Below are 57,671 nucleotides of genomic sequence, written 5' to 3' on the forward strand. Positions count from 1 at the left end.
CAACAGCTTCTTTGTCAACACCTGCAAAAACAGTAATTAAATGATCTGGTTTTTTAGCATTATCTAAACTCATTTTTGCTCCCGGACGTGCATTTCTTGCAGCGCACCCGCAAACAGAGTTCACAACAACTAAAGTGGTACCTTCAGCTTTGATAGCATTCTCAACAGCTTCAGCACTATGTAAGTCTTGAAAACCTGCAGCTGTTAATTCAGCTTCCATTGGTTTTACCATGTCTAGTGGATACATATTTTTGTCTTTTAAAATTTTACTTTTGAACTGCAAAGTTACAAAGTTTACTCGCAACTAGTTACTTTCAAGTATAAAGTTTTGTTATAGTTCGATATCAAATTTTAAATCACGTATTTTAAAAATACTTAAACCGCTTCCGCTTTAATATTTTTATGCGGAAATTGATAATTATATTGCTTCAAATGCCTATTTCTGCCTCTCATTTTATGTCTTGTTGCTAAAACTGTTGATTTATCCTGCTCAGAAATTTCAATAGTTGAGAGATAATTGCTGACATACTTTTTAAGAACTTCTATATTATCAACGGTAATAGAATAAATTGTTTTTTTTCCTTCATATTTTACATCAACCAGACTAGCTTTTTTCAGTTCTAAAAGATGCTTGGATATTGTAGACTGTGCCAGTGGAATTAATCCGACTATTTCGCCGCAAGTTCTATTATCTCTTTTCCACAGAAGTGTCATAATCTGGATTCGTGTAGGATGTCCAAGAGCTTTGCAGATTTTTCCTATTGCTTCTGTTTCTATATCAAAATTCAATTCTTTTGTGATTCCCATAACCTGTAAATTCATTCATTATCGCAAAAAGCCGATGTTGTTTTGGATCACAAATTTAGACAGAGAACATTCTTACAAAAGCCTCAAAAAGTTATTAAAGCAAAAGAATAAGGTATTTTTAGTTTAAGAACATATTGCTTTTAAAAAATAGATTTTGCTGATTATTGTTTCGCAAACTTCTTCTGGTAAGGGTAAGTCTCATAAATCGTATTGTCTTCATTAATTGAAAACCCTTTAGCAGCGTCTTCTCTTGCAATGCCAACCAATGCAACAACTTCTTCTCTTGGCTTTCCTTGTTTCAGCCAACAAATTGCTTTATAATACTTCGCGTCTGAAAATTCAGGATAGATTTTCAACGCCTTATCAAAAATAGCAATCGCTTCATCCCATTTTTTTAGTTCATACTTGGCAATTCCTTGATAAAAATACGCCGTGGGATGCTCCAGCTGCTGCCTGTTTTTGTAAATATCATTCACATAATCATTCAAAAGCTTTTCTGCTTTTTCGTATTCATTTAACTGAAGATAGCATAACGCTTTATAAAAATTAAAAGAATGGTCCATAACATAGCTATTTCCATACAGTTTTATGGCTTCATCGAAGTCTATGATAGCCTCTTTATATTCGTGAGAAAAAATGCATTTCATAAAAGCGCGATACGACAACCAACGTTCTTTATTATAGAAGACGGCTTTATCTAGAAAAGGCATTCCAACTTCGTACTTTTTGCATTTAAAATAAGGCATTGCTTTCTGCTGCCATAAATAGGCAACAGTACTATCTTTTTTCAAACCTTGATCAAGACAATCTTGCCATTCAGTCATTTCAAAAATATAATTGTGTTTTTCGGCGCAATTGCTTAAAAATTCTTCCACAATAGCATCATGTGCCTTGTTTGTCGAAACTTGCCCAAACGATAAAAGAGTAAAAAATAAACTAAATAAAGTAATGTTTTTCAATGGTTACGTTTTTGAATTAAATTTATTTGAAAGAAAAATCACTCTAAATAACGCTTTAATAAACGGAATCTTTGGACACTTTAAAATAACTTTAACATCTTCAAAGAAACTCGTCTCTTCATCTAAGAATTTGAAAATCAATTCAGAATTTCCTTTTTTAAACAAAGAAGAAAAAATGGAAATTCCCAATTCGTTATTTCGATAGAGAATATCTAAAAGCAATAAATCGTAAAACCAAAACCTAGATTTTTTATGAAAGTCTTTCATTCTGAAATCTTTGTTTTGAATAAACTCAACTAAATCTGATGATTTTTTATCTGCATTTTTAAAAGTATAACCTGTACTTGCTTTTGTCCAGCCACCAGCCGTACCAATATTCAGGACACGTTTGGTGTTTTTCTTCCAAAAAGGATAACAAGTCATTGGAATACTTCCCTCCTCTTTTTCGAGAATTTTGTAGTTTTCTGTCCCTAGTTTTTTCAGATAAAGTTCAATTGCTTTTTCGTACTCTTCTTTCGGAAGCAATTTTTCCGAAAACAAAGTATATTCAACCAAAGCTTCTGTTTTTGAAGTTGGCAAAACATACATAAATCGCGTATTTCCTTTTTGTTCCACCGAAAAATCCATGAAAGTAACTTCTTCTGGATTGAAAACTTCCTCTTTCGTTTTTACAAACCAGCCCACAAAATGCTGTTGTAAAACGGGATATTTGTTTTGCCTTTCGGCGAAAGCCTTAGTATAAATGCTATTGAAAAGATGGTTACAAGTATATCGATTCTCTTCTGTTCCAACAAAAACGTGCGTTTCCAATTCGTTGATATCGGTTACTTTTTCATTTAAAAAAGTAATATTGGATTGTTTTGAAATGGTTTTGAAAACAAAATCATAAAAGTCTAAACCATTGATTTTATTGTATGAATAGGGTTTGAGATCCATATCACGTTTGAAATTCTCATTGGCAAATAAGGCTGAATCCCATTTTTTTGAAATAACCGAATTCCAAAAACTTTCTTCTTTCTCCCAAAAACACCAAGTTCTGTCATTGCTTCTCTTCGAATTCTTGTCGAGCAGTAAAATCGACTTGTCGGAAAATTTTCCAGACAAAACCATTTTATAAACCGTCATCAAAGATGCTAGTCCTGTTCCAGTAAAAATGTAGTCGAAATGTGGAATTTGAGAAGAGTTCATTTTCAAAAATAAGAAAATTTATTTTTCCAGATTTTCTAACAGCGCTTTAAAATCTTTTAGTGCCAAATAATTATTGTACTGGAAGATAATTTCATTCTTATCGTTCAATACACATAAAATAGGATATGCTATTTGGTTGTTTATCGTTCCAAGCTGTAACGCCAATTCATGGACACCAACATTATTCTCCGAAGGTTGAAATTTAAAAGTGTGATTATTAAATCTAATCTCTCGCTTTTCCTCTGCATTAAAATCAACGAAATAGAAATCGGAGTTTAGTTTTTCTATAATTCCTTGATCTTTAAAAGTTGTAGTTTTCATTCTTTGGCAAAACTGGCACCAATCGGTATGGATAAAAACAATGATTTTTCTTTTTTGAATTTGTTGTAAGCTGTCTATTTCTTCAAAAGTTCTGCTTTTTAATTGACAGAATCCTGTTGAAGTTATTCCTAAGATGTAAATAAGTAGAACTAGCTTTTTCATTTTTTTGTTTTTTTTTGCCACAGATTAAAAGGATTAGAAAGGATTTTTTCACTTAGCTCAGTCTGACAGAGAAAACAATCTTTCTAAAAAATTTTAAACACATAGAAACAAAGATTTTTTTGCTTTTAAAGAGTCCAAAAGAAGCTAGCTTCCACACATAGCTATGTGAATTGATGCAAGTGAAACGCCTTTTTACACAAAGTTACACTATGTTTCTATGTGTTTAAAAAAATCACCTAAAAGTATATCGTAATCCCAAAAATCCACGAATAGTTTGGTTCTGCCCATAAACATAAGTCGTATCAAATGTCAATCCGTATGGATTGTCAGGCGTTACCAATACTTTTCCGGCTGAATCGTATTGCACATTTTTGTCGAAAGGATCGTCTGTTCTAGAAATCAAAAACGGATTATTTTGCATCGGTGTAAAGTTCAGCAGATTTTTGATTCCGCCATAAACTTCAAAATCTTTCCATCCTGAATAAGTAAACTGAATATTCTGAATACTGTACCAAGGCGAATTTGGACTTCTCGGATCAGTTTCGCTCAGCAAAGGCAATTTCATCGGACTATAAACATTTCCTGTATAATCCATCGATAAATTCCAAGGCTGAATTTTGTATGAAACACTCCATGTTGCAGTGAAATTCTCAGTCAAAAAAGGTCTTTCAGAAGTTCCGTTTTCCACATTTTTATTATCCAAAACTGTTGCTCCGACAATAAACTTTAATCCCGACGGAAAATTAAGATCGATATTCGTACTAATTCCTTGACTTAAAGCGTAACCGTCAATATTATCGTAGATAATTTCGTTTGGATTGGTCTCATAATCTGAAATGATTTTATTGCTGAATCTTGTGTAAAAAGCAGTTGTTTCAATTCCCATAAAGGTTCCGTTTCCAAAGTTGATTTTCTGAATATAATTCAAATTGACATTTATAGATTGTTCGGGTTTTAAATCATTTTTAATAATAACATCTCTAGAACCTGTTAAAGCTGCATGATCTTCGGTAAACAAATTCACAACACGAAACCCTGTTCCAGCATTTAATCTAAAAATGGTGTTTTCATTAGCCTTAAATCTATAAGCAAATCGCGGCGTAAAAATAGATCCGTGAATAGAATTGTAATCATATCGCATTCCTAGCAAAACCTGACTTTTTGGAGAAAATGTAATTTCATCTTGAACAAAAATTCCAGGAAGCCAAGTGTTTTCAGCTTCTTTGGTTGCAGTCGTATTGTCATCATAATATGTATATCGGCTTGCAATTCCTGCCAGTAAATCGTTTCGTCCGATTTTTTTATCCCAAGTCAGCTGCAGAAATCCAATTTTCTGATTAGCGATATAAGATGTTGTTCCATAACGGCTGTCTTGATAATGGACGTTTCCAGAGAACGAAAGCATCAGTTTTTCTTCAAACGGCAATTGATAACTTCCAATTAATTCGGCTCTTTTAGTGTAAATGCTTTCGCCGTAGATTTCATCTCCACCACGGTATTTCTTGTCCCAACGAATGTCTCCGCCCCAGCGATCTTCATACATTCCGCGTACAGCAATGGTAAAAAGACGATTTTGATTTCGCTGAAAACTCCATTTATTAAAAACCGAAATGCGTTCAGAAAGTGTTACATCGGTAAAATTGTCTTTGTCTTTATCAATAACCTGATCGTAATTGAAGTAATTAACACCAATGAGAGAAATTGCTTTTTTCCCAGCATTAAACTTCATTCCCAAATCAAGATTACTTTCAAAATAAGAAGTCGTAAAATAATCGGCAGAAAAAACAGGTGCGTTGGTCGGGTTTTTGGTAATGATATTAATCAAACCTCCAACCGCTTCACTACCGTAAAGAGACGAAGCTGGACCTTTTACAATCTCAATTCGTTCTACCAAAGAATTCGGAATTCCAGACAAACCATAAACCGTAGAAAGACTGCTCACAATTGGCATTCCGTCAATCATTACTAAAGTGTACGGGCCTTCCAATCCGTTTATATGAATATCTCCTGTATTACAGACTCCACAATTCAATTGCGGACGAACGCCATTTATATTCTGAAGTGCATCGTAAATACTAGGAGTTGGGTTTTTCTTGAAGAAAACTGGCGAATAAACCTCAACGGGAACAGCGCTTTCTAATCGTTTTACAGGTTTTAAAGTTCCCGAAACAACCACTTCATTCAATTCATTTTGATCTTCCTCCAATTCAAAATCTAAATTCAAGTTTTCATTTTCTAAAAGTGAAATTCTTTGCGATATAGGTTTAAATCCTGCTGAGGTTACGTTTATTTTATAAGTTCCTTTTGGGATATTTTCTAATTTATAAAATCCCAAAGAATCGATTTGTGTTCTAAAGTTTGTGTTTAACACACGAATGGTAATTTCTTGATCAATAGGAAGGATACTTGTTACTTTTCCAGTAATATTTTGAGAAAAAATGCTTTTCGTTGAAATTATCAATATTGCCAAAAATAAATATTTCATTATTATAAAATTAAATTTAGACAAAACTAAAAATTAAATTTGACAAACAATTATTTGGAAATATTTTTTTTAAAACATTTCTATTTCAATCCGTTAAAAATGTTTATTCCTTTTGAAAAGAGAAATAGAAAAAGCTAGCTTTCACACAAAGCTATATGCTAAAATTTCAATAGCGTCTAGCTTTAGCTGGATGAAACATAAAAAACACGAAAAAGGCTTTAGCCAAACCTATAATTTTTGGCTAAAGCCTTTTCTAATTCAAATCCTTATTCCCCTAGCTAAAGCTAGGGGCTATGCAACTGTTTCTATTAAACCCGACAGGTTTTAAAAACCTTTCGGGTTTAAAGCATCAAAAATTCTCATCGATAAGTTCTTTATTAATTACTGCTCCAGCGAAAGAACCTGTAGAAACTGCAATTGCTACAGATCGCATTTGAGTGGTGCAATCTCCGCTAGCAAAAACTCCAGCGATATTTGTTTTCTGCATGGCATCTACTTTCAGCAAACCTTGTTCGCTAATATCACATCCCAAAATTTCAGGTATTGGACAATGCTGTTCAAAAGGTGGTTTGGCATAAATCGCTTTTACCTCAACTTTTTCTCCATTCTTAAAAATGATGCTTTTAATATAACCTTCCTTATGCTCAAAAGAATCTATTTCTTGTTCAAAAATCTGAATTCCATTCTTTTTGAGTATTTCAGTTTGTTCTGAAGTCAATTCCAATTTTCCGTTGGTACACAATCTTAAGTCTTTTGTCCAATTGGAAATTAGTTTGGCATATTCAAATCCCATTTCTCCATTGGCAATAATTGCGGTTTTTTCGTTTTTAACTTCATAACCATGACAATACGTACAATGCAAAACCGAAATTCCCCAACACGCAGCAAAGCCTTCAATTTCTGGCAGTAAATCTTTAACTCCTGTTGCAAACAGAACTTTTCTTGCTGTAAAGATTTCTCCTGATTCCGTTTCAATTTCGAAACCATTTTCTGTTTTAAGAGCTTTTACTGCAAGTCCCTTATAGAATTGAACTGTTTTATAAATGTCAACTTGCAATTTGGCTTTCGCCGAAATAGCTGCTGGTTTTTCACCATCTTGTGTAAGGAAATTATGAGAATGAGGTGTTTGTCTGTTGCAAGGCAAACCGCTGTCGATAACCAAAACCTGACGCAAAGAACGCCCTAAACTCATTGCAGCAGATAATCCGCTGTAACTGCCGCCAATGATAATCACTTCAAAATGCTTCTGTTCCATATTTCTATTTTTAATGATTTTGTTTTCTGTGTAATTTATAATTGATTAAATGCCCGATGATCATTCCGAATCCTCCGAAATAAATCAGATCAAGATGAATGTCTAATAAAAGTTCAGTCAAAACACTAATCCAAATAAGAGCCATTGAAACAACCAAAATGGACGATACCAAAAGAGATGATTTTTTTATAATTTTGAGAATTGCAAATAAACCTATCGAAGCAAATAGTAAATCTATAATTGGGTTGTGACTCAGCCCTAAAGGTAGAATCGTTAAAAGAGGAAAAATCAAACAATGAACCAAACAGATGGTTGCGCTTGAAATTCCTAAAATATCATAAAAAGATGTGCTTATTTTCTTCATTTCGTGTACATTTGCTTAATGCAATTTTGTTGCAAATATATACAATTTTATCAATTGCAACATTGTTGCGTTTAATTTTTAACTTCACAAAAAATGAAAGCTACACGTAATACCGCAGCAAAAACGGCTGTTTTAGAGGTATTTGAAAAATCTAAAACGGCTCTTTCGCACACTGAAATTCACAAACAATTAAATGATTTGTGCGATCGCGTTACCATTTACAGAATTTTGGACCGTTTGATTAATGAAGATGTAATTCATAAAATCTCGAATCTAGACGGAACGGTAAAGTATGCCAAATGCAATCATGCGCATCAGCGCGTGCACATTCATAATCATGCGCATTTTAGCTGTGAGAATTGTCATGAGATTACATGTCTAGAAAATGTAAAACCGAGTTACATTATGCCACACAATTATAAAGTGAATGAGATTAACTTTACACTGTCGGGATTGTGCCCGAATTGTTTAAATTCTAACATTTAACTTTTAGACTCGTCTAAAAATATTGTTTCGCGAATATAATTTTTCTCTATATTTGTGAAAACAATACTTTTACAATGACCAAATCTTTAGAAGAAGTCCACGAATCGGTTTCCACAGAAAATAAAAAAAAAGGTTTTAGAAAAATTTTAGCCTTCTTAGGCCCCGCTTATCTTGTAAGTGTTGGCTATATGGATCCAGGAAACTGGGCGACTGATATTGCCGGCGGAAGCCAATTCGGATACACTTTAGTCTGGGTTTTATTGATGAGTAACTTAATGGCTTTGCTTTTGCAAAGTTTGAGTGCCCGCCTCGGAATTGTAACACAGCGCGACCTTGCGCAAGCCTCTCGAGAAACCTATTCCAAATACATCAACTATATTTTATATTTCTTAGCTGAGATTGCAATCGCGGCTTGCGATCTTGCCGAAGTTCTCGGAATGGCAATAGGGATTAATCTGCTTTTCGGAATTCCGCTACTCGAAGCTGTTCTAATTACCGTTTTAGACACCTTTTTACTGCTTTTCCTGATCAATAAAGGAATTCGTAAGATGGAAGCCTTCATTATTGCTTTAGTTGCCATTATTGGCTTCTCTTTTATTTTCGAAATGATTTTTGCAGAACCAGAAGTACATAAGGTTTTAGCAGGACTTATTCCTTCTATTCCAAATTCAGCGGCTTTGTATATCGCGATCGGAATTATTGGAGCAACCGTAATGCCACACAACTTGTATTTGCATTCGTCTTTAGTACAAACGAGAAAATTTGATAGAACTCCAGCGGGAATCAAACAAGCTTTAAAATACAATTTGATCGATTCTACGATTGCTTTAAATCTTGCTTTCTTTGTAAATGCAGCTATTTTAATTCTTGCTGCCGCGACTTTTCATAAAAACGGAATGTTTGAAATTGCCGAAATTCAAGATGCGCATCAATTTCTTGAACCGCTATTGGGAACTAAATGGGCTCCGATTTTATTTGCGGTAGCTTTAATAGCAGCAGGACAAAGTTCGACCGTAACAGGAACTTTGGCAGGACAAATTGTGATGGAAGGTTATCTGCATTTTAGAATTCAGCCTTGGGTTCGTAGAATTATAACGCGTTTGATTGCCATTATACCTGCCGTAATCGTGATTTTAATTTATGGTGAAAGCGTAACAGGCAAACTGCTTATTCTAAGTCAGGTCATTTTGAGTTTACAATTAGGATTTGCCATAATTCCGCTGATTCATTTTGTGAGTGATAAGTCAAAAATGAAAGGTTTTCATATTTCTAGAACCACTCAGATTGTTTCCTGGATCATTGCGTCTATTATTGTTTCTTTGAATGCCAAATTGGTTTACGACGAAATCACTTCGTGGTTAGCAAATTCAGATAATCCAATGGTTCTTTGGTTTACGGTTGTTCCATTAGCTATCGCATTCTCTGCTTTATTGCTGTACATTGTTTTCAAACCATTTATCGCTAAATTCAAATCAAAAGCTATAAATCACTCACCTCACAATCTTAAATTGAAGTTTTCACCGAGAGAAAGTAAGAGTATTAAATATATTGCTGTTTCTGTAGATTTCTCAAATGCTGACGAAGCCGCTTTGAATAAAGCCTTTGAATTGGGTGGAGTTGACACAGAATATACGCTTATTCACATTGTAGAAACGGTCGGAGCCTTAATGTACGGAGTTAATATACAAGATTACGAAACCACAATAGATGAAAAGTTATTGCTGAAATACAAAGACATGCTTTCAGAAAAAGGGTTTAAGATCAAAACAGAACTTGGTTTTGGAAAACCGACCAAAGTAATTTCGAAAATTATAAACGAAGGAAATTTTGATATTCTCGTTATGGGAACCCACGGCCACACTGGACTAAAAGATATTCTTTTCGGCACAACGGTAGATAAATTGAGACATAAAATTTCAATACCTTTGTTGATTGTTAAATAAAGGGGCAAAGACTCAGAGGAGCAAAGGGACAAAGTTTTTTCCCTCTGAACCTTTGTAACTTTGTAACTTTGAACCTCAAAAGAAATGACCTTTTCAGAAGAAAACTACTTAAAATCAATCTATCATCTGACTGCTGCATCAGAAACAGAAGTCAGCACGAATGCAATTGCAGAAATTATGGAAACGAAAGCTTCCTCTGTTACTGATATGCTTAAAAAGCTGGCAGAGAAAGATTTGGTTAATTATAAAAAATACCAAGGGGTTTCTTTGACTGAAAACGGAAAACTGGCTGCCAAAATGATTGTTAGAAAACATCGTCTTTGGGAAGTATTTCTGGTTGAAAAACTAAATTTCAGCTGGGATGAGGTTCATGATATTGCCGAACAATTGGAACATATCAAATCGGAACAATTGATTAACCGATTGGACGATTTTCTAGGAAATCCGACTGAAGATCCACACGGCGATCCAATTCCAGATGCAAATGGACGAATCATTAAAATCGAGAAATACCTATTATCTGAGCTTGAAGAGAATCAAGCGGGAGTTTGTGTCGGTGTAAAAGATACTTCGTCAGAGTTTTTGAAATATCTGGACAAACAGGGAATCGCTTTGGGTTCAAAAATTGAATTGCTTTCTAAAGAATCTTTCGATCTATCGGTAAAAATTAAAGTGAATGATAGAGAATTATCTATTTCAAATAAAATTGCTTCTAATTTGTTTGTGAAGTTGGTTTAAGACATCTAAAAAGTAAAATCGAGCATATAAATTTATGGATGAATTTGAAATCAATTCAGAAAAGGAAATAAAAGATCTTGAAGCACAATTAAAAAAACTCCCAAAAGAAAAGTGGAAAATTTGGAGATTAATTGTCGTTGGAATTATTACTCCTTTTGTTGGCCCATATATTCCTCTAAGAAAGGGAATGTTAGTTGATAGAATGGGTTATCACAATTCTGTTTTACTGTTTGCTTTAATTTTTCTGTTTGCAGTCCCAGTAGGCTGTTATATGCATTTCCAAAAAATCAATAATGAAATATTTGATATTGAATGCCAAATTGAAAATTTAAAACGACAAAACAAATAAAAATTGAGGGTTAAATTTTAGAATAATTTCTTAGAAATCAAAAACCATTTTTTTGATTCCTCAAAACACATCAATGATTTTCTTTACTTCAGGATTAACTAAAAGATCTTTTAAACAATCCCTTTTTCAATCATTTCTAGCATAACTGGCGAAGCATTTTTAAAAGTTGGTGCTTGCTCAATAATACTTCCGGCATTCTTTTTATTTACCTTGAAAGTAACATCGTCATTAGTTGTAAATAAAAGTGCAGTTAAAAAAGGATTTTTGATGTGTGTGCCTAAAATCAATAAGGCTTCATCTAATGTGTGAATACTCTCTATTTCTTCTGTTTTATATCTAAAAGTCAGCGAAATTGAGAATGTATTATCTTCATTGAGAACCAATCTGAAATACACATTTTTAAGTTCTGTATCGCCCATGGTTTTGGCCAAAGTCAGTTTTGCGAAAGTTCCGCTTTGGATGCTTTCTTTAACTCGTTCACAAAAAAGGGCAAATATTGGTTCGTACATTTTTTTTTAAGGTGCTAAGGTTTTGAGATGCTGAGGTTCTAAGTTTTTAAAACCTTTGTCTATTATTTTAACCGCAAAGGTCGCAAAGATTTACGCAAGGTTCGCTAAGTTTTTAAATTTTCTTGCGTGCTTTGCGTAATCCCTTGCTCCCGATAGCTATCGGGATTGCGGTTAAGAAAATTTTATTTTCCTGTAAATTCAGCTTTGCGTTTTTCTAGGAAAGCCGTTGTTCCTTCTTTAAAATCTTCGGTTCCGAAACATTCTCCGAATGATTTTATTTCGGTATCAAAACCATTTTTACCGTCTTTAAAGTTGGCATTGATGGCTTTTATTGCCTTTCCGATTGCAAATGGCGCATTTTTGATGATTTTCTGAGCAATTACATTTGTGAATGATAAAAGCTCTTCTTGAGGCACAACATGATTTACTAAACCGTACTCTTTTGCTTGTTCGGCAGTAATCATCGCGGCAGTCATAATCAGTTCCATTGCACGGCCTTTTCCAATTAATTGTGGCAAACGCTGTGTTCCTCCGTATCCTGGAATCAAACCAAGAGTTACTTCTGGAAGCCCCATTTTTGCATTATCAGAAGCAATTCTAAAATGACAAGCCATTGCTAATTCTAGACCGCCTCCAAGAGCGAAACCATTCACAGCAGCAATTACCGGTTTTTTAAGGTTTTCAATAAAATCAAATAAAGATTCTTGCCCTTCAGCTGCTAATTGTGCGCCTTCGACAACATTATAATTGGCAAATTCCGAAATATCTGCTCCAGCTACAAAAGCTTTTTCTCCACTTCCGGTTAAAACAATAACACGAGCATCATCATTTTTAGCCAATAATTGAATGGCATTACTCAGATCACTAATTGTTGCTTTGTTTAAGGCATTCAATTTAGTTGGTCTGTTAATCGTAATTGTAGCAACTTTTTCTTCGATTGAAATTAAGATATTTTCGTAATTCATGACGCTATATTTTATGAGTTGGTGATAGGGAGAGAAACTGTAAACGTAGTTCCTTTTCCGTAAGTTGATTCAAAGGTAATTGTTCCTTTGTAATTTTCGATAATGTTTTTGATAATTCCAAGTCCAAGTCCCATACCGCTGGTTTTGGTTGTGAATTTTGGTTCGAAAATTCTTCCGATATCTTGTTTTTGAATTCCGATTCCGTTGTCTTTTACCGCAATTTCGACATTATTATCCTGCCTTTTTACAGTCACCACAATCGATTTATGAAATTGGCTTTCTGGAATAGCTTGAGTCGCATTTTTAACCAAATTGGTAATCACACGAATCAATTGCGTACGATCCATTTTGGAAATAATTTCTTCTTCTTCCTTTTCAAAAGAAATATAATCTTCGTTGAAAATATCTAAAGCCAATTCTACAACCTCAACCACATTTAAGGTTTCATTTTGCTGAGCTGGCATCGAAGCAAAGTTTGAAAATGCCGAAGCCACAGCTGTCATGGTATCGATCTGCTGAATTAAGGTTTCGGAGTAATCATTCATTTTTTGCTTGACATCAGGATCATTCGGATCAAACTTTCGCTGAAAACTCTGAACCGTCAAACGCATCGGCGTAAGCGGATTTTTAATTTCGTGCGCTACTTGTTTCGCCATTTCGCGCCAAGCTTCTTCACGTTCGCTTTGCGCAAGTTTGATGGCACTTTTTTCTAGTTTATCCACCATTCCGTTATACGCCGTAATCAAGAAATTGACTTCTTTGCTGTTGGCTTCCAAAACAATTTTTTCGTTTTTCTGGTCAAGATTGGTTTCTTCTAATCTTTCAGAAATGGTTTTCAGCGATTTTGTAATATAAGTAGAAAGAAAATAAGCCAAAGCAAAAGCCACAATCAGCATAAATGAATATACTTGGCTTAAACGAATCAAGAAAGTATTCAATTCGTTATCATAATAACCATCGTCTTCCAGATAAGGAAGATTTAAAATTCCGAGCGGTTTAAACTTTTCGTCTTTAATTAAACTATATGAAGATCTGTTCTTAACTCCATCAATAGTTTTGATATCCACAAATCGTTTTTCGATAGAAGAACGAACCAATTTTAGGATATATTCTGGAATTGGAGGCGCAATTTTATCAACTGCAAAAGATTCTTTGGATGATTTTAAAAGTTTTCCGTCGAGACTATAAATATTGATTTCAATTTTATGAATCTGCGCTAACTCATGAATTTTATCTTTAAAAATTAAATCCAAATTCTGAGTTTTTAACGGATACGTTGTAGTTGCCAGAACGTAATTGATGTGTTCTTTTACCGCATTTTCTTTTCGTTCTAAACGTTCCTGATGGTATTCTTTGGCCTCGGTTTTAAACTGAATAATCGAAATCGAAGCCAATAAAAAAGATGCCACCACAATCAATACAATCATCGACAGGAAAATCCTGGTACGAAGCGATAACATTGACATTTTGAAGTTGAGCATAGTTTTAGTATTCAGTGTTCAGATTGTTAGTGTTCAGTTATTTTGTAAACGTGTAACTTTATTTTAAAGTTATAAAATATAAAAAAAAATTAAAAGACAATGATTGTAAACTGACCACTAAAAACTGACCACTGCCAACTATTTCTTTTCTCTAATTCTTTTATAAAAACGGAATCCAAGCATAATTAAAACCGAGAATAAAATAATTCCGATTACGCCATAGATCCAGTTGATGGCACTTTTTAAAACTACTAAAAAAACAACGGCAAACAAAATAATCGTTGCGCCTTCGTTCCATAAACGCATGAAATTGTTAGAATATTTTACCTCGTCGTTTTGCAACTGTTTAAAAATCTGATGACATTTTCCATGGTATAAATACAAAAGAAAAACGAAACACAGTTTTACATGCATCCAAGGCATTGTAATCCAAACATGACCTGCGTCTGTAAAAAACAACATCCAAAAAGCAAAAATACTTGCCAAAACCGCCGATGGCCAAGTTATAATATACCACAAACGGTAGGCCATTATTTTGTATTGTGCCTGCAGAATTTCTTTTTCTGGCGAAGATTTTTCATTGGCTTCAATTTGGTAAACAAATAAACGCACAATATAAAACAAGCCCGCAAACCAAGTGATTACGAATATAAGGTGAAGTGATTTTAGATAGTTATAGTATTCCATTATTTCTTAAATGTAGATTTTTTAAAAAGATCAATCATTTCTTTACCATCATCTTCATCTTCATAAACAATCGAATTGACAAAGATCTTATCATTAAAACCTCGAGAAAAAATCACTAACGTTACTACTTTTTTCCCATCCTCAGTTATTTCTATTTTAGCTCTTCTAAATGGCAAACCCGAAATATTTTCAGTACTTACTGAATAATCTCCCATTTTACCTTTTGGATAAACTTTGCCAACATCCTTTAAAAGAAGAAAATCTTTTAATCTCATATTTAGATCAAGCGCTCGAACATCATTTCCAAAAAAATCTTCGTAATTCACTGAAAAATAATTGGCTTCGTCTTTCTTAAAAACAACAATTGAATGTTTCTTTTTAGCTAAAGTCGTATCTCCTTTAATATCTACTTTTTGCTTTAAATCAACCTTTTCGTAATCATCTGGAACAGAAATTTTCCAATCGAATGTTTTATCGTGAAAGTTATTATCTGCAAGAGAATTGTTTTTTTTGCAACCTGAAAGAGTTACTAAAACAAAAAATAAAACGGAAATGCTTTTTAATTTATTCATCTAATATTTATTTAGCCCATTCATTAATCCAAGAAGCAACTGTTTCACACCATTCCTCATCGTCATTTAAACACGGAATTGCTAAGAATTCCTCTCCTCCATTTGCTTCAAAATCTTCTTTAGCACGCATTGCGATTTCTTCCAAAGTTTCTAAACAATCGGTAACGAAAGCTGGAGTTACAACCGCAATTTTCTTGATTCCTCTTGCTGGCATATTATCGATTTCTACATCTGTATACGGCTCAAGCCATTTATCACCCGCCAATCTTGACTGGAAAGTAACACAATATTTGTCTTTCGGAATTCCCAATTGTTCTACAACCAAACGGGTTGTTTCGTAACAATGTGTTCTGTAACAGAATTCAGCTTCTGGAGTTCCTACTTCGCAACACATTTCGTTGGTTACGAATTTTTTATGCGATTTTGTTTTATCTGTTTTACGAACATGACGCTCTGGAATTCCATGATACGAAAACACCAATTGATCATAATCGAAATCACGTAAATGCTTTTTGATTGAATCTGCAACATTTTTGATGTAGTCTGGCTTATTGTAAAACGCCGGAACATCTGAGAATTTCATGTGAGGGAATTTCTTCTTGCGGATTTCTTCTGCTAAAACTAAAATCGTCAAAGTAGAAGCCATTGCATATTGAGGATATAAAGGAAAAAGCAATACCTCTGTTACACCTTGATCGCTCAATTCCTGCAAGCCTTTTTCGATTGTCATAGATCCGTAACGCATTGCAAGCGCAACTGGAACATTTGATAAAGGCTGTACTTTTTTGTGCATTCTTTCAGAAAGAACAATTAGCGGCGAACCTTCTTTCCACCAGATTTTCGCATAAGCGTGAGCCGATTCTTCTGGTCTTTTTCTTAAAATAATACCGCGAACTAATAATGCTCTTAATAAATACGGAACGTCGATCACGTATTTATCCATTAAAAATTCGTCTAAATAGGGTTTTACATCTTTTGGTGTTGGACTGTCTGGTGATCCTAAGTTTATTAAAAGTGCGCCTTTCATTATGTATTTTTTGCTTTAGGCTTTAAGCACTAGGCTTTAAGCTTTTTATTTGTTTTTAAAAATTTCGGCAAAAGTAAACGCTGTACTTTATTTGAAATATGATATTTATTACTTTTTAATTATTGTCGAATATCTAAAATCAATTTCTCTCGCAGATTCAGGAGATTTAGCAGATTTTAATTTGTGCTAATTTGTGAAATCCGTGTTTAAATTTTAAACATTCGCATTAATCGACATTAAATATTTTTTTGGAGTTGTTCCGAATTTCTTTTTGAAAGCTGCTATAAAATGGCTTCCCGTGCTATAACCAATCTTCAACCCTACTTCGTTTACATTATAAGAACCGCTGTCTAAAAGTTTTCTAGCGAAATCCATTTTGTAATCGAACAAGAAACCGTAAACCGTATCGCCGTAAATCTGTTTAAAACCCATTTTAAGTTTCTTCAAATTCAAACCAATTTCATCTGCCAATTCTTGTAATCCTGGCGGTTCAGCCATATTAGCGATTACAATTTCTTTTGCCTTTCTGATTTTTAGAACATTGTCTTCATCAATCAAAAACGGACATTGTTCTGCATTTGGATCTTCAGTTCTATTGAAATATAAACTCAACAATTCGTATCCTTTTCCTTTATAATAAAGGTTTTTTATGGATGGATGAAGATTATAATGAAACAGCTGACTCAAAACAATCGCCATTGACGGACTGATATTTCCTTCGTTATAATACTTCTTATCCTTATTATCAGGACTTAGAAAAGTAATATAATCGGCTTCTGCAGAAAATAACGCGTGAAATTTTTTGATGGAGACAATTACTGAAATCGCCCACGAGTTTGGAGCCAGCTCTAAATTTAGCGGCAATTCTTTCTGTGGATTGTACAAAAGCAACGATTTTTCCTCTTTCAACTCTAAAGCGTAATTGCCTTGATTGAATAAAAATTTTGCATTTCCTTTTATCCCGAAGTGAAACTGTATCAGGCCTGTACCTATTATTTCGTGCTGTGCGTAGAAAGGTTCAGAACCATCATTTTGAAAACGAATCAGCGTAAAGTCGTCTTCAATTTTTATAACTTCTTGAGAACTCATAGCGATATTTTTTTGAAACGAAAATCAAAACAAACTCAAAATGTTATTTAGAACGACTCTAAACTAATCACTTCAAAGGAGTTGATTTTGCTACAAAAGTAGTCCTTTTTACTCAAAAACACCTATTTAGGTTCAAAAAAACATACAGCGACATAAAAAGTACTTTTAGCGTTATTTTTATCGATGGTATAGTAATAATTTTGTTGCACTTTTATGAAAGTGAATTTATGGAAAACAATAACGTACCGAAACACCTTTATTTTTACTCAGTTGGTCTGAGTTATAAAAAAGCTGATGCTGAGGTCAGAGGTCAATTTAGTTTGGACGCTGTTGCGAAAACGCGATTGCTGGAACAAGCTAAAAACGAGGGAATCGAAAGTTTAATAGTTACTTCAACTTGCAACAGAACCGAAATCTACGGTTTTGCTGAACATCCATTTCAATTAATAAAACTTATTTGCGATAATAGTAACGGATCTGTAGATGCTTTTCAAAAAGTAGGTTTCGTTTACAAAAATCAAGAAGCAATCAATCACTTATTTCGTGTAGGAACTGGTTTAGATAGTCAGATCTTAGGCGATTTTGAAATTATATCTCAAATAAAAACCAGTTTTACGCATTCAAAATCAATGGGATTAGCCAATGCTTTTACAGAAAGACTGGTAAATGCGGTAATTCAGGCGAGCAAAAGAATCAAAACGGAAACAGAAATAAGTTCTGGTGCTACTTCGGTTTCTTTTGCATCGGTACAATATATTTTGAAGAATGTTGAAGATATCAGCAACAAAAATATTTTACTTTTTGGAACTGGTAAAATCGGAAGAAATACGTGTGAGAATTTAGTAAAACATACTAAAAACGAGCACATCACTTTAATCAACAGAACTAAAGATAAAGCAGAGAAATTAGCAGGAAAGTTAAATCTGATTGTTAAAGATTATTCTGAATTGCATTTAGAACTTCAAAAAGCCGATGTTGTAGTTGTTGCAACAGGAGCGCAAAACCCAACGGTTGACAAAGCCATTTTGAATCTTAAAAAACCTTTATTGATTCTTGATTTATCGATTCCGAAAAACGTTCATGAAAATGTTGAGGAATTAGAAGGTGTAACTTTAATCCACATGGATTATTTGTCTCAATTGACAGATGAAACTTTAGAAAACAGAAAATTACATATTCCGGCAGCTGAGGCAATCATCGAAGAAATCAAAGAAGAATTTGTTACTTGGATGAAAGGTCGAAAATTTGCTCCGACAATTAATGCTTTAAAAGAGAAACTAAACGCTATTAAAGCTTCGGAATTGGATTTTCAAAGCAAAAAAATCGCCGATTTTAATGAAGAGCAAGCTGAAATCATCAGCAACAGAATCATTCAAAAAATCACTACACATTTTGCAAATCATTTAAAAGACGACGATACCATGGTCGATGAAAGCATCGAATGGATCGAAAAAGTCTTCAAAATAAAAGCATCTTAGTTTTTAATTTAAACCATTAAGATATTAAGGAAATTAAGTCCAAGCTTTGTCAAGAGAATTAAGCCACGCTGTAACACAAAACTTAATGATCTTAAAATTCAACACAAAAAGCTTAATTCTCTTAATGCCCTTAATGGTAAAAAACAATAATACGTTCTATGACAAAAAAAGAGGTAACGCAATTGGCTTATGAAATTACAGGTTTTGCTATAAAAGTGCACAAAGCTTTGGGACCTGGACTTTTAGAAAGTATCTATGAGAAGTGCCTCAAATATGAATTAGAACGAAACGGATATGATGTGAAACAACAATTATCTGTTAAAATTGATTATTACGATCTTGAATTTGAATCTGATTTAAGAATAGATTTACTTGTAAATGATTGTGTCGTTGTTGAATTAAAAGCAATAGAAAATTTATTGCCAATTCACGAAGCCCAATTATTAACATACATGAAGTTATTACAAAGACCTCAAGGTTTACTAATAAATTTCAACACAACAAATATCACAAAATCAATGAAACCTCTTGTGAATGATTATTTTGCAAGATTAATAGATTAAATTTAAACCATTAAGATATTAAGAAAGTTAAGCTTAATTTTCTTGACAAAGCTTGGGCTTAATTCTCTTAATGCCCTTAATGGTAAAAAACAAAACATGGCTGAAAAAACAATCAGAATTGGAACGCGCGATAGCGAATTAGCACTTTGGCAAGCACACACTGTAGAGAAAAAACTAAATGATTTAGGTTATAAAACCTCTATTGTTGCTGTAAAATCTCAAGGTGATATTATTCTGGACAAACCTCTTTATGAGTTAGGAATTACTGGAATTTTTACCAAAACGCTTGACATTGCTATGATCAATGGAGATTGTGACATTGCTGTACATTCTATGAAAGATGTTCCAACGGCTTTGCCAAAAGGAATTGTTCAGGCTGCAGTTTTACCAAGAGCCAATGTTTTGGATATTTTAGTTCATAAAGGAAATCCTGATTTTACAAATCCAAGCACAATAGCAACCGGAAGTCTGCGTCGTCAGGCACAATGGTTCAATAAATACCCAAATCACACTGTGGTTGATTTGCGTGGAAACGTAAATACGCGTATGCAAAAACTACAAGACAATAATTGGGATGGAGCTGTTTTTGCCGCTGCCGGTTTGGAGCGAATTAACTTAAAACCAGAAAACTTCATCAATCTAGATTGGATGATTCCAGCGCCGGCTCAAGGAGCAATGCTTGTGGTGGCAATGGAAAACGACAATTATACTTTGGATGCACTTTCGCAGTTAAATGATATCGAAACGGAAATTTGCACCTATATTGAACGTCAGTTTTTAAGAACGCTTGAAGGTGGATGTACTGCCCCAATTGGAGCTTTGGTCACTTATAATGAAGACGAGGACACTTTACATTTTCAAGGTGTTTTGCTTTCTATTGATGGAAAACAAAAACTGGAAATTGACAAAACCGTGGATATTTCTGAGTGGAAAAAGTTAGGTTTTAACTCTGCTCAAGAGATTTTGAATAATGGAGGAACGGAATTAATGCAGAAAATCAAAGAATCTCTAAAGAAATAATGGCAAAATCAGTTCAAATATTATCTACTAAAATATTATCTCCTTTTCATAAGCAAGAACTAATGAAATATGGCGTTGAATTACTTGAAGCCGATTTTATTAAAACCGAAAACAAACCTTTCGAATTAAAAGACCTCAACGAAAGTCTGATTTTTACAAGCCAAAATGCTGTTCACAGTGTTTTATCTCATCCTAATTCAGAGCAGTTAAAAAAGAAAAACGTCTATTGCGTTGGCCTTAAGACCAAAACGCTTTTAAGCGATAATGGTTTTAATGTTGTGGCTTACACAGGTTACGCTGCTGATTTGGCTGAAATTATCACTTTGATTTATGGAAATGAAAGTTATACTTTTTTCAGCGGAAATTTGAGAAGAGATACTTTGCCAGATGCTTTAAAAGAAAACGGAATTAAATTCAATGAAATTCAGGTTTACGAAACTACATTACAACCTCAGAAAATAAAAGCAAATCCAGAAGCTATTTTATTTTTTAGTCCGTCTGGAGTTAAAAGTTATCTGAAACACAATGCCATAAATAAACAAATCTGCTTTTGCATTGGCGATACAACCGCAGAAGCTTTATCAAAAATCACAAAAAACATCATCATCGCAGATCAGCCAACAATTGAAGACGTGATCGAAGATGTAATTCACGAATACAAATAAAAAACTTTGCAACTTTGTCACTTTGCGACTTTGCATCTAAAATAAAAAAACAATGTTAAAAAACGACCTATTTTTAAGAGCATTAAAAGGAGAAACAGTTCAGCGCCCACCAGTATGGATGATGCGTCAAGCAGGAAGATATTTACCAGAATTTAGAGAACTTCGTGATAAATATGATTTTTTTACTCGTTGTGAAACTCCAGAATTAGCTGCCGAAATTACAGTTCAGCCAATTCGTAGAATTGCTCCAGATGCTGCAATTTTATTCTCAGATATTTTGGTAGTTCCTCGTGCTATGGGAATTCACGTAGAATTAAAAGACAATTTGGGTCCGATTATTCCAAATCCGATTCGTTCTTTGGCAGATGTTCACAAAGTTTACGTTCCAGATGTAAATGAAACTTTAGGTTACGTTTTTGATGCTGTAAAATTGACTAAAGAAATGCTGAATGACGAAGTGCCTTTAATTGGTTTCGCTGGTTCGCCTTGGACAATTTTCTGTTATGCTGTTGAAGGAAAAGGTTCTAAAAGTTTTGATACAGCAAAAGGATTCTGTTTTTCAAACCCAGCTGCAGCGCACACATTATTGCAAAAAATCACCGATACCACTATTTTATATTTAAAAGAAAAAGTAAAATCGGGAGTAAATGCTGTTCAGATTTTTGATTCTTGGGGCGGAATGCTTTCTCCAGTTGATTATCAGGAATTTTCGTGGAAATACATTAACCAAATTGTTGACGCTTTAGCAGATATTACACCTGTTATTGTTTTCGGAAAAGGGTGTTGGTTTGCTCTTGGTGAAATGGGTAAAAGTAAAGCTTCTGCATTAGGAGTTGACTGGACTTGTTCGGCTAGAAATGCTCGTTATTTGTCTGGAGGAAATATTACTTTACAAGGAAATTTTGATCCGTCAAGATTGCTTTCTCCAATTCCGACTATCAAGAAAATGGTTCACGAAATGATCGACGAGTTCGGAAAAGATAAATATATTGTAAATTTAGGTCACGGAATTTTACCAAATATCCCTGTTGATCACGCAAAAGCGTTTATTGATGCTGTGAAGGAATACGGGAATTAGTAAGTTGATAGTTTATGGTTGATAGTTGTTGGATATAAATACTATCAACCATAAACCAACAACCAACAACTTAAAAAATGCTCAACAAAGGTTTACGCGATGAAGAAAAAATTAGAATCGATAACGTTCTCAAAACGTTACGAACTCTTGTTTTTGTACCTTATCCTCTGAGTCACTTGCAAGTAACTGATATTGAAAATCAGCTGAAAGAATTTGCTTTAAACATTGAAACCTTAATCGATTATTCGAATGAAGATTTAATTACATTATTAATGCGTCTTCATTTTGATTGGGAACAATTAGAACAATTTGCCGATATTTTAATAGAGTTTTCTAAAGCTGAAAATTATAATTTTGAAAATAAGGCTTTGGCTATTTACCAATATGTTCAAGCCGAAAGCAAAGTTTTTTCTTTTGGAATTAATACTAAAATCTCCTCTTTAAAAAACAAATAAAATGAGTTTTACAGATTGGAAAACAGACCGAATCGATGCTATTCTTCCCGAAGAATTCTACAAACTGATTGATAAAAATAAAACTCACATTGGAAAAACATTTCCTGTTACTCTTGCCAATTCAGATTCTTTAGAAAAAGCTAAGCATTTTATATCGCTAAACATCGATAAAGAGAGAAACAAAGAAGGTTTTCATTTTTATGCTCGAGATATTAAAACCACCAATTTGATTGGTTATTTATGTGTAAAAACGATCGATTATCGCATTTCAAAATGTGAATTCGGATATTTTGTAGACGAAGATTACCAAGGAAAAGGAATTACGTCTAAAATGGTTTCAGATGCGCTGGATTTTTGTTTCAACGAATTAATGATGAACAAGGTTTTTATCTGCACATCTGAAATTAATGTCGCAAGTCAGCGAATAGCATTAAAACATAATTTTAAACAAGAAGGAATTTTAAGAGACGAATTTCGAAACGGTGATGGCGAATTACAAAACACTGTTTACTTCGGACTTCTTAAATCAGAATACATTAAACCATGAAAGACAAATTTTACGCATACATACAAAATTTACAAGACCAGATCTGCGCTGGATTGGAAGCGGTTGACGGAACTGTAAAATTCCGCGAAGACTTATGGAAACGTCCAGAAGGCGGTGGCGGAAGAACACGTGTTATTGAAAACGGAGCTGTTTTCGAAAAAGGCGGTGTCAACATTTCAGCCGTTCACGGAAAACTTCCAGAAACGATGCAAAAAATGTTTGGCGTTGGCGAAGCCGATTTCTTTGCCTGCGGCTTGAGTTTGGTGATTCACCCGAAAAGCCCGATGGTTCCTACTGTGCACGCCAATTGGCGATATTTTGAAATGTATGATGAAAACGGAAATGTAATCGAACAATGGTTTGGTGGCGGACAAGATTTAACGCCTTATTATTTGTTTGAAGAAGATGCAATTCACTTTCATCAAACGTGCAAAACAGCTTGTGATAAACATAATCCAGAGTTTTATCCAAAATATAAAAAACAGTGCGATTCGTATTTCTGGAACGCACATAGAAATGAAGCTCGTGGACTTGGCGGTTTATTCTTTGATTATTGCAAAGCAAATGAACAAATGTCAATGGAAAATTGGTATGATTTTGTAACCGAAGTAGGGAATAGTTTCCTTCAAGCTTATGTGCCAATTGTAGAAAAAAGAAAGGTTTTAGAATATACTCCAGAGAACAGAACCTGGCAGGAAATTCGTCGGGGGCGTTATGTTGAATTCAATTTGGTTCATGACAAAGGCACTTTATTCGGTTTAAAAACCAACGGAAGAATCGAAAGTATTTTAATGAGTTTGCCTCCGCACGTGCAATGGGTTTACGATCATCATCCAGAAGCAGGAAGCGAAGAGGAGAAATTGATCAATGTATTAGCAAATCCTCGTGAGTGGATTTCTTAATCTAAAAATTTATTTAATTTGATAATTATATGTCGCCCCTCTGGGGCTTCTTTTTTTGTTGTCGATTCAATTTCTATAAATATTTTGCTCCGCTGGAGCATTTTTTTGTTCAACTAGCCCCAAAGGGGCGACATATTTATAGAACCCAAATAATAGCTCTACCAAGAAGCTTCGGAGAAGCAAAATATTTATAGATCAATTTACATCTCCTAGTATAAAGCCCCAGAAGGGTGACATATTTATAGAACCCAAATAATAACTCTACCAAGAAGCTTCGGAGAAGCAAAATATTTACAGATCAATTTACATCTCCTAGTATAAAGCCCCAGAGGGGCGACATATTTATTTAATAAAAAAGAATACTTATCCTACAAATTAAAATTATTAATTAGCTTTACTGACTATAATTTTATTTAAAAACATGGCTAATACTTATTCTCAATTATACGTTCAAATCGTTTTTGCTGTAAAAGGAAGAGAAAACTTAATTTCCAAAAAATGGAAAGATGAGATTTATAAATACATTACAGGAATTATTACCAATCAGAAACAAAAATTGATTGCAATAAACGGAATGCCAGATCATATTCATATCTTAGTTGGAATAAAACCAAATGTTTCAATATCGGATTTGGTACGAGACATTAAATCAAGTTCATCCAAATTCATAAATGAACAAAAATGGATAAACGGAAAATTCGAATGGCAAACAGGCTTTGGTGCTTTTTCATACAGCCATTCTCAATTAACACCTGTTATAAAGTACATTGAAAATCAAGAAGAACATCATAAAACCAAAACATTCAAAGAAGAATATATTGCATTTCTAAAATTATTCAACATTGATTCTAAAAATGAATATCTGTTTGATGATGTTTAATTTATGTCGCTCCTATGGAGCTTCAAATCTTATTCGATTATTATAATTGCTATAAATATTTTGCTTCTCTGAAGCATTTTTTAAATACCACATGATCTTGAAACTGATTTACGCCACATTCTTTATCAGCATTTTTGGGTGTTTTGCCCAAAACGATTCCCTGCAAAATCCGTATTTTAAATCATACAATGATAAAATTACCGCTAGTATTTATTATCTAGATACTTCCAATAGTTTTCAGATTGCTTCAGATAATACCGATCCAAAAACATATGTAAATCTAATTCCGAATCGAAGAGAACAAATAGGTTTTACATTAAATTATAAAATCATTGATATTACAATTGGTTTTGCTCCCAAATTTTTAAGTCAGAACAAAGGTGATTCTCATTCCAAGAATTTTAATTTCAACACCCGTTTTTATTTAAAAAAATGGATGCAGTCGTTCACTTTCATTAATCAAAAAGGATTTTATATTAGTGATGATAATATTACAGCTCAGCTGCCTAATATGCGTACCACAAAAATTGGCGGATCTACTTCTTATGTTTTCAATGATAAATTCTCTTTTAAAACATTGGTAAGCCAAAACGAATGGCAGACCAAAAGTTCTGGAAGTTTCATTCCGTCATTCTCTTTTTATTATACAAACTTGGACTTAAACACTCCCGATTCGTCGCCTGGAGATATTTACGTTTTAACACTCGCTCCCTCCTATTTTTACAATTTCGTAATCAGTGATCGGGTTTTAATTGGTGCGGGACTTGCCTTAGGCGCGGGAATTAATATTGTTGACGGTGATACCTCAGCTTTATACCAAGCCGACTTCAATTTAAAACTGGCTTATAACAAAGACCGATTTTTCGGCTTTGTCAGTCTCAACACAATAGGCTTTGCACAAGATGATAAAGTCGATCCGCGATTGAATGATAATATTTCTACTCTAAAATTATCTATGGGTTATCGATTTAATGCTCCAAAAAAGGTAAAAGAAGTCTACGATAAGGTGAATGAAAAAATAGGCCTTTGAGAAATCTTAATCTGAAATAAACCGAAAGCCCAACAAAATTGCTTAAATTACAGAGATTTATGAAAAACTAAAATTCATTATTATGGGAAATAGGAATACAGAACAATTAAATCTCATGCATTTTGGAAAAGGGTTTATCGCAGCACTTGACCAAAGCGGTGGCAGCACACCAAAGGCATTATCGCAATATGGTGTTCAAGAAAATCAATATTCAAATGACGAAGAAATGTACACTCTTGTACATGAAATGAGAACTAGAATTATTAAAAGTCCTGCTTTTGATAGCCAATATATTCTGGGTGCAATTTTGTTTGAAAATACAATGGATCGCAAAATCGACGGACAATGGACCGCAGATTATTTATGGGATAAAAAACATATTATTCCTTTCTTGAAAGTAGATAAAGGTCTAGCCGAAACTGTAAACGGCGTACAATTAATGAAACCAATTTCTGGTTTAGATGAATTGCTAGATCGCGCTGTTGAACGAAATATTTTTGGAACTAAAATGCGTTCTGTTATTAAAGAAGCCAATCCTAACGGTATAAGAGATATTGTTGCGCAGCAATTTGAAGTAGGAAAACAAATTTTCAGTAAAGGTTTAATTCCGATTATAGAACCTGAAGTTGATATTTACAGTACTGATAAAGAAAAATCGGAACAGATACTGAAAGAAGAAATCCAAAAACAGCTTAATTCATTGGATAAAGATGTAAAAGTAATGCTGAAACTTTCAATTCCGACTGTGAACAACTTTTACAGTGATCTTATTTCAGACGCACATGTTGTTCGTGTTGTAGCGCTCTCTGGCGGATATTCTCGCGAAGATGCAAATCAAAAACTCTCTCAAAACCACGGATTGATTGCCAGTTTTTCTAGAGCATTATCTGAAGGACTTACCGCTGACCAGTCTGATGAAGAATTTAATGCTGAATTAAAAGAAACCATTAAAGGAATTTATATGGCTTCAATTACTTAGGAAACTGAAAAAACCAAACGTTCCTACGGAACGTAAATAAACGGCATTGATAATTTTTTTCTACCGATGAAACATTCCTACGGAATGAATTGTTTTTTTGAAAAGAAAAATCCCTGATAGTCTCGTATCAGGGATTTTTCTTTTTTCGATTATTTAGAAGTCATTTCTTCAGCTAAATCTAATGTCTGCAAAATGATGTTTTTATCAGACTTAAAAGAGTTTAGTTTAAAAACGAATTTCAATTTATTATCAATTAATTTTTTTGGAGATTCTATAGAAATATCTGAAAACTGAGATGAAATTTTAGTCATTCGATCCAATTCTGAATCTTTTACATTTTTCCCAAATGTTTTTACGGTTTGGGCAATATCGAGCTTTCCAGAAATATAATTTTTACTCAAATCTTTCTTAGCGTCTTTGGCAAAAGAACCTTTTCCTGCTGCAAAATACTCTTTTGTATTGGCAACAATTACGACATCTTTCTCTTTCACAATAAAAATATCGCCATACTCTTTTGTACCTGTAACAATGTATGAATTTCCATTTGGAATCAGCACTTTTTTACGAACTCCCAATTGCAATAATTTATCTCCAAAAGTCGGATGCGTAGAAGTAAAAATTACAGAAAACAACGGAATATCTTTTTTCACTTTTTCCTCCGTTATTTTTTCTTCATAATTCTCATCATAATCATACTTTTTGGTCATTACCTCAACTTCTTTCGTATCGTATAAAAAAGCGCTTAAATCACCATCAAAAAGCTTTGCTGTTGCTTCTTCATCAACAATTGTAGAAATCAGATCTGTAATTAGGGTAATATCTTCTTTCGCGAATTTTGGATTTTGAAATATCTCCGACATTAATGACGGAAAGTTTTCAAGTGCCGCTTTTGTATTGGCATGATACGAAATGTATCCTAAAGGTTTTTCTGCAGGAAAATAATTAAAGATATTTTTATTGATTTTTCTATCGCTGATCTTGCTTACAACCGCAGCAATCTCTGGAGCGTATTCAACCACTTCTTCAATTCTAGAATTATCATTGTCAAAATAGAAATCTAGATTAATGCCTTTTACGAAATTTCCAAAGTTCTTCTGAAATGGCAGATATTTATCATAACCACCAAATAATGCCATTGGATAATTGTACAGCGAGTAGAAACTAGACATAAATCCGCCATAATTTACCCAAGACGAAATATCTGCCGACATATTTATTTTTGAAAAGCTTGGCGCCGTAAAACCATTTTCAAATAAACCTTTTATAATTTCCTTCTGTTGCTCGGCAAGTTTTTTATCAAATTCTGCTTGTTCTGCCGTATATTCTTCATAAGGATTTCCATCGTACAGATAATCTTGTTCCACCGTTTCGGCTGATCCAGCCTGTGCATCAGCTATCTTTGGTTCATCACGCATTACAGACGGCTCTGCTATTTTTGGCGGATTTGGCGCTTCTTCTACTCCGTATACTTTCGGTGTATCTACAATTACCGTCTCTTCATAAGCCTCAGAAATTCCTATCGAATCATTTAAAACTGGAGGCCCGTCTGGGGAAGCATAAAATTTATTCGGAAGTCTTTTTGTTAATTCAAATATCACCAAATAATTATCATTCCATACAAATGATCTTTTTAAACCGCTTGGTGTAAAAACAGCATATTTTCCGAATGCTTCAATTGTACCATTCTTTTCATTAGCACCTTGTTTTTCAATCAGATATTGTCTTACCGCTTCTTTGTTTTTTATCGGAATGGTAACCTGATAAAACGGAATGCTATCTAAGAAATTTCCATGAACCGTAATTTTTTGGTCCAATTGAATAATCGTAGTATACTGACGAAGATCAAAATCAGGTTTTTTGCTGGTGTATTTCGTAATAATCGAATGATTCAGCACTTCATCTATACTGACTTTTTTAGAAAGTTGATTTCCGTTAAACTGTACAAAATAATCGTATTTGTCAGGACTCGTTTGTCCAAAAGCAAAATACGTGGCAAATAGAAAAATTAAAATGTAAAAATGCTTCATAAAATCAAGGCGTTAATTGGATGGTATTATTCATTAAAGTCGATTTCTTAAATACGCTGTACATACTTTGTTTTAAAAAAACCGTCTTTTTGTTTTTGGAAATTTTGCTGTTTGCATTGTCAACAGCTACAATATCTTTATCGAAAGTATAAATAGAAATAATGCTGGCTTCTTCTAGATCTTTCTTTTTCTTTGGGTCGTTTACGACTTTTTCTGGAACTGGATAAGAAGCAATTCTTTCGAAAGTTTTGCCGCTTCCGCTAAAGTGAATCTGATCACGCTGATTGTTGATTGTATTTACAACAGCGTTGAGTGCTTTCAGATTGGCGTAGTTGAGTTTGATAATGAAAACGTAATTCTGAAAATCTGTTTTGGTGCTAACGTTGGAAATCCCGTTAATCTTTAAAGCTTTTTCTTTAAAATCACTGAGTTTAGCGGTAATTTCTTGTTCATTCGGAATTTTTACGCCATCGACTTCTTCCAGCCAAATAGCCGATTTGGTTTTAAACCAAGATTTAGAAAAGTCCACAATTAGAGTATATTCACCACTTTGGTCGTCGTGGTGTTTGATTCTTTCTGTAATCTCAAAACAACTCGTTAAGAGCAGACAGCAAAATAAAGCGAGAATTTTCTTCATTTTGCAAATTTAGATGGAATATTCTGAATAACCATGATATGTCTAAATTCTTAATCTTTAGTTTGAATAATTAAAAAGGTCCAATATCTTCATAAAGTGATTTATCTTCAATAAGAAATGATTCATAATCAAACAAAAAATTCCAAACTAAAATATAGAAATCTCTAATTGAAATTTGTGTTGGAAGTTCCAATTGTGCCAAAGTTTGGTCGTAAGATCTTTTAAGTTCATAATCTGTCCAGAAATTTATGGCAAATCGAAAGCTTTCCTTACATCTATATTGCCAAGAAATATTTTCAAGTTCTAATTCTGGTTTCAAAAAACTATTCACTAGTTTTTCAATACTAGCGTGGTTATTTAAATTTAATCCCAGTATTTCAGCAGGAATTTCATATCCTTCACCCATAAAAGCCCAGAATCTCCAGATATAACCCTCACTTACTTTTTTTGTTTTCATCTTAAAAAGTTTTAAAACTGAAGTTACTATTATTCGCTAGCGTGGATTTTATTTACAATTCATTCATCAAATAATCAAAAAGCTTTTCTGCAAAAAATTGCTCGTGTCCCTCTTTTATCAACATAGAAAAAAAATAATTTTGACTTAAATATGATTCGTATTCATAATAAGGAATCAAGAGAAACTTGACATAACTTAAATAAATATTTTTAACCTCATTTGAAATAATATTCAAATCAAGATTTGTATTTGTAACGTCATAAAAGACTTCAAAATAAGATTTATTAATTCTCTTAATTGTTATGTAAGTAATTTTATTTTTTTGACAATTTTGCCAATGCACATTTACAACTTTTGAATTATCGGTATAAATAAATTTTTTCATTTTGTATGTTATTTACGATAGCGCGGATTTGCAATCCGTGCCCGCAACAGTGAGACCCAATACTAATTCTCAAAGCAAAAAATCAATCTTTGCTGGCACGGATTGCAAATCCGCGCTATCGGGAGAAACAAGAAGTTGCGCATAATTATGATTTCGTGGAATGTGTAAGCTATAAACTTTTATGGTTACTCCTCATCATAAGCATCTCCATAAGGCTCAAATTCATCATCAAGCCAAAACCAATCTTCTCCGTTACTAGAATATAATTTTTCTAATAATTCTGTAAAACTTTTAGCAATTATCATGTTTTCATCTGGAGTTGCATGAGTTTCTAGAAAACTGTCGTAACAATATCCTAAATGAGATTTTCTTAGATCAATACTTATATATTGGCTTAATTCTGCAGATTCTGCAATCAAAAACCATTCATTGCTTATATCATCTTCTAATTCTTCCCATATTATGTCGTCTTCGGGATATAATCGTTTATTGGTTGGAATAAATTCATTTAATGAAACAATTCTTATTCCGTAAGGTTTATTGGCAAACAATTCAAGTGAGTCATAATTTTCATAGAAATATTTCAAATCAGAAGGCAATTTAAGATTGCTCTTTGGGGTTGATTCTCTTTTTAAAAGTTTGCAATTAGGGTCACTTTCTATTTTTTGTAAAACATTTATCATTTCCATTTTATTATTATTTAAAATTCAATTTTTCATTCACTAAATTATTCTTATAGGTTTTTTCCTAATTTTACAAATCTACTTCAAATAAAAACATCAAACCAAATTTTTAGATAATATTAACTCATTCTACAACAAGCTAAACGCCTTATTTTATTCCTTTTTCTTTAACTTTGCGCCACTCATTAAAAATTGAGATAAACTTCAAAAAAAATAAAAACAACTGCAGTTTTAGAAATAGATTCTCAGTCTGAGTTTCAAGGAAATCAACTAAAAATCTAAAATCTAAAAACTAAAAACTAAAATTATATGTTCCCATTACAAAGAGGCAGAAGATTAAGAGTAAATGAATCCATTCGTTCTTTAGTACGTGAAACCAGCTTAAGTCCATCGGATTTTATGTTTCCAATGTTTATCGCTGAAGGCGAAAATGTAAAAGTTGAAATTCCGTCAATGCCGGGAATTTTCAGAAGATCAATAGATTTAACAGTTGAAGAGGTAAAAGAACTTTATGATTTAGGAATTCGCGCCGTAAATATTTATGTAAAAGTTAGCGAGAACCTAAAAGACAATACAGGAAAAGAAGCTTGGAATGCTAACGGATTAATGCAGCAAGCTATTCGTGCCATAAAAGCAGCTTGTCCAGAAATGATCGTTATGCCAGATGTAGCTTTAGACCCATATTCTATCTATGGCCACGACGGAATTATAAAAGATGGTGATGTAGAAAACGACAGTACAGTTGATGCTTTAGTAAAAATGGCTGTTTCGCACGCAGAAGCTGGTGCCGATTTTGTTGCGCCAAGTGATATGATGGACGGACGTGTTTTACGCCTTCGCGAAGGTTTGGATGCTGCTGGATTTCAGAATGTTGGAATTATGAGTTATTCTGCTAAATATGCTTCAGCTTTTTATGGTCCGTTTAGAGATGCTTTAGATTCGGCTCCAAGAGAAGCTGATGTTGTGGTTCCAAAAGATAAAAAAACATATCAAATGGATTATGCAAACCGAATCGAAGCAATCAAAGAAGCTTTGTCTGATGTTGAAGAAGGTGCAGATATGGTTATGGTGAAACCAGGAATTGCTTATTTGGATATTGTTCGCGAAATAAAAAATACAGTTCATGTCCCTGTAACTGTTTATCAAGTTTCTGGAGAATATGCTATGATTAAAGCCGCATCTGAAAGAGGTTGGCTTGATCACGATAAAATTATGATGGAACAATTAATGTGCATCAAACGTTCGGGCGCTAATCTTATTTCTACTTATTTTGCTAAAGAAGCGGCAATACTTTTAAAGAAATAAGATGAAAAAGGTTTTATTTTTATCTGCTGTTTTAGCTTTTGCTTCGTGCAAAAAAGAAACTTCTGAGCCGACAAACGCAGCAACCGAATCTGTTTCTGAAGGCGAATCGGCGAAAGCCAAAACCCCAGAGGAACTAGGAAAACAAATATTTGAAAGCAACGGAAATTGTTTCGCATGTCATCAGCCTGATCAAAAAGTGGTTGGACCAAGCATCAAAGAAATTGCTAAAATCTATAAAGACAAAAATGGCAATATCGTTACTTTCTTAAAAGGAAATGCAGAACCAATTGTAGATCCGAGTCAGTTTGAGGTTATGAAAACCAATTTTGCAATTACGCAGTCAATGTCTGATGAAGAATTGAAAGCTATTGAAGCTTACATCTACAGTAATTTAAAATAATTACAAGATGTTCCGTAGGAACATTTCATCGGTAGAAAATTATGTTATAATCCATTTACGTTCCATAGGAACGTTTGATATGCTGCATGGTTAAAATTCACGTCAAAATCAAACGTTCCTACGGAACGTAAAAAACGGGGCGCCAATATTTTTTTTCTACCGATGAAATATTCCTACGGAACATCGTTTGATTATCTAAAAATAGTAAAGCAAAAAAGGCGGTTCCGAATATCGGAACCGCCTTTTTTTATCATTAAAATGTATTACCAGATTTTAACTCGTTTTTCTGGCTCAACGTACATCTTATCACCTTTCTTAATATCAAACGCTTTGTAGAAAGCATCAACATTTTGAATTGGCACATAAGCTCTGTACATTCCAGGAGAGTGTGGATCTGTTTTTACTTGGTTTTTGATTGCTTCATCTCTAGATTTTGTTCTCCAAACGGTAGCCCAAGAAATAAAGAAACGCTGCTCTGGTGTAAATCCGTCAATTAAACCTGGATTTCCGTGTTGCTTTAAATACAATTGCAGACCGTCAAATGCAGCATTAATTCCGCCTAAATCACCAATATTTTCACCTAATGTAAAATGACCATCAACATGAACTCCTGGCAATGGCTCAAGAGCGCTGTATTGATTTGCTAAATCATTTCCTAGAGTTGTAAATTGTTTCAAATCATCTTCTGTCCACCAGTCAACTAAGTTTCCTTCAGCATTGTAACGCGCTCCAGAATCATCAAATCCGTGAGAAATCTCGTGTCCGATTACGGCACCAATTCCACCATAATTAACAGCTTCGTCAGCTTGATAATTGTAGAAAGGCGGCTGTAAGATTGCTGCTGGGAATACAATTTCGTTATAAGATGGGTTGTAATAAGCATTTACTGTTTGCGGAGACATGTGCCATTCTGTTTTGTCAACAGGTTTAGACAATTTGTCTACGCTTTTCTTAAATCTCCATAACGCTAAGTTTTTAGAGTTCTCAAAATAGCTTCCTCCTTCTGCGATGCTTTTAATTTCTAAAGCTGAGTAATCTTTCCATTTATCAGGATATCCAACTTTAATGGTTATTTTGTTCAGCTTTTCGATTGCTTTTGCTTTAGTGTCTTTAGACATCCAGCTTAAATTGTTAATACGATTTTGGTAAGCCGTAATAACATTGTGAATCATATCAACCGCTTTGGTTTTAGCTTCAGCAGGAAAAACTTTCTCCACATAAAGTTTTCCAAGAGCTTCACCAACATTTCCGTTAACTACATTAAGCGCTCTTTCTTCAGCTGGAAGTTGCTTTATTGCTCCTCTTAATGTTTTGCTGTAAAAATCAAAATTAGCATTATCAATTTCAGTTGTCAGCTTGCCTGCATTACCGTTAATTAAATCCCATTTCAGATATTCTTTCCATTGAGCAACTTTATTCTCCTTAAAAACAGTTTCTAAGGCAGTCATATATTTAGGCTCGTTTACAATTACAGTCTCTAATTTAGTAATTCCTAAACCAGCAAAATATTCGTTCCATTTAATAGCTGGAGTTAATTTTTGAAGTTCAGCAATTGTCATCGGGTTGTATTGCAAACGGCTGTCTCTTCTTTCAACTCTGTTCAATCTCGGTTTTGATAATTCTGTTTCTAAAGCCAAAACTTCAACAGCGCTTTGTTTTGCTTTCTCTGGAGATTCTCCAATAAACTGAAGCATTCTTGCAACATGCAATTCATATTTAGCACGTTTTTCTTTAGAATCTTTGTCATCAGAAGTATAATAGTCTTTATCTGGAAGTCCCAATTGGCTTGGCCCTAAATTTACAGAGTTTATAGAGCTGTCTTTATCATCAGCTCCAATGTAAATTCCGAAAAATCCAGCATTGCTTTCTTTTTCCATTTCAACCAAATATTTCTGAACATCAGCAATACTTTTAATTGCGTCGATTTTTTTCAGATATGGTTTTAAAGGTTCGATTCCTTTCTTATTTCTTCCGATAGAATCTAAATAAGTGTTGAATAAATTAACCGCTTTTCCTTGATCTGTATTCGATTTGTATTTCGGATTTTTGGAAGCTTCTTTTAAAACCTCCATCACATCTTTGTCGGTTCTTTTAATTAGTTCATTAAAACTTCCCCATGTCGTACGATCGCTTGGAATTTCTGTTTTCTCCAGCCAAGTTCCGTTTACATATTTGAAAAAATCCTGACTTGGGCTGATTTTCGTATCCATATACGATACATTGATACCTGGTTCCTTTGGCGCTTGAGCTTGAGCTGCAGTTACTGCAAACATTGCAGATATAACACCAAACACAGGTTTAGCAAATTGTTTTTTCATAAAAAGTTATAGTTTAATGGAAAATACAAACGTATTGTTATTATTTTAAAAATTGTGTTAAAATTCTAACTGTAAAGTCAAAAAGACATTTAAATGTCACAAATAGAAATTAAACACTGGGTATTTGTCTACAAGCATTTGTAAAAGTTACAAAAGCCTGTTAAAAAAATAACCCAGTAAAGTTTTTAAAATCTGCTTTTTGTATTTTTGCGCCAAATTATTTTTATGAAATCGCTTTTATATAAATACCGCAAATTCTTTATTGTCTTAATAGTGTTTTCGGTTGTTACGATATCTTTGTTTTATTCTGCGTTGAAACCTAAAAAAACACTTCCGATTTACAATCCCGCTGATGTAAATCCTGAATTGGTTGACAGTACAGTTCAATATAAAAGCAAATACCACACCATTGCCGATTTTTCTTTCATCAACCAAAATGGTGATACCATTACCCAGAAAAATTATGAAGGAAAGATCTATGTTGCCGATTTCTTCTTTACAACCTGCGGATCGATCTGCCCAAAAATGTCAACTAATCTAGTTGACGTTCAAAAAGCAGTTTTAAATAACCCAAAGGTAATGTTGCTTTCTCATACTGTTTTTCCAGAAGTGGATAGCGTTTCTGTTTTAAAAGCTTATGCCATAAAATATGGCGTTGTAGACAGTAAGTGGAATCTAGTTACTGGCGATAAAAAAGAAATCTACAAAATGGCCAGAAAATCGTATTTGGCCGTGAAACTTGGTAGGCCAGATCAGCTTTATGACATGGTGCATACAGAGAATTTTGTTTTGGTCGATCAAAAGCGTCGCGTTAGAGGTTTTTATGATGGAACAAATAAAGAAGACATAAAACGTCTTTTGGAAGACATCGAATTCCTGTCTCAGGAGTAAAATCCCTTATTTTTAGAAACTTTTAGCATTTGTGGAAGTGTTAAATGCCTTGAAATAAAGAATAATTGCCTACTTTTGCAATCTAAATTCAATCTAAATAAGCTTGCAAAATACAATACACACTCTGAAAAAAGGCGAAAAAGCCATTATCAAGGATTTTGATATCGATCTTGTTCCACTAAAATTACTAGAAATGGGTTGTCTGCCTGGCAGCTTAGTTGAATTATTGCAGGTTGCTCCTTTTGGTGATCCGTTATATTTAGATATTAATGGTTCTCATGTTGCAATACGCATTGAAACAGCTCGTGAAATTGAAGTTGAACTTATCAAAACCAATTTGTAATGAGTGTCCAGAATATCAATGTTGCCCTTATCGGAAATCCAAATACTGGAAAAACTTCTGTTTTTAATCAATTAACAGGCCTTAACCAGCAAGTTGGAAATTATCCTGGAATCACGGTTGAGAAAAAAATGGGCTTTTGCAAGCTGCCCAATAATGTTAAAGCCAATATTCTAGATTTACCAGGAACATATAGTTTGAATGCCAGTTCGATGGATGAGAGTGTAGTAATCGAACTTTTATTAAACAAAAACGATAAATTATACCCGGATGTAGCAGTTGTCGTAACAGATGTTGAAAATCTGAAACGAAATTTACTGATTTACACACAGATAAAAGATCTTGAAATCCCTACGATTTTGGTCATCAACATGTCTGACCGTATGGCGCGTAAGGGAATTTCTTTGGATATTCCGTATTTAGAAGAAAAACTAAAAACGAAAATTGCTTTAGTAAGTTCTAGAAAAGGTATAGGAATTGAGCAATTAAAGGAACTTATTGTTTCTTATAAAACAATTCCGCACGAACCTTGTTTAAATGCTTCAGTAATTGATCCCGAATATTTTGCAAAATTACAAAAGGCGTTTCCAAATCAATTAATGTATAAATTGTGGCTGGTAATCACACAAGATGTCAATTTCTTGAATTTGGATCGAAATGAAATAAGAAGCACTTTTACCAAATCGCATTCAGAATTAAAACGTTTACAGCAGAAAGAAACCATCAAAAGATATCAATTTATAAATGATGTTTTAAAAGAAGGTTTAAAAATTGATGCTTCGATCGCTAAAGATATCCGAGCAAAACTAGACCGTGTTTTAACGCATAAGGTTTTTGGTTATGTGATTTTCTTTGCCATTTTATTCTTGATTTTCCAATCGATTTTCAGTTGGTCAACTATTCCAATGGATTTCATTGACAGCACATTTGCTTCTTTAAGCAGCTGGGTTGCAGAAGAATTGCCAAGCGGTATTTTGACCGATTTGCTTTCGCAGGGAATTATTCCAGGTATTGGCGGAGTTATTATTTTTATTCCGCAGATTGCGTTCTTGTTTTTGTTCATTTCCATTTTGGAAGAAAGCGGTTATATGAGCCGAGTTGTATTCTTAATGGATAAAATAATGCGCCGATTTGGACTTTCAGGAAAAAGCGTTGTGCCTTTAATTTCAGGAACTGCCTGCGCGATTCCAGCAATTATGGCAACAAGAAATATCGAAAACTGGAAAGAACGCCTTATTACGATCTTAGTAACGCCATTCACTACTTGTTCGGCAAGATTACCTGTTTATGCGATTATCATCTCACTGGTTATTCCGAGTAAACGAGTTTTTGGAGTACTAAATCTTCAAGGATTAACTCTTATGTCACTTTATGTTTTAGGATTTTTTATGGCCATTTTATCGGCTTACATTTTGAATAAAGTTTTAAAACTGCAATCTAAAACATATTTCGTAGTTGAGATGCCAAGTTATAAAATGCCACTTTTGAAAAATGTTGGAATCAATGTGGTAGAAAAAACGAAAGCTTTCGTTGTTGGTGCAGGTAAAATAATCTTGGCTATATCGGTTATTTTATGGTTCTTGGCTTCTTATGGTCCAGGAAAAGAATTTAATGAGGCTGAGACTATTGTTAAAGAAAGATTTGCTAATACTACTTTGGATGAAACACAATTTGAAAATGAAGTTAATTCTCAAAAACTAGAGAATTCATATATCGGATTAATGGGAAGAGCAATTGAGCCAGCAATTCAACCTTTAGGTTATGATTGGAAAATCGGAATTGCGTTAATCAGTTCGTTTGCTGCCCGTGAAGTTTTCGTTGGGACATTAGCAACCATTTATAGTGTTGGAGATACGGATAACGAATCGACTATAAAAAGCAAAATGCAGGCAGAAGTTCGTCCAGATACCGGAAAGAAAGTATTTGATTTTGCCACTGGTATTTCGTTACTACTGTTTTATGCTTTTGCAATGCAATGCGCCAGTACATTGGCGATTACCAAAAAAGAAACCAATTCATGGAAATGGCCAGCAATGCAGTTGGTCTTCATGAGTGGTCTTGCTTATTTAACCGCATTAATTGCGTATCAACTTTTAAAATAAAAAGTTATGTTTCAAGAAATAATAGCCTTTGCCATATTAGGATTTGCAGTTGCTTTTTTGATTAAGAAGTTTTTCTTAAAATCGAAAAAGAAAAAAGACTGCGGGGGCGGAACTGATTGTGGGTGTTCTTAAAAAGGGACAAGGGTGCAAAGGTTCATAAGTGCAAAGTAAAAAAAGCTGTTCATTTGAACGGCTTTTTTTATGACGAAAAATGTCTTATTCTGTTGTTTTTAAAACCTAAAATAACTTATTAGTATATTTTATAGAGGTAGTTTTGAATTTTAAAAATTCATTAAAATGACACCAGAAGATAGAATGGAAGTAATTCGCGACAATAGAGTTGCCCGATTACTGTGGTTTGCAATAGGTTTTTTCTGCGCAGCAATTATTACTTATTTGATAATGAAAAATAATCATTAGTTTTTTCTCTGCTGTTTTAATTATACTTTTATGCTATTAAATCAGTAAAAAAAGACTTTCAAAATGAACACAAAAAACCCTTTACTTTTCTTTTTATTTATATGTTTTACTTTAAGCGGAATTAGTCAAACGAAAACAGATCTAAAGAAAGATAGCAATAATACTTTTCTAACTTCAGATGGCGTTCCTTTATTTTTGAAAGTTTCAGGAAAAGGCGATGTCTGTATTTTTGTACATGGCGGTCCTGGTGCTTGGAGCAAATCTTTTGAAGAATTTGGAGGAAATGTACTTGAAGACAAATTAACCATGTGCTATTATGACCAAAGAGGCTGCGGTAGATCTGGGTCTCCTGCAGATAACAATTACAGCATGGACAGAATGATAGATGATATTGAAGAAATTCGAACTTATCTTAAAACTGATAAAGTATTTGTAATCGGACATTCTTTCGGAGGAATTCTAGCCACTAAATATGCTGAAAAATATCCGCAACATGTAAAAGGTTTAATTCTGTTAAACTCAACATTAGATATAAACGATTCGCTTCTTAATCAAATCGCTTTTATGGGTAAAACTTTAGGAAAAGATTTTACTGTAAAAGGTAAGGATTCAATTCTAAATACTTTTTTTGAAGCAAAACAACAAATTAAAAAAGCAGATCTTGATTACAAAATGCTTTCTGACAATAGAGCAACCGTTGAAAAACTGGACAGCATAGACAATAGTGAAAAAAGAAACTCTTCATTTGCGCAACATGCCTTAAGTGGTCCGTTATATTTTAGTGATTTTACTAAAGAAACAGCTTCTATTAAAGTTCCAACGCTTATAATTTCAGGAACAAAAGACAATAATATTGGTCCTGAACATTATCGTCTGTTTAAATTCCCAAATCAAGAAGTTAAAATTATTAATGGCGGGCATATTTTGTATTACGAGCAGAATAAAGAGTTTAAGAATGCAATCGAGGGATTTGTTCGTGCTAAAAGGTAAAGATAAAAGAGGCAAGAACAAAGACTTATGCTTAGGCTAATGAATGAGAATAAAGATAAAAGACGGTGACTCTGACTAGAAACTGTAATTAAAATATGTCTTATTCTAATGTTTTAAAGACTTTTTCGGCCTTTATCATTTCAGTTACAAAGATACTTTTGGATCATTCAAAATTAAATTCAAAATGACAAGGTTTGAAAAAAGGGAAATGGCTCGAAATAAAAGTATTGCAAGGTTACTATGGTTTTCAATTGGATTTTTATGCGCTTTTGTAATAATGTGTCTTTTAAAAACCAAATTATAAATAATTTAAACACCTTATAAAGAAAAAAGCGACTCTATATCTAGAGTCGCTTTTTCTTTATAAATTAAATGATCTTACTTCACACCTTCCCACTCTGCGTAAAACTGAGCAAGGAAAGTTTCCATAAAACCATGTCTTTCGGCAGCGATTTCTTTTCCCTTTTCGGTATTCATTTTATCCTTTAAGAGTAAAAGCTTTTCATAAAAATGATTGATGGTTGGAGCGCTGTTCTTTTTATACTCCTCTTTTGTCATATTTGTTACAGGAGCAATTTCTGGATTGTACAAAGCTCTATTCTTAAATCCTCCGTAATTAAATGCTCTTGCAACGCCAATGGCACCAATTGCATCTAAGCGATCAGCATCTTGAACAATATCCAATTCGACAGACGAGAACTTCCTTTCGAAATTTCCGCCTTTATAAGAGATGTTTTCAATGATATTGACAACGTGGGCAATTATCTCCTCAGAAACATTTTCGGCTTCTAAAAACGCTCTTGCTGTTTTCGGTCCAATAGTTTCATCACCGTTGTGAAATTTACTATCGGCTATATCGTGCAATAAGGCTCCTAATTGTACAATTGTAAGATTGCATTCTGTTTCTTTTGCAATCAATAGTGCATTTTTGTAAACACGTTCAATATGAAACCAATCATGACCGCCTTCTGCATCATTTAATTTCTCTTTAACAAAAGCAATGGTTTTAATAATTAATGCTGAATCACTCATACAGAAGTTTTTACGGTTTATAAAAAATGTTGATTGCCAAAGATTTTAAATCTCCAACAATCAACAAATATGTTTTAAAGCAACAATGTTGCTTTTAAATTTCTAAATTCGAAAATCCCACATTCCAATCAAGAATCTGAAATCTACATTCTAAAATCTAAAATTCTAAAGTCTAGCTGGTTCAACCCATTTGAAGATATGTGATTCTTGTGGAATAACAATTCTTTCTGAGATTTTAGCCATTCTAGCAGGCAATTTCATTAAATAGTCACGTGCTTTCTCTGCTTCATCTGAAAGATTGCCAATTTTATCAATCTCCCATTTGTTGATTAATTTCTGCATAATTTCAACATAGTCATTTGCAGTATAAACTCCAATACGCTGAGCTGAATCAGAAAACTGTTCGAAAGCTGTACTGATTTTTTGACCAGACTCTCTCAAGAAGTGAGCTGGCATAACGATTTTCTGCTTCATCATGTATTGAAAAGCCAACATCATCTCGCTTGGATCAACTTGGAAAATTCTAGTAACAAATTCGCTGTATGCATGATGGTGACGCATTTCATCACCTGCAATCATTTTACACATTTTAGACAATTTGTTATCGCCAAATTTCTTAGCTATCTGAGCTACTCTATTGTGCGAAACATAAGTTGCTAATTCCTGAAAACTAGTGTATACAAAGTTTTTGTATGGGTCAGTTCCAGTTCCAATATCAAAACCGTCGTTTATAAGATGCTGTGTTGTCATTTCGATTTCACGCATGTTTACACGACCAGACAAATACAAGTATTTATTTAAAAGATCACCGTGACGATTTTCTTCTCCAGTCCATTGTTTTACCCACTTAGCCCAACCGTTTCCTTGATTTCCTTCTTGCTGATCTATTCCTTCAACATCCATTAACCATGACTCGTATGTAGGCAAAGCTTCTTCTGTGATGGTATCACCAACAAGCGTAACCCAGAAATCGTACGGAAGCTCTTTAGCAATCTCACGCAACTCTTTTACCTCTTCAAAGAAGTTTTCTCCTTGAGAATCTGGTAAGAAATCGGACGGCTGCCAAATTTTTTCCACTGGAATTAAATACTGTTCAACGAAGCTATCCACGTTTTTTTCCAAAAACTGCATTACTTCTAATCTAATGTTTTTTATAGACATTACTTATTATAGATTTGGGTTGTACGTTTTAGCTCGGACTAAAACTTAAACCTGTTTATATTAATTTATTCCTTCTTTAACTGCTTTTTCAGTTATCTCCATCAGCTCTTCGAACTTGTAATCTTTAACAGCTAAAGCTTTATGAGCTGTAAATTTGAGGTGATTTCCTAAACCAACAGGAAAAAAACCAAATTTTACCATTTTCCAAGAATTATTGATACTTACCGGTACAACATACGCAGATGGTGCATATTTGCATAAAATTTTTAAACCGCTTTGCGCAAATTCTTTTGGTACTCCTGTCTTACTTCTTGTTCCTTCTGGAAAGATTACGGCAGATCTTGTGTTTTTTTCGATATATTCAGACAAGCCTTTAATAACGGGTATCGCTTGTTTAGGGTCTTTTCGGTCAATTAAGACAGATCCTCCATATTTCAAATTAAAAGAAACACTTGGAATTCCGCTGCCTAACTCCTTCTTACTTACAAATTTACAATGAAAACGTCTAAAATACCAAATCATTGCCACGATATCGTACATACTTTGGTGATTTGCCACAAAAATAATTGGCGCACCCTTTGGAACCGTGTCTACTCCTTCAATTGTATATCTTGTTCCAACAAGATTAGTACATTTTAAAAGGCAGAAATTTAAATAATCAACACTTTTTTTGTGAGCTTGGTAACCAAAAACATTTAAACAAATCCACTGAATTGGATGAAAAACAGCCAAACATAAACCAAATAATAAATAGTAAATTACCGATATTGGATAAGAAATAATTTTTTCCATGCTTCAAAAATTAATGCGCAAAAGTAGTAAATATATTTTTAGACTTATTAAAATTGAAAACAATAACCGTTTTTCTGGTTTAATTGTACCTTTGCACTAGAATTTGCAAATTTTTTCTGAATTAAATGAACTTTACTTACCCTAAAAACGAGCGTTTAAAAAGCAAAACGACAATTGGATTACTGTTTTCTGAAGGAAAATCGGTGTCCAAATATCCGCTTCGTTTAGTTTACCGTCAAGCGGAAGCAAATTCAGAAGAACAAACTAAGATTGGCGTTTCGGTTTCTAAGAAATATTTCAAGAAAGCAGTTGATCGAAATTACTTCAAAAGAGTTCTGAGAGAAACCTATCGTTTGAACAAACATTTACTTTTAGATAACTTGGATCAGCCTTATTCTATAATGCTCTTTTATCAGACCAAAGACCGTTTATCATACGAAGAAATCAATACCAAAATGATTCAATTGTTTGAGAAATTTTCAGCGCAGATAAACAAAACCCAAGATTCTGATACCAAAACAGAAGCGTAAATTTCAAAACGTAAGATTATTAATCAAGTTAGACAAAAAAATCGTAGTTTTAGCTCTAAATTGAAATTTTATGCGTCAACTTTTCTTTTTATCTATTTTCGTTTTGATTCTTTGTGGTTGCAGCAAATCTTATGAAGCAGAAACAAGCGCAATCTCTATTGAAGCAGTAAAATTGCCTCCAAAAAAAGCAGAAGCTAGTTCTTATGATAAAGATTCTGATCCAGTAGCAGCGCCTCCTGTAAAAATCAAACAAGAAATTGAACAGAAGATTATAAAGGAAGCCACTTTACGATTTGAAACTGATAATCTTGAAAACACTTTCAATCAAATTCAAAAAGCTGTTGCCAATAATAAAGCGAGAATTATTAACGATTCTGAGGAAAAAGATTATGGGACTATTTCTAGAAATTTAATTGTAAAAGTTCCAAGCCAAAATTTTGACCGTTTTATAAGTGGCGTTTCAAAAGGAGTTTCATATTTTGAAGTTAAAAATATATCTGCAGAAGACGTAACAGCTGAATATATCGATCTTACTTCAAGATTGAAAACCAAGAAAAAACTTGAAGAACGCTATCTTGAAATTTTAAAGAAAGCGAACAAAGTCAGTGAGATTTTAGAAATTGAACAACAAATTTCAACTATACGAGAAGAAATTGAAGCCAAAGAAGGCCAATTGAAATATCTAGAAAGCCGCGTTTCTGAAAGCACAATTACTATTTCATTTTATAAAATAATACCTGAAAAAGAAGGTGTTAAAATATCTTATGGCTCCAAGCTTTGGAACGCCGTTAAATCCGGATTCTATACTTTGTCCGATTTATTGCTTTCATTATTAAGCGCTTGGCCGTTTGTAATTTTATTTGTTGTATTTGCCTATTTTATTAGAAAAAGATTAAAAAGAAGAAAAAAAGAATAATCATGTATCCGTATTTCAAAAAGAAATTTATTATACCAGTCGCTGCGGCGGGAATGTTGTTTGTTGGAACCAGTTTTAGAGAAGATTTTTTTGAAATTGCCAAACAGATCGAGATTTTTACGACTTTGTTTAAAGCCGTAAATACCAATTATGTTGATGAAACCAATCCTGGCGATTTGATGGATAAAGCCATCAAAAGTATGTTGGGAAGTTTAGATCCATACACGGTTTATTTTAACGAGCAAGATGTTGTCAACTTTAAAATCAATAATACTGGAGAATATACTGGAATCGGCGCTCTGATTTCTAGAAAAAATGACCGCTTAGTTGTACGCGAACCTTATAAAAATTATCCGGCAGACAAGGCAGGATTAAAAGCTGGTGACGAAATCATTCAGATTGGAGATGTCTTGATTGCTGATTTTAAAGACGACGCTTCTCAATTATTGAAAGGAACAAAAAACACTAAAATCAACATCAAATATCTTCGTCAGGGAAAACCAAGTACTACGGTTTTAGTTTTGGATGAAGTCGATATTAAATCGGTTCCTTTTTACGGAAAAATTGATGAAAAAACAGGCTATATTGTTTTAGCACATTTCAGCAGAAAAGCTTCAGCCGAAGTTAAAGATGCTCTTGAGAAATTAAAAGCAGACGGAGCCAAACAGATTGTTTTGGATTTAAGAGGAAATCCTGGAGGATTATTGAATGAAGCAATTGATATCTGTAATTTATTTGTTCCGAAAAATGAGGTAATCGTAACTACTAAATCTAGAATTGAAAAACACAATAATACTTATAAAACGCAGAAAGAGCCAGTTGATACTGAAATTCCGTTGGCAATTTTAGTGAACGGAAGAAGTGCTTCGGCTTCTGAAATTGTTTCAGGTGCTTTGCAGGATTTGGATCGCGCCGTAATTTTAGGAAGCAGAAGTTTTGGAAAAGGTTTGGTTCAGCGTTCTGTCGATTTAACTTATGGAACTCAGCTGAAAGTAACTATTTCGAGATATTATACGCCTTCTGGAAGATGTATTCAGGCTTTGGATTATGCGCATAAAGATAAAAATGGTGTGGCTCAGAAAACTGATGCTAAAAATTTCAATGCTTTTAAAACCAGAAAAGGCAGAACAGTTTATGATGGTGGAGGAGTTTTACCAGATATTGAATTGGAAGAAACTAAAACAAGTGCTATTGCAACTGCTTTAATTAAAAACGATGGTGTTTTTGACTATGCAACAACGTATTATTACAAAAATCCAAATTTGGGAGATAAGATTCCGACTTTGACAGATGCAGATTATACCGCTTTCAAACAATATCTGAAAACGAACAAAATCACTTTTGATACTGAAACAGAAGTGGCTTTGAAAAATACTTTAGCTGCAGCTAAAAAAGAAAAAATAGACGAGACCATTACTGCCGAATATCAACAATTGTTGAATGCTTTAGAAAAAAGCGAAACTACTTTACTGGATAAAAACCAAAAAGAAATTAAAAACATGATTTTGGAAGAGTTGATTAAAAGATATCAATATCAGGAAGGTTTGTACCAGTATTATTTAAAAAACAATTCAGAAATTAAAAGAGCAGTTAGCGTATTAAATAACCCGACAGAATATAAAACGATTTTAAAAATGTAGTGAATGAAGATAACTCTAGCCCTGACTCTTTTTTCATTTTATACAGTAACAGCACAGCAAAAATCTGTTGAAACTATTTATTTTGAGTTTGACAGGTATGATCTGACAGAAAAGCAAATCAATGTTGTTTCAAACTTTGTAAAAAGCATAGACACTACTAAGGTAGAGTCTATACAGATTTATGGCTATTGTGATGATCGCGGAAACGATGAGTATAACTTTAGATTGTCTAATAATCGGGCAAATACGATTCAGAATCTATTGATTAATAAAGGATTCAAACAAAGCAAAATTGTAATTCTTGAAGGAAAAGGACGTGTTGTCGTAAAAACAGATACGGTAGAGAATCTGTATGAGACACGTCTGCGAAATCGGCGGGTTGATTTAATCGTTGTTAAGAAAAATAGTTTCGGAAAAGGAGTTTATACTTCCTTCAAAGACAATTTAAAAGTAGGCGACAAAGTATACCTCGAGTCTATTTTATTTGATATTGGAAGCGCTAAACTTACTAGCAATTCTAAAAAAGAACTGGATAAAATTGCAGTCATACTCCAAAAACACAGAAGTCTGAATTTTGAAATTAGAGGACATGTCTGCTGCACTCCCGAAATTTACAGCGACGGAATTGATAGAGATACTAAAGAAAGAAGACTCTCTTGGAATCGCGCCAAAACTGTTTTTCATTATTTAATATCCAAAAAAGTATCCAAAAGCCGCATGACGTATGTTGGATGCGGCAATCGATATCCTTTAGGCAGAGGTGATAATTATGATCGGCGGGTGGAGTTTGTGATTACTAAAATTTAGTTTTTTCTAAGCTTCTAAGATACTAAGTTGCTAAGGTTCTAAGTTTTTTGTTTATTGCAGCTTTACTGAATTTTTAATTATTCTCTCACCATTTCGATATGCTCAATATCATCTTCTAAGTACATTTCGCTGGTTTGGACAAAACCGTGGCTTTCGTAAAACTTTTTTAAATACAATTGTGCGCCAATTGTAATTTTATCTTTTCCAAAATTAGATTTAATACCAGCTATGGCTTCACGCATTAATTCATGGCCCCATTTTCTATCTCTATAATTTGCGTCTACAGTAACTCTTCCTATTGAAGCATTGTCAAAACTAATTCCGGCATCAAATAAGCGTGAATAAGCAACGATTTTATCTTCAAACTCACCAAGTAGATGTAAAGCTTTCTTGTCTTTGCCATCAAGATCTAAATAGACACAGTTTTGCTCTACGACAAAGATTTCACTTCTCAGTTTGAGCAAATCATATAACTCATGAACAGTTAATGCCTCAAAAGGCTTTATTTTCCATTTTAAATCCATTCTTACTTATTTTTTGCCACAAAGGCACGACGACGCTAAGTTATATTATTTTTTTAGCTTCGCTAAAGTTTTTATATAAATCGCAAAGGCACAAAGTTTATCTTTCTAGCAGATATAACTTTGTGCCTTTGCACCTTTGTATCTTTGAACCTATAATAGGAAATTACTTTTTGGTCATTATAATTTCCATGCTCTTATATTCAGTTCCGTTTTTTGTATCGAACATTTCCATTTTTCGAGTTTTAGCGTCCACAATAGTGTAAACTTCTCTATACTTGGTATTTTTTGCAGTTACTGGATCAGCCATTTCTCCATTAAAATCTATACTCTTGGTGCTTTCATTATACTTACCTTTACTAATCATCATTCCAGTTCCCATATTATCAATAAATGTGGAGATGTATTCTTTAGTAGCATTATTATAACCTACAGTGGCTTTACCTTCAAAAGGCTGCCCCATCATAGTGCCTTTATAAGTTGCTTCTTGGAATCGTCCACCCAAAATCATTTTGATTTCGGCTACAGACGTTTCTTTTTCAGGTTTTGCATTTGCATCAGACCAAAATGTCATATCGCAATTCCACGTCCCCACTTCATCGGCCAGTATTTTATGAGGATTTCCAGGCGCTGCATATTCCTGCCAAGCTTTCATCTGTGCTGCAGAATCTACTGGTGCTTCTGTAACAGGCTCTTCAGTTTTAACAGAATCTGTTGCCGCTGGGGTTGCTACTTCTTCTTTCACTTCTTTTTTACAAGAAATAAAACACAAGGTTATTATTGCTAAGGTTGCGGTTAATTTTTTCATAACTATTTGTTTTTATGTTTGTTATGAATAAAAGTACGAAAAAATTTGTTTGTTTTATTTTGTTTCAGGTTTCATGTTTCAAGTTGATATACTTTGGCAATTTAATTGCAAAGTTCGCAAAGGACGCTAAGTTATATTGAGAAGGTGAAGTTCTCTAAGAAATGCGCACATTTAATCGTCAGATTTTGAAACTTGAAACTTCAAACTTGAAACTTGAAACAAAAACCCCTTATCGTTTGTCGATTCTCACTGTTTTTATGATTGCTTCGAGTTCTAGCATCAAATCGCGTTCTTGATGTGAAGGAGAATAAGAGAATCCTTCAATAACCAAAACACGGTTAAAAGTTTCATCAATAATTGCATAATTAATAAAAGGTCCAGTCATGAAATCATTCTTCAATTCCCAAGTTCCTTTTGTTTCGAAGGCGTTTTTATTATCTAATGTCACTTTTGAAAAATAAGGTGCGTATGCTTCACTGGTAATCATTTGTGTGTTGGGTTCACGTCCTTGAATGTATTTGCCAATTGAGTCGCGCATTTTGACAATAGCATTTACTACGTCTTTTTTCTTCTTGAAATTATAAAGCGGAATCTGGTAAATTAATAAACTCGTATTCCCGCTTATGATTTCTTTTTTAAGCCAGATGAATTTCTTTTTATGCAACATGTATTCATATCCTGTCGGTATCTGAATGTTGATGTGAAATTTGTTCTTTAAGATTGCTTTATTTAACAGCGATGTACTATTGTCTTCTTGAATTTTTTGAATTTCAGCATCGTGAATAATTTTTATTATTTGTGGAGCATTCAACTCAAGACTACAAATAATATCGTCTACTGATTTTCCGTAAATACGAAAAGTATTGTGAGGTAATGTTTTGCTTCGAATGATTTCGAATTTATCTGCAGGTGCTTTTTTGACCACAATAATGCTTCGGCTGTCTGTAACAAAGCCTTCTAGCAATCTGGCAGGATATTGATTTATGGTAAAAAGTGGTTCTTCTTGGGTAAGTCCAAGAACTGGTGAGGCAAATTTATTTCTGATACTATCGCCCACTTCTCCATACCACAACTGATCATCGATAATGACCGAAATGGTATTGGTTTTTCCCGATACTGTTTCTTGTTTTTCACTTTTAAAACAAGAAGTCAGGAAAAATGGAACTAATAGCAATAAAAAATGGGTTTTATTCATTTTTTTAATTTATGAAATAAAACCCAAATTTAATAAGATTTTTCTATTATCCGTTTATTTTAAGTTTCATTCCCGGTTTAATATCTTCATCTTTAATACCATTCCATTTTTTAATATCTGAAATTGTTACTCCAGGATATTTTTTAGAAATGCTATATAAAGAATCTCCTTTTTTAACGTAATAATCTTCACTAACGTTTTTAGAAGGCGCTTTTTTCTTGAATGAATCAACCGAGTTTGATGCAATTGCTGTTGAAGTTGGCTCTTCTATAACTATCGCTGCTTTAGAAATAATCAATGTTTTTCCTAAACCAATGTTATTTGAAGTTAAATTGTTAAGTTCTTTTAACTCCGCAATAGTCGTACCGAATTTCTTTGCAATGCTACCTAAATTGTCGCCAGCCACTACAACATAGTCCATATCAACAGCCGTTTTCTCTTTATTTTCAGCAGATGCAATGGCCTGTTCTTTCTCTACAACAGCAGGAATAGTTTTAACAGGAGCCTCTTCTTCTGCTTTAATTTTTAAGCTTCTACCAATTGCTACAGCATTTGTTTTTAAGTTATTCCATTTTTTAATATCCGAAATACTAACATCATACTTAGCGGCAATTGCTCCTAAGTTATCACCTTTTCTAACTTTATAAAATTCAAAGTCACCATTATCAACTGCTGCTGGTTTTACAACTGCTGGTTTAGCTTTTGGTGCATATTTTACAGCCAATCTTGAAGAAGTAGCTCTAAACTCGGTATCATGTTTTACGTAAGCATAAATTTGCTCTTCGTTTGATACAAAAGTTGCTACTTTATCTTTAGGGAGACGAATAAAATGCTGTTCTCCTTGATAAAACGGAACAACTCCCATTTTATAAGATGGATTTAAAAGCTGAATTTGAGATTGTGGCATGTCTAATAAATCGGCAATCTGTTTGAAAGACATTTGATTTTTTACTGCTACTGTATCAGTTTCAAAGTTTTTAACTACAGCTCTTTCCGGATTAATTCCGTGCTCTTTGTGGTATTCAAAAAGATACATTGTTGCTAAGAAAGCTGGCACATAACCTTGAGTTTCTTTTGGAAGATAATTACGAATGTCCCAGTATTTTGTTTTTCCACCAGAACGACGAATCGCTTTGGTAACGTTTCCTGGACCTGAATTATAAGAAGCTAAAACCAGTTCCCAATCACCAAAAATATTGTACATTTTAGTCATGTACTCAGATGCTGCGGCTGTAGCTTTAAGAGGGTCGCTTCTTTCGTCGATATAAGAATCGATTTTCAAAGCATATTGTTTTCCGGTTCCGTACATAAATTGCCAAAGTCCCGTAGCGCCCATTTTAGAAACTGCTTTAGGATTTAAAGCAGATTCTACAACGGCTAAATATTTTATTTCCAAAGGAACGTTTTGTTTGGCAAAAGCGTCCTCAAACATTGGGAAATAATATTCTGATAAAGCCATTAATCGAGAAAACGATTTTTTACGGTTCTTAAGAAATGACTTTATTATATTTTCTAAACCTTGATTGTATTGTATCTCAAAAGGTGATTTCTGATTCATCGCAGCCAAACGCTGTTTTAGCAGTTCGGTTGGGAGTTCTTCATCAACAGTAACATCTTTGTTAATGGTTTGAATGTCTTTGGTCAGATCATCATAAATATCCAGACTTACTAATTCATTCATCCATAGACTATCAACTTTTGAAGCTAAATGGTCTCTTTTGAATGTGCTTTTAATAGAATCTAAATATGAAAGTTTAACCTCTGGCTTCAGTTCGACATCACTCTTTGCTGTTTCCTGTGCACAGACTGCCAAGGAAAAGAAAGCAGAAACCACTAATGATAATTTTTTTACAATCATATAACATTATTTTAAAATTCTGTAATTCAAATAATTACAAGAGTTGTATTTTTGCAAATCTAAGCCCTTTATTGAAGTAAAGTGTTTAAAAAAATGTTAAATGTCCTATTTTGTTATAAAATTGCCGCGATTCCCGGCAAAGTTCTTCCTTCTAACATTTCTAACATAGCCCCGCCACCAGTGGAAACGTAGCTCATTTTATCTTCAAATCCGAACTGTTTTACCGCTGCAACAGAATCTCCACCACCAACTAATGAAAATGCTCCATTTTGAGTAGCTTCGGCGATATAATCTCCTAATGCAATTGTTCCTTTAGAGAACGTTTCCATTTCAAAAACTCCTAATGGACCGTTCCAAAGAATTGTTTTTGACTCCAAAATTACTTTTTTGAAGTTTTCTAGAGATTTTGGACCTGCATCTAAACCTTGCCATCCATCAGGAATTGCAGTTACGTCTACAACCTGAGTGTTTGCATTGTTTGAGAAATCGTCTGCAGCAATAACATCAACAGGAATATGTACCTGAACTCCTTTTTCTTTTGCTAATCTCAAAATTTCAAGAGCTAAATCTAATTTATCATCTTCACAGATAGACTCACCGATTTTTCCGCCTTGAGCTTTAATGAAAGTAAAAGTCATTCCGCCTCCAATAATCATGTGATCTACTTTATCTAAGATATTTTCGATTACGGTGATTTTAGAAGAAACTTTAGAACCTCCAAGAACAGCAGTTACAGGTTTTTCACTGTTTTTAAGAACTTTATTTAAACTGTCAATTTCTTTTGCCAATAATGTTCCGAAACATTTATCGTTTGGAAAAAATTGTGCAATAATTGTAGTAGATGCGTGTGCTCTGTGAGCAGTACCAAATGCATCGTTTACATAAATATCTCCAAGAGAAGCTAATTCTTTAGCGAAAGCTACATCTCCAGCTTCTTCTTCAGCATGAAAACGTAAATTTTCTAATAAAAGAACTTCGCCTGGTTTTAAATCTCTTGCTGCAGTTTGAGCTGGTTCACCAACACAGTTTTCAGCAAATTTTACTTGAACTCCTAAAATTTCAGAAGCTGTCTTTAAGATATGTTTTAGAGAATATTTCTCTTCTGCTCCTTTTGGTCTTCCTAAGTGCGACATTAAAATCACACTTCCGCCTTGAGCTAAAATAGCATCAATTGTTGGCTTTGCCGCTTCAATACGTGTTGTATCTGTTACATTAAAATTCTCATCCAACGGCACGTTGAAGTCAACACGAATAATTGCTTTTTTATTTTTAAAATCGAAATCGTTTAAAGTTTTCATCTGCTAATTTTTTTAATTTTTTGAAAGAATAACAAATATAGAACTTTTAACGAAGTCTAAATTTCAAAAAAGCATAAATAATCCATTAATAAAAACGAAAACGTTGTAATTTATGAAAACAAACAAAATAATTCTTAAAGATGATAAAAATTGTTTGTTTAATCTCGAATAGGACTTTGCGTACAAGGACAGTTACTTATAGATTGCAAGAAGTCAAATCCAATTGTGATTGAGTGCGTTCCTGAATTATAACTTCCAAGACCGTTAAACATCAATTGGTAAGAGTATGCAAAATAGAATTTAGATTTCATAAAACCAGCCATTGGTCCCATTGCTAAAGGTTTTGGGAACTGGTCGTTTAAGAAACGATATGAAACTCCGATCCAATAATAATCTTCGTAACGATTGTAACGTCTGTATTTGAAGTTAAAATCGGTTGTAGAACGCTGGTCACTCGCAAAGTACTGCAAGAAAACCGATGGTTCATATTCGATACGTCTGTTTTCTGCATCTTTAAAAGTAAATCCAGAGTATACTTGAAAGTTTGATAAAAGATCTGGTTCGTTTACTCTTTCAAGGCTAATATTCTTTTTCAACACGTTGTTGGCATTGAAACTGAAATAAAATCCTCTGTTACGATACAAAGCACTAATATCAAAGTTATTATTGGCACTGTAACGATTATCTGTAGGTGCTGGCCCACCAACAGGCGGATTTCCATTACTTCCATCATCAAAATTTCCTGTCTCAATACGGAAACTATTAAAGTTGTAAGAAATACCAAAAGATAAATACTGTTCTGTACGATAATCTAAAATCAAGTGGTGGGCAAAAGAAACTTTTGCTCCAGTTTGCCTTGTATTACCGTTGCTGTCATTATACAATGAAATACCTACTCCCGAACGATCTAAAAGACGAAAATCTGCATACAATGATTGGTTGTCTGGTGCGTCTTTAATTCCGACCCACTGTGTTAAACCATTGGCTCTAATACGGAGATTATCTCCAATACCAGCATACGCAGGAGAAAGAATAAAAGGGTTATCAGCTAAATACTGTGTAAACACTGGTAGGTTTAACTCTTGGCTGTAACTTGTTGTTACAGCCATGAGTACTAAGGATAAAATAAACTTTTTCATTGTATTAATTTTTTTAGATAACATCATTGGGGCTATAATTTTGTTATCTGTATAGTGTGAAATGTCCAACAAATTCTCTTGGATCTTTCGGATCATTTAATTTAAGAACATACCAGTAATCTCCTGTTGGCAATTCCTGACCATGATATCTACCGTCCCATTTTCCACCTACACGGTATTTCGCAACTACTCTACCATATCTGTCATAAATATCAAATGTCAACTCTTTGTATGCTAATGCTCCACAATCTGGACCAATTGTTGTTCCAGTACTACCGTTTGGAGTGAAGTAGTTTGGCATACAGAAGTCATAGAATGTACCATGAACTGTTATTGTCGCCTCACAACCATTTTTGTCTCTAACGATAACTACATAATCACCAGTTTTATAGATTCTATAGCTATTAGATGATGTAAATGGCTCACCATTGAAACTGTACTCATAAGGAGCAACTCCACCAGCAGCTTTAACCACAATTGTGTTGATGTCTTTGCTTTGGTTTGTTACATCTATTAAACTTACTGGATCAACAGCATTTACTTCAAACAAATCTGGAGTTACTTCACATCCGTTTGTATGTTTAACTGTAATGTAATGAGGTCCTGCAGGAACATTTGTAAAGATGTTGCTAGGTTGGAAATTTCCATTATCTAGAGCATACGTTACTTGTGTTGGATCTGTATTTGACGGATCTATTGTTACCACAACCATGTTTGCTTGAGCATTGTTCACACAATCATAAGTTACTTCAATAGTAGGATTAAGTGTAACAGGCGGTGCCATGTTAATTGTAATCTCTTGCATACATTGATTAGCATCTAATATGTAAACTGTATGTGCTTTACCTTCAAGACTAGAGAACGTAAATCTAGTTTGCGTAGGGTCTCCTAACGTAAACGGTCCGTTTTGATTATCTAGACTATAGCTATAAGGCTTAGTTCCTCCTGTAACATCAATTACAAATTGAGCATCTTTATCACCCGCACAGTGCTCTTCTTGTCTAAGAGTCAGATCTTCTGTAATTGCGATTGGATCTGGTTCTTTTACCTCAACATCTTTAATGTAAACATAACATTCATTTTCGTCTTGAACTAATATATCGTAGAAACCAGGTTTCAAGTTTTCGAATACATTTTTATCAAAGAACTGTTTGAATTCAGGTTCAATTGCATATTTATATGCACCAACTCCTCCTTGAGCATTTACAGTAATCTTACCGTTATTGTAACCGTTACAAGTTAAAGGCGTAGCAATTGCATCAGCAGTTAACGATGTAGCTGGCTCTGTCAATACAAATGTTGTTGACACTGTTTGGCAATCTGAGCTAGTTACCTTCACTTTATAAGTTCCTATTGGCAATTCTGTAAATGTACCAGGAATAGCCTGTGCTGGAGCTGGAGTAATATCGATTCCTGCAGCATCTTGTAAAGTATACTTGTAGTTACCTAAACCTCCTTTTGCTACTACTGTAATAGAACCTGTAGCTCCACCTTTACATTTAATATCAATTTTGCTAGATTTCTCGAATTCTAATTTTGGAACTGGCTTGAACTCTGTAGTGTTAGATACAAAACTTCTACAATCCTTAGAATCTTTTACAAAATACTTGTACTCTGTCGCAGCTGTTGTAACTGGCAATGTAATATCTATGAAAGAACTAAATGGTCCTGTGTAATTAGTTCCATCTGCACTGTAATAGTAAGGCGGAACTCCACCAACAGCCGTTAATTTAATAACTGGAACTTGCTGACAAGTTTCTGTTTTTACAATTGACAATGTTGCTTTTACAATTTCTGGCTGGTCAATTGTTACTTTGTTAGAATCACTTGTACAGCCCCAAGTATCATTTGCAGTCACATAATATGTTCCTGCTTTTAGATTTGTAAACTGATTTGATCCTTGTGCTTTCGCAGTAATAACTGTTCCGTCAACTAATACTCCGTGTAGGGTATATGTATAATTTCCAGAACCTCCCGTAACAGTATTGATTGTCACAATTCCATCCTCATTATCAAAACATGTTAACATTGGTGTAGCACTAATGTTTATTGCTATTGGAGTAGGAATAGATAATCTAACTGTATCAGAATCCTCACATCCGTTCGCATCCATTACGTAAACTGTATACAATCCAGCTGGTAAATCTGTAAATTTATTCTCAGCAGAGTATGGTTTAGTAACTGGTCCATCAAGTCTGTACTGATAATCTCCAGTCCATCCTCCTGTTGCAGTTGCTACAATCTCTCCATCTGTATTGCTTAGACAAGAAATTGGTTTAGAATTCACCTTAATTTCTAACGCAGCTGATGGACGTTGAATCGTAAAGTTTGTAGTAACAGAACAATATGGAAGTCCCGTTAATTGTGCTACAAATGTATACTTACCAGCAGCAAGGCCAGAAAGGTCAACTTTTGTTGCTCCATTTGAGTTTCCGCTTACGCTTGCTCCAGATTCGTGTGTTAATACATATGTAAATGGACCAGCTTCATCTGATGGAGTTGGAATATCATCAACTAAAGTTAATGTTATACTACCGTTTGAATCTGTGAAACATGTTACATCTTTAATATTTGTCGCTATTAAACGGAACGTATTCGGTTCGTTAACAATGTATGGTTTTTCAACACCACAACCTGTTACCGGATTCGTAACTTTAATTAAGTAAGTACCTACTTTTAATCCTGTGAATAAGCCATTTAAGCCATTTGTAACAGGGTAAACTGTACCATTTGTACCTTCAATTGTGTATGTCAATGCTGGTAATGTTCCTCTTGTTGGAATAGCTGTTACCTGAACTGACTCAGCATCTCTACAGTTAATTTTTGTTGTAGCAAGATCTAAACGAGCAATATCTACATACTGATCAATTTTAACTGAAGAGTATCCGCCTTGACAACCTTTGCTGTCAAATACAATAACTTCGTAAGTACCACCTAAGTAATCAGATTCTGTATAAGTGTTTCTATCATCGTCTTGAACTACTTTACCATCTCTTATAAACTGGTATCTGATATACGTATTTGAACCACCACTCACTGAACCAACTGGTACTGTAATAGTAGCGTCGATAGCTGTATTACCTACATTACATAAGTATTGTGTAACTACTGGTTTGTTTACCAATATAGCAGCTGGCTCACCTACTTTTACTGTAGCAGTTCCAGGACATCCTTTACCAGAGATTACAGTTACTTCATAATCACCAGCTGGTAAATCATAGAAGTATGGAGAATCCTGAAGAGGTCTAGTTACTGGACCAGCAGTAAGACTGTATCTGTACTCTGGGTTGTTATTTGCAGCATCAAGTTTAACCTCAATACGTCCATCTTTATAAGTGTTACAAGTTACATCAAATCCTTTTGCAGTGATTCCAGTAACTAGAGTTGGCGTTTCGATTGTTACATCTACCGATTTCTCACATGTTGGACTTGTGCTAATATCTCTTACAATAAATGTATAAGAACCTGGCGCTAAATCTTTAAATACGTTATCTACAGTTGTTGTAGTCCAATTATCTTTTGTGTATACATATTGTGCTGGCATTTTACCTCCGCCTGCAGTTAATGTAACTACACCATTAGCAGTCATACAAGTTGGATCTGTAGTAATCTCTGCTTTTAAAGTAAGCGGTTCTGGAATATTAAATGCGGTTGCAGCTTTTACAACACATTTATTAGCATCTCTAACCCATACCGTATAATCTCCCGCAGTTTTTACAGTAAAGAAAGCATCTTTTCCATATTGCTCTCCATCTAAACTGTATTCTAGAGGAGCTACGCCTGTAGCTGCAACGTTAATTGTATAACCGTTAACATCATAACAAGGACTAACCACACTTACATTTGTAATAGCTGGCATTGGGTCTTTTGAAATGTCTACTGGTACAAATGCTTTACATCCTTTTGCATCCATTACATATACATTCCATGTATCAACTGCTGGGGCAATTGCTGTAGTTGGAATTGTAAATATTTTTTCGTCTTTGAATGAACCGTCAGCTGGAACACCTGCTGTTGGTAATACCACAACATATT

Annotated in this window: 59 protein-coding genes (2 of these 59 cut by a window edge); 28 read left to right on the plus strand and 31 right to left on the minus strand. The window is 33.8% G+C overall.

What is annotated here, in order from left to right; translation table 11 throughout:
- The 6 genes from DMA14_RS14780 to DMA14_RS14805 all read right to left on the minus strand — a co-directional run.
- Positions 1-247, minus strand: partial view of a BrxA/BrxB family bacilliredoxin gene (locus tag DMA14_RS14780; RefSeq protein ID WP_111284876.1) — the 5' portion only. It extends 164 nt beyond the left edge of the window; the window shows 247 of its 411 coding nt (coding positions 1-247); the start codon lies at positions 245-247; its stop codon lies beyond the left edge, outside the window.
- A gap of 128 nt (positions 248-375) precedes the next feature.
- Complete coding sequence (locus tag DMA14_RS14785; protein WP_111425366.1) at positions 376-822, minus strand: ArsR/SmtB family transcription factor; 447 nt, start codon at positions 820-822, stop codon at positions 376-378.
- A 146-nt stretch (positions 823-968) separates the two neighbouring features.
- Positions 969-1,766: a tetratricopeptide repeat protein gene (locus DMA14_RS14790; RefSeq protein WP_111425367.1), complete on the minus strand. Its 798-nt coding sequence runs from the start codon at positions 1,764-1,766 to the stop codon at positions 969-971.
- A 3-nt stretch (positions 1,767-1,769) separates the two neighbouring features.
- Complete coding sequence (locus DMA14_RS14795) at positions 1,770-2,954, minus strand: lycopene cyclase family protein (RefSeq protein ID WP_111425368.1); 1,185 nt, start codon at positions 2,952-2,954, stop codon at positions 1,770-1,772.
- A gap of 18 nt (positions 2,955-2,972) precedes the next feature.
- On the minus strand, positions 2,973-3,437 hold the full coding sequence (locus DMA14_RS14800; protein WP_111425454.1) for a thioredoxin family protein: 465 nt from the start codon (positions 3,435-3,437) through the stop codon (positions 2,973-2,975).
- Between the two features lie 232 nt (positions 3,438-3,669).
- Positions 3,670-5,922, minus strand: coding sequence for a TonB-dependent receptor (locus DMA14_RS14805; protein WP_111425369.1), 2,253 nt, complete (start codon positions 5,920-5,922; stop codon positions 3,670-3,672).
- A 112-nt stretch (positions 5,923-6,034) separates the two neighbouring features.
- On the opposite strand from DMA14_RS14805, the gene DMA14_RS14810 reads away from it, so the two are divergent.
- On the plus strand, positions 6,035-6,250 hold the full coding sequence (locus DMA14_RS14810; protein WP_111425370.1) for a hypothetical protein: 216 nt from the start codon (positions 6,035-6,037) through the stop codon (positions 6,248-6,250).
- Between the two features lie 21 nt (positions 6,251-6,271).
- Here DMA14_RS14810 and DMA14_RS14815 read toward each other — a convergent pair whose 3' ends face one another.
- Both DMA14_RS14815 and DMA14_RS14820 read right to left on the minus strand, forming a co-directional pair.
- A complete protein-coding gene (locus DMA14_RS14815; RefSeq protein WP_111425371.1) occupies positions 6,272-7,177 on the minus strand; it encodes an NAD(P)/FAD-dependent oxidoreductase in 906 nt (301 codons plus the stop codon).
- Between the two features lie 10 nt (positions 7,178-7,187).
- Positions 7,188-7,541 (minus strand): MerC domain-containing protein, encoded by a 354-nt coding sequence (locus DMA14_RS14820; protein ID WP_111425372.1) that lies wholly within the window; start codon positions 7,539-7,541, stop codon positions 7,188-7,190.
- 93 nt (positions 7,542-7,634) lie between these two features.
- Here DMA14_RS14820 and DMA14_RS14825 point away from each other — a divergent pair, with 93 nt between their 5' ends.
- From DMA14_RS14825 to DMA14_RS14840, 4 genes are all read left to right on the plus strand, one after another.
- On the plus strand, positions 7,635-8,027 hold the full coding sequence (locus DMA14_RS14825) for a Fur family transcriptional regulator (protein WP_111425373.1): 393 nt from the start codon (positions 7,635-7,637) through the stop codon (positions 8,025-8,027).
- 74 nt (positions 8,028-8,101) lie between these two features.
- Entirely contained in the window at positions 8,102-9,970 is a 1,869-nt protein-coding gene (locus tag DMA14_RS14830; protein WP_111425374.1) for an Nramp family divalent metal transporter, read from the plus strand.
- Positions 9,971-10,054: 84 nt separating this feature from the next.
- The gene (locus DMA14_RS14835) at positions 10,055-10,708 is read left to right on the plus strand and encodes a metal-dependent transcriptional regulator (protein ID WP_111425375.1); all 654 of its coding nucleotides are present in this window, start codon (positions 10,055-10,057) and stop codon (positions 10,706-10,708) included.
- A 34-nt stretch (positions 10,709-10,742) separates the two neighbouring features.
- The gene (locus tag DMA14_RS14840; protein ID WP_111425376.1) at positions 10,743-11,057 is read left to right on the plus strand and encodes a hypothetical protein; all 315 of its coding nucleotides are present in this window, start codon (positions 10,743-10,745) and stop codon (positions 11,055-11,057) included.
- A 110-nt stretch (positions 11,058-11,167) separates the two neighbouring features.
- Here the strand turns inward: DMA14_RS14840 and DMA14_RS14845 are convergent, their stop codons facing one another.
- From DMA14_RS14845 to DMA14_RS14875, 7 genes are all read right to left on the minus strand, one after another.
- On the minus strand, positions 11,168-11,566 hold the full coding sequence (locus DMA14_RS14845) for a hypothetical protein (RefSeq protein ID WP_111425377.1): 399 nt from the start codon (positions 11,564-11,566) through the stop codon (positions 11,168-11,170).
- Positions 11,567-11,748: 182 nt separating this feature from the next.
- Complete coding sequence (locus DMA14_RS14850; protein WP_111425378.1) at positions 11,749-12,531, minus strand: enoyl-CoA hydratase/isomerase family protein; 783 nt, start codon at positions 12,529-12,531, stop codon at positions 11,749-11,751.
- Positions 12,532-12,542: 11 nt separating this feature from the next.
- On the minus strand, positions 12,543-13,958 hold the full coding sequence (locus DMA14_RS14855) for a sensor histidine kinase (RefSeq protein ID WP_111425379.1): 1,416 nt from the start codon (positions 13,956-13,958) through the stop codon (positions 12,543-12,545).
- A gap of 192 nt (positions 13,959-14,150) precedes the next feature.
- Positions 14,151-14,699, minus strand: coding sequence for a CopD family protein (locus DMA14_RS14860; protein WP_111425380.1), 549 nt, complete (start codon positions 14,697-14,699; stop codon positions 14,151-14,153).
- Complete coding sequence (locus tag DMA14_RS14865; protein WP_111425381.1) at positions 14,699-15,271, minus strand: hypothetical protein; 573 nt, start codon at positions 15,269-15,271, stop codon at positions 14,699-14,701. The genes DMA14_RS14860 and DMA14_RS14865 overlap by 1 nt, the downstream gene beginning before the upstream one ends.
- Positions 15,272-15,278: 7 nt before the next feature.
- On the minus strand, positions 15,279-16,298 hold the full coding sequence (gene hemH / locus DMA14_RS14870; RefSeq protein WP_111425382.1) for a ferrochelatase: 1,020 nt from the start codon (positions 16,296-16,298) through the stop codon (positions 15,279-15,281).
- Between the two features lie 213 nt (positions 16,299-16,511).
- Positions 16,512-17,387, minus strand: a complete 876-nt coding sequence (locus DMA14_RS14875; RefSeq protein WP_111368228.1) for an AraC family transcriptional regulator — start codon at positions 17,385-17,387, stop codon at positions 16,512-16,514.
- A 227-nt stretch (positions 17,388-17,614) separates the two neighbouring features.
- Here DMA14_RS14875 and hemA point away from each other — a divergent pair, with 227 nt between their 5' ends.
- The 11 genes from hemA to DMA14_RS14930 all read left to right on the plus strand — a co-directional run bounded on the left by hemA (position 17,615) and on the right by DMA14_RS14930 (position 26,984).
- Positions 17,615-18,865 (plus strand): glutamyl-tRNA reductase, encoded by a 1,251-nt coding sequence (hemA, locus tag DMA14_RS14880; RefSeq protein ID WP_111425383.1) that lies wholly within the window; start codon positions 17,615-17,617, stop codon positions 18,863-18,865.
- A gap of 158 nt (positions 18,866-19,023) precedes the next feature.
- The gene (locus tag DMA14_RS14885; protein ID WP_111425384.1) at positions 19,024-19,428 is read left to right on the plus strand and encodes a GxxExxY protein; all 405 of its coding nucleotides are present in this window, start codon (positions 19,024-19,026) and stop codon (positions 19,426-19,428) included.
- A gap of 96 nt (positions 19,429-19,524) precedes the next feature.
- Complete coding sequence (gene hemC / locus DMA14_RS14890) at positions 19,525-20,448, plus strand: hydroxymethylbilane synthase (RefSeq protein ID WP_111425385.1); 924 nt, start codon at positions 19,525-19,527, stop codon at positions 20,446-20,448.
- Positions 20,448-21,113, plus strand: a complete 666-nt coding sequence (locus DMA14_RS14895) for a uroporphyrinogen-III synthase (protein WP_111425386.1) — start codon at positions 20,448-20,450, stop codon at positions 21,111-21,113. The genes hemC and DMA14_RS14895 overlap by 1 nt, the downstream gene beginning before the upstream one ends.
- Before the next feature lie 52 nt (positions 21,114-21,165).
- Positions 21,166-22,191 carry a uroporphyrinogen decarboxylase gene (hemE, locus tag DMA14_RS14900; protein ID WP_111377708.1) on the plus strand — a complete coding sequence of 342 codons (1,026 nt, stop codon included), beginning with the start codon at positions 21,166-21,168 and terminating at the stop codon, positions 22,189-22,191.
- Positions 22,192-22,268: 77 nt separating this feature from the next.
- Positions 22,269-22,646 (plus strand): hypothetical protein, encoded by a 378-nt coding sequence (locus DMA14_RS14905; protein WP_111425387.1) that lies wholly within the window; start codon positions 22,269-22,271, stop codon positions 22,644-22,646.
- A gap of 1 nt (position 22,647) precedes the next feature.
- Positions 22,648-23,193, plus strand: coding sequence for a GNAT family N-acetyltransferase (locus DMA14_RS14910; RefSeq protein ID WP_111425388.1), 546 nt, complete (start codon positions 22,648-22,650; stop codon positions 23,191-23,193).
- Entirely contained in the window at positions 23,190-24,095 is a 906-nt protein-coding gene (gene hemF, locus DMA14_RS14915; protein WP_111425389.1) for an oxygen-dependent coproporphyrinogen oxidase, read from the plus strand. Before DMA14_RS14910 ends, hemF begins: the two co-directional genes overlap by 4 nt.
- 421 nt (positions 24,096-24,516) lie before the next feature.
- Positions 24,517-24,975: an IS200/IS605 family transposase gene (gene tnpA / locus DMA14_RS14920; protein ID WP_111425390.1), complete on the plus strand. Its 459-nt coding sequence runs from the start codon at positions 24,517-24,519 to the stop codon at positions 24,973-24,975.
- Between the two features lie 91 nt (positions 24,976-25,066).
- On the plus strand, positions 25,067-26,005 hold the full coding sequence (locus DMA14_RS14925) for a DUF4421 family protein (RefSeq protein WP_111425391.1): 939 nt from the start codon (positions 25,067-25,069) through the stop codon (positions 26,003-26,005).
- 82 nt (positions 26,006-26,087) lie between these two features.
- Positions 26,088-26,984, plus strand: coding sequence for a fructose bisphosphate aldolase (locus DMA14_RS14930; protein WP_111425392.1), 897 nt, complete (start codon positions 26,088-26,090; stop codon positions 26,982-26,984).
- A 149-nt stretch (positions 26,985-27,133) separates the two neighbouring features.
- Here the strand turns inward: DMA14_RS14930 and DMA14_RS14935 are convergent, their stop codons facing one another.
- The 5 genes from DMA14_RS14935 to DMA14_RS14955 form a co-directional block, all read right to left on the minus strand.
- A complete protein-coding gene (locus DMA14_RS14935) occupies positions 27,134-29,011 on the minus strand; it encodes a hypothetical protein (RefSeq protein WP_111425393.1) in 1,878 nt (625 codons plus the stop codon).
- Between the two features lie 4 nt (positions 29,012-29,015).
- Positions 29,016-29,648 (minus strand): hypothetical protein, encoded by a 633-nt coding sequence (locus DMA14_RS14940; protein WP_111425394.1) that lies wholly within the window; start codon positions 29,646-29,648, stop codon positions 29,016-29,018.
- 70 nt (positions 29,649-29,718) lie between these two features.
- Positions 29,719-30,105, minus strand: a complete 387-nt coding sequence (locus DMA14_RS14945) for a hypothetical protein (RefSeq protein WP_111425395.1) — start codon at positions 30,103-30,105, stop codon at positions 29,719-29,721.
- A gap of 52 nt (positions 30,106-30,157) precedes the next feature.
- The gene (locus tag DMA14_RS14950) at positions 30,158-30,490 is read right to left on the minus strand and encodes a hypothetical protein (protein ID WP_111425396.1); all 333 of its coding nucleotides are present in this window, start codon (positions 30,488-30,490) and stop codon (positions 30,158-30,160) included.
- Positions 30,491-30,675: 185 nt separating this feature from the next.
- On the minus strand, positions 30,676-31,179 hold the full coding sequence (locus DMA14_RS14955) for an SMI1/KNR4 family protein (protein WP_111425397.1): 504 nt from the start codon (positions 31,177-31,179) through the stop codon (positions 30,676-30,678).
- Positions 31,180-31,482: 303 nt separating this feature from the next.
- Here DMA14_RS14955 and hemB point away from each other — a divergent pair, with 303 nt between their 5' ends.
- Positions 31,483-32,478 (plus strand): porphobilinogen synthase, encoded by a 996-nt coding sequence (gene hemB, locus DMA14_RS14960; RefSeq protein WP_111425398.1) that lies wholly within the window; start codon positions 31,483-31,485, stop codon positions 32,476-32,478.
- Between the two features lies 1 nt (position 32,479).
- Entirely contained in the window at positions 32,480-32,878 is a 399-nt protein-coding gene (locus DMA14_RS14965) for a c-type cytochrome (RefSeq protein ID WP_111425399.1), read from the plus strand.
- A gap of 263 nt (positions 32,879-33,141) precedes the next feature.
- On the opposite strand, the gene DMA14_RS14970 is transcribed toward DMA14_RS14965, so the two are convergent.
- On the minus strand, positions 33,142-35,196 hold the full coding sequence (locus DMA14_RS14970; protein WP_111425400.1) for a M13 family metallopeptidase: 2,055 nt from the start codon (positions 35,194-35,196) through the stop codon (positions 33,142-33,144).
- 225 nt (positions 35,197-35,421) lie between these two features.
- Between DMA14_RS14970 and DMA14_RS14975 the strand changes: the two genes are divergently transcribed.
- The 6 genes from DMA14_RS14975 to DMA14_RS14995 all read left to right on the plus strand — a co-directional run bounded on the left by DMA14_RS14975 (position 35,422) and on the right by DMA14_RS14995 (position 39,939).
- Entirely contained in the window at positions 35,422-36,087 is a 666-nt protein-coding gene (locus DMA14_RS14975; RefSeq protein ID WP_111425401.1) for an SCO family protein, read from the plus strand.
- Between the two features lie 103 nt (positions 36,088-36,190).
- Positions 36,191-36,430 carry a FeoA family protein gene (locus DMA14_RS14980; RefSeq protein WP_111368256.1) on the plus strand — a complete coding sequence of 80 codons (240 nt, stop codon included), beginning with the start codon at positions 36,191-36,193 and terminating at the stop codon, positions 36,428-36,430.
- Positions 36,430-38,529 carry a ferrous iron transport protein B gene (gene feoB / locus DMA14_RS14985; protein ID WP_111425402.1) on the plus strand — a complete coding sequence of 700 codons (2,100 nt, stop codon included), beginning with the start codon at positions 36,430-36,432 and terminating at the stop codon, positions 38,527-38,529. Before DMA14_RS14980 ends, feoB begins: the two co-directional genes overlap by 1 nt.
- A 6-nt stretch (positions 38,530-38,535) precedes the next feature.
- Complete coding sequence (locus tag DMA14_RS14990) at positions 38,536-38,661, plus strand: FeoB-associated Cys-rich membrane protein (RefSeq protein ID WP_111425403.1); 126 nt, start codon at positions 38,536-38,538, stop codon at positions 38,659-38,661.
- 165 nt (positions 38,662-38,826) lie between these two features.
- Positions 38,827-38,949 (plus strand): hypothetical protein, encoded by a 123-nt coding sequence (locus tag DMA14_RS23065; RefSeq protein WP_262510332.1) that lies wholly within the window; start codon positions 38,827-38,829, stop codon positions 38,947-38,949.
- A 63-nt stretch (positions 38,950-39,012) separates the two neighbouring features.
- Positions 39,013-39,939 carry an alpha/beta fold hydrolase gene (locus DMA14_RS14995; protein ID WP_111425404.1) on the plus strand — a complete coding sequence of 309 codons (927 nt, stop codon included), beginning with the start codon at positions 39,013-39,015 and terminating at the stop codon, positions 39,937-39,939.
- 378 nt (positions 39,940-40,317) lie between these two features.
- Here DMA14_RS14995 and DMA14_RS15000 read toward each other — a convergent pair whose 3' ends face one another.
- The 3 genes from DMA14_RS15000 to DMA14_RS15010 form a co-directional block, all read right to left on the minus strand.
- Positions 40,318-40,971: an HD domain-containing protein gene (locus DMA14_RS15000; RefSeq protein ID WP_111425405.1), complete on the minus strand. Its 654-nt coding sequence runs from the start codon at positions 40,969-40,971 to the stop codon at positions 40,318-40,320.
- A gap of 165 nt (positions 40,972-41,136) precedes the next feature.
- On the minus strand, positions 41,137-42,132 hold the full coding sequence (locus tag DMA14_RS15005) for an acyl-ACP desaturase (protein ID WP_111425406.1): 996 nt from the start codon (positions 42,130-42,132) through the stop codon (positions 41,137-41,139).
- 60 nt (positions 42,133-42,192) lie between these two features.
- The gene (locus DMA14_RS15010) at positions 42,193-42,924 is read right to left on the minus strand and encodes a lysophospholipid acyltransferase family protein (protein WP_111425407.1); all 732 of its coding nucleotides are present in this window, start codon (positions 42,922-42,924) and stop codon (positions 42,193-42,195) included.
- Between the two features lie 125 nt (positions 42,925-43,049).
- Here DMA14_RS15010 and rnpA point away from each other — a divergent pair, with 125 nt between their 5' ends.
- The 4 genes from rnpA (at position 43,050) to DMA14_RS15030 (ending at position 46,817) form a co-directional block, all read left to right on the plus strand.
- Positions 43,050-43,454 carry a ribonuclease P protein component gene (rnpA, locus tag DMA14_RS15015; RefSeq protein ID WP_111425408.1) on the plus strand — a complete coding sequence of 135 codons (405 nt, stop codon included), beginning with the start codon at positions 43,050-43,052 and terminating at the stop codon, positions 43,452-43,454.
- 70 nt (positions 43,455-43,524) lie between these two features.
- Positions 43,525-44,370, plus strand: coding sequence for a DUF4349 domain-containing protein (locus DMA14_RS15020; RefSeq protein ID WP_111425409.1), 846 nt, complete (start codon positions 43,525-43,527; stop codon positions 44,368-44,370).
- A gap of 2 nt (positions 44,371-44,372) precedes the next feature.
- Positions 44,373-46,010 (plus strand): S41 family peptidase, encoded by a 1,638-nt coding sequence (locus DMA14_RS15025; protein WP_111425410.1) that lies wholly within the window; start codon positions 44,373-44,375, stop codon positions 46,008-46,010.
- A 3-nt stretch (positions 46,011-46,013) separates the two neighbouring features.
- Complete coding sequence (locus DMA14_RS15030) at positions 46,014-46,817, plus strand: OmpA family protein (protein ID WP_111425411.1); 804 nt, start codon at positions 46,014-46,016, stop codon at positions 46,815-46,817.
- A 77-nt stretch (positions 46,818-46,894) separates the two neighbouring features.
- On the opposite strand, the gene DMA14_RS15035 is transcribed toward DMA14_RS15030, so the two are convergent.
- From DMA14_RS15035 to DMA14_RS15065, 7 genes are all read right to left on the minus strand, one after another.
- Entirely contained in the window at positions 46,895-47,341 is a 447-nt protein-coding gene (locus DMA14_RS15035; RefSeq protein WP_111425412.1) for a GNAT family N-acetyltransferase, read from the minus strand.
- 163 nt (positions 47,342-47,504) lie between these two features.
- Positions 47,505-48,146, minus strand: coding sequence for a DUF1579 domain-containing protein (locus tag DMA14_RS15040; RefSeq protein ID WP_111425413.1), 642 nt, complete (start codon positions 48,144-48,146; stop codon positions 47,505-47,507).
- Between the two features lie 229 nt (positions 48,147-48,375).
- Entirely contained in the window at positions 48,376-49,341 is a 966-nt protein-coding gene (locus DMA14_RS15045; RefSeq protein ID WP_111425414.1) for a DUF4837 family protein, read from the minus strand.
- A gap of 46 nt (positions 49,342-49,387) precedes the next feature.
- A complete protein-coding gene (locus DMA14_RS15050; protein ID WP_111425415.1) occupies positions 49,388-51,199 on the minus strand; it encodes a LysM peptidoglycan-binding domain-containing protein in 1,812 nt (603 codons plus the stop codon).
- A gap of 113 nt (positions 51,200-51,312) precedes the next feature.
- Positions 51,313-52,497 carry a phosphoglycerate kinase gene (locus DMA14_RS15055; RefSeq protein WP_111425416.1) on the minus strand — a complete coding sequence of 395 codons (1,185 nt, stop codon included), beginning with the start codon at positions 52,495-52,497 and terminating at the stop codon, positions 51,313-51,315.
- Between the two features lie 158 nt (positions 52,498-52,655).
- Positions 52,656-53,636, minus strand: coding sequence for a PorP/SprF family type IX secretion system membrane protein (locus DMA14_RS15060; protein WP_238989978.1), 981 nt, complete (start codon positions 53,634-53,636; stop codon positions 52,656-52,658).
- A 43-nt stretch (positions 53,637-53,679) separates the two neighbouring features.
- Positions 53,680-57,671 carry the 3' end of a T9SS type B sorting domain-containing protein gene (locus DMA14_RS15065; protein WP_162536291.1) on the minus strand. Its footprint extends 14,044 nt past the window's final position, so only the last 3,992 of its 18,036 coding nucleotides appear in the window; its start codon lies off the right edge, out of view; the stop codon is at positions 53,680-53,682.

It is taken from the genome of Flavobacterium sharifuzzamanii, from assembly GCF_003254585.1.
Taxonomy (GTDB): Bacteria; Bacteroidota; Bacteroidia; order Flavobacteriales; family Flavobacteriaceae; genus Flavobacterium; species Flavobacterium sharifuzzamanii.

Bases quoted from the DNA above. Each gene is read 5' to 3' on its own strand.
- DMA14_RS14930 (WP_111425392.1), top strand. From the start codon at position 26,088: ATGGGAAATAGGAATACAGAACAATTAAATCTCATGCATTTTGGAAAA.
- DMA14_RS23065 (WP_262510332.1), top strand. From the start codon at position 38,827: ATGACACCAGAAGATAGAATGGAAGTAATTCGCGACAATAGAGTTGCC.
- hemE (WP_111377708.1), top strand. From the start codon at position 21,166: ATGTTAAAAAACGACCTATTTTTAAGAGCATTAAAAGGAGAAACAGTT.
- DMA14_RS15025 (WP_111425410.1), top strand. From the start codon at position 44,373: ATGTATCCGTATTTCAAAAAGAAATTTATTATACCAGTCGCTGCGGCG.
- DMA14_RS14815 (WP_111425371.1), bottom strand. From the start codon at position 7,177: ATGGAACAGAAGCATTTTGAAGTGATTATCATTGGCGGCAGTTACAGC.
- DMA14_RS14835 (WP_111425375.1), top strand. From the start codon at position 10,055: ATGACCTTTTCAGAAGAAAACTACTTAAAATCAATCTATCATCTGACT.
- DMA14_RS14805 (WP_111425369.1), bottom strand. From the start codon at position 5,922: ATGAAATATTTATTTTTGGCAATATTGATAATTTCAACGAAAAGCATT.
- DMA14_RS14855 (WP_111425379.1), bottom strand. From the start codon at position 13,958: ATGATTGTATTGATTGTGGTGGCATCTTTTTTATTGGCTTCGATTTCG.
- DMA14_RS15030 (WP_111425411.1), top strand. From the start codon at position 46,014: ATGAAGATAACTCTAGCCCTGACTCTTTTTTCATTTTATACAGTAACA.
- DMA14_RS14825 (WP_111425373.1), top strand. From the start codon at position 7,635: ATGAAAGCTACACGTAATACCGCAGCAAAAACGGCTGTTTTAGAGGTA.
- DMA14_RS14925 (WP_111425391.1), top strand. From the start codon at position 25,067: ATGATCTTGAAACTGATTTACGCCACATTCTTTATCAGCATTTTTGGG.
- DMA14_RS14800 (WP_111425454.1), bottom strand. From the start codon at position 3,437: ATGAAAAAGCTAGTTCTACTTATTTACATCTTAGGAATAACTTCAACA.
- feoB (WP_111425402.1), top strand. From the start codon at position 36,430: ATGAGTGTCCAGAATATCAATGTTGCCCTTATCGGAAATCCAAATACT.
- DMA14_RS14895 (WP_111425386.1), top strand. From the start codon at position 20,448: ATGGCAAAATCAGTTCAAATATTATCTACTAAAATATTATCTCCTTTT.
- DMA14_RS14935 (WP_111425393.1), bottom strand. From the start codon at position 29,011: ATGAAGCATTTTTACATTTTAATTTTTCTATTTGCCACGTATTTTGCT.
- DMA14_RS14990 (WP_111425403.1), top strand. From the start codon at position 38,536: ATGTTTCAAGAAATAATAGCCTTTGCCATATTAGGATTTGCAGTTGCT.
- DMA14_RS14785 (WP_111425366.1), bottom strand. From the start codon at position 822: ATGAATTTACAGGTTATGGGAATCACAAAAGAATTGAATTTTGATATA.
- DMA14_RS15010 (WP_111425407.1), bottom strand. From the start codon at position 42,924: ATGGAAAAAATTATTTCTTATCCAATATCGGTAATTTACTATTTATTA.
- DMA14_RS14995 (WP_111425404.1), top strand. From the start codon at position 39,013: ATGAACACAAAAAACCCTTTACTTTTCTTTTTATTTATATGTTTTACT.
- DMA14_RS15020 (WP_111425409.1), top strand. From the start codon at position 43,525: ATGCGTCAACTTTTCTTTTTATCTATTTTCGTTTTGATTCTTTGTGGT.
- DMA14_RS14975 (WP_111425401.1), top strand. From the start codon at position 35,422: ATGAAATCGCTTTTATATAAATACCGCAAATTCTTTATTGTCTTAATA.
- DMA14_RS14885 (WP_111425384.1), top strand. From the start codon at position 19,024: ATGACAAAAAAAGAGGTAACGCAATTGGCTTATGAAATTACAGGTTTT.
- DMA14_RS15005 (WP_111425406.1), bottom strand. From the start codon at position 42,132: ATGTCTATAAAAAACATTAGATTAGAAGTAATGCAGTTTTTGGAAAAA.
- DMA14_RS14940 (WP_111425394.1), bottom strand. From the start codon at position 29,648: ATGAAGAAAATTCTCGCTTTATTTTGCTGTCTGCTCTTAACGAGTTGT.
- DMA14_RS14950 (WP_111425396.1), bottom strand. From the start codon at position 30,490: ATGAAAAAATTTATTTATACCGATAATTCAAAAGTTGTAAATGTGCAT.
- DMA14_RS15040 (WP_111425413.1), bottom strand. From the start codon at position 48,146: ATGAAAAAATTAACCGCAACCTTAGCAATAATAACCTTGTGTTTTATT.
- DMA14_RS14875 (WP_111368228.1), bottom strand. From the start codon at position 17,387: ATGAGTTCTCAAGAAGTTATAAAAATTGAAGACGACTTTACGCTGATT.
- DMA14_RS14850 (WP_111425378.1), bottom strand. From the start codon at position 12,531: ATGAATTACGAAAATATCTTAATTTCAATCGAAGAAAAAGTTGCTACA.
- DMA14_RS14860 (WP_111425380.1), bottom strand. From the start codon at position 14,699: ATGGAATACTATAACTATCTAAAATCACTTCACCTTATATTCGTAATC.
- DMA14_RS14840 (WP_111425376.1), top strand. From the start codon at position 10,743: ATGGATGAATTTGAAATCAATTCAGAAAAGGAAATAAAAGATCTTGAA.
- DMA14_RS14820 (WP_111425372.1), bottom strand. From the start codon at position 7,541: ATGAAGAAAATAAGCACATCTTTTTATGATATTTTAGGAATTTCAAGC.
- hemB (WP_111425398.1), top strand. From the start codon at position 31,483: ATGTTCCCATTACAAAGAGGCAGAAGATTAAGAGTAAATGAATCCATT.
- DMA14_RS14905 (WP_111425387.1), top strand. From the start codon at position 22,269: ATGCTCAACAAAGGTTTACGCGATGAAGAAAAAATTAGAATCGATAAC.
- DMA14_RS15000 (WP_111425405.1), bottom strand. From the start codon at position 40,971: ATGAGTGATTCAGCATTAATTATTAAAACCATTGCTTTTGTTAAAGAG.
- DMA14_RS14955 (WP_111425397.1), bottom strand. From the start codon at position 31,179: ATGGAAATGATAAATGTTTTACAAAAAATAGAAAGTGACCCTAATTGC.
- DMA14_RS14830 (WP_111425374.1), top strand. From the start codon at position 8,102: ATGACCAAATCTTTAGAAGAAGTCCACGAATCGGTTTCCACAGAAAAT.
- DMA14_RS14970 (WP_111425400.1), bottom strand. From the start codon at position 35,196: ATGAAAAAACAATTTGCTAAACCTGTGTTTGGTGTTATATCTGCAATG.
- DMA14_RS14945 (WP_111425395.1), bottom strand. From the start codon at position 30,105: ATGAAAACAAAAAAAGTAAGTGAGGGTTATATCTGGAGATTCTGGGCT.
- DMA14_RS14865 (WP_111425381.1), bottom strand. From the start codon at position 15,271: ATGAATAAATTAAAAAGCATTTCCGTTTTATTTTTTGTTTTAGTAACT.
- DMA14_RS15055 (WP_111425416.1), bottom strand. From the start codon at position 52,497: ATGAAAACTTTAAACGATTTCGATTTTAAAAATAAAAAAGCAATTATT.
- hemC (WP_111425385.1), top strand. From the start codon at position 19,525: ATGGCTGAAAAAACAATCAGAATTGGAACGCGCGATAGCGAATTAGCA.
- hemH (WP_111425382.1), bottom strand. From the start codon at position 16,298: ATGAAAGGCGCACTTTTAATAAACTTAGGATCACCAGACAGTCCAACA.
- DMA14_RS14845 (WP_111425377.1), bottom strand. From the start codon at position 11,566: ATGTACGAACCAATATTTGCCCTTTTTTGTGAACGAGTTAAAGAAAGC.
- hemF (WP_111425389.1), top strand. From the start codon at position 23,190: ATGAAAGACAAATTTTACGCATACATACAAAATTTACAAGACCAGATC.
- hemA (WP_111425383.1), top strand. From the start codon at position 17,615: ATGGAAAACAATAACGTACCGAAACACCTTTATTTTTACTCAGTTGGT.
- DMA14_RS15050 (WP_111425415.1), bottom strand. From the start codon at position 51,199: ATGATTGTAAAAAAATTATCATTAGTGGTTTCTGCTTTCTTTTCCTTG.
- DMA14_RS14910 (WP_111425388.1), top strand. From the start codon at position 22,648: ATGAGTTTTACAGATTGGAAAACAGACCGAATCGATGCTATTCTTCCC.
- DMA14_RS15060 (WP_238989978.1), bottom strand. From the start codon at position 53,636: ATGAAAAAGTTTATTTTATCCTTAGTACTCATGGCTGTAACAACAAGT.
- DMA14_RS14965 (WP_111425399.1), top strand. From the start codon at position 32,480: ATGAAAAAGGTTTTATTTTTATCTGCTGTTTTAGCTTTTGCTTCGTGC.
- DMA14_RS14795 (WP_111425368.1), bottom strand. From the start codon at position 2,954: ATGAACTCTTCTCAAATTCCACATTTCGACTACATTTTTACTGGAACA.
- DMA14_RS15035 (WP_111425412.1), bottom strand. From the start codon at position 47,341: ATGGATTTAAAATGGAAAATAAAGCCTTTTGAGGCATTAACTGTTCAT.
- DMA14_RS15045 (WP_111425414.1), bottom strand. From the start codon at position 49,341: ATGAATAAAACCCATTTTTTATTGCTATTAGTTCCATTTTTCCTGACT.
- rnpA (WP_111425408.1), top strand. From the start codon at position 43,050: ATGAACTTTACTTACCCTAAAAACGAGCGTTTAAAAAGCAAAACGACA.
- tnpA (WP_111425390.1), top strand. From the start codon at position 24,517: ATGGCTAATACTTATTCTCAATTATACGTTCAAATCGTTTTTGCTGTA.